Raw genomic sequence first — 41,845 nt, 5'->3', positions numbered from 1 at the left:
AAGCTGTCAGCGAGTTGTCGTAATGGCTATGTATTTCTAGACCGGATTAGTTGGGATAATTTTAACGAGTCTGTAGACTTAAAGAAACAAGTAGAAGAATTTAAACGGTTCACGGGATTCTATCCTGAATCAATTCATGTAGATCGAATTTATCGAACCAGAGAAAATCGAGCGTGGTGCAAAGAAAGAGGGATTAGAATGAGTGGTCCCCCTCTAGGAAGGCCCCCGACAAATATCAGCAAGTCAACGAAAAAACAGGCTCAGTCAGACGAGAGAATTCGTAACTCAATTGAGGGAAAATTTGGAGAAGCTAAAAGAAGATTTAGTCTTGGTAGAGTGATGGCTAAACTTTCTAATACTTCTGGTACAGCCATCGCCATAACTTTTCTAGTAATGAATCTTTCCTCCCTGCTACGGCAGGCTTTTTGGCTTTTTTCTGTCTATTTTAGAACAAACAGCTTTTTTCAGGTTTTCTACCTTTACTGATTAGCAAAAATCATGTTTACTGAATAAAAGTTGAATAAAACTTATCTCGTCAAGGCGATCTCGAATTCACTCATTTTTCGCAATGCTGTTTTCTGACTTTTTCAGCAAGCCCTAGCTATGGGTTTCAGGTGGGTTGTCACCCCCCCAGGTAATTGCTTTGACAATTACTGATTTGGAAATGTTTGATAATGACCAAGAAGTAATTTATCCTTTTTTCTTTAAGGAGAAAAAGCGTTTATTTGATTATGTCGAGCCAGAGATTGAACTAATATTTATCGAATTGCCAAAATTGAATAAACAATTGGATGAGTTAGAAACTGTGACTGACAAGTGGATTTATTTTATGAAAAATGCTCCCAGCTTGGAAATAGTGCCGTCAACAATGGAAACAGTATCGGAAATACAGCAAGCCTTTGCGATTGCTAATGAAACTAATTTGAATCCAGAGGAGTTGGCAGATTTAGAAGAACGCGAAATGTTTATTGTCGATCAGCAGGTTGTCTTGCTCAGGGGAATTGAAAAACGAATTGCACAAGCCAGAGAACAAGGCCTCGCAGAAGACAGAGAAAAAGGAATCGCGCTAGCAATGAGAGAAAAGGCTCTAGAAATTGCTAGGCAACTTATCAATCAATGTCCTTGACAATCAAACCATTAGTCAAACTACTGGTTTGAGCGTTGAAGATATCCACAACTTGCGGGAGGAATGAAAGGAAGGGAAAAAGTGCGATCGCACAAGTAGTGTACCTTTTCTCGTTACCAGGATCAGCCTGGTAGCGTAGGTTTTTGAGGCTTTGCATCTTGGATTGAGAATTACGCTAAATATTAACTCTCATCCACTTAATGCTCAAGGATGAGTCTGCCCTCCGTCTAAAGGAAGATTTCATTAAACCAGTAAATTCCGTATGATGCTGTAAAAGTCAGTCAGAGGGGAAAGCTATCTCCGACTCCAGTTCCGAATAACTGACCAATCTTACAATATAAAAAAATACATCTCATGACACCAGTCACTCCCAATCAAACTTCCTCTCAATACGAAGTTAGCGAATCAGAAGAAAAAATTGAGTCTCTGGTAGAAGAAGTTAAGCCAGAAAGCGAAATCGATTTAGAGTTCCTCTACACCAGAGACATTGAATTCCGACAAGAAACAATTTATTTCATTGTAGTCGATCGCTTTTACGACGGCGACCCCGCAAATAACGAAGGCCCCAACCCAGAACTTTACGATCCAGAAGGGAAAGATTGGGGCAAATATTGGGGCGGCGACTTGCAGGGAGTTATCGACAAACTAGACTACTTAAAAGATATGGGAGTTACCGCAGTTTGGCTGACTCCACTGTTCGAGCAAGTTGAAGCATTATTTGTCGAACAAGCTGCAATTCACGGCTACTGGACTAAGGATTTCAAGCGACTAAATCCCCGCTTCATTGCCACAAGCGACAATCCTTCTATCAATCAAACACAAGAAACTAAAGATACCGTATTTGACAAATTAGTATACGAGTTGCACCAGCGAAACATGAAACTCGTGCTCGATATTGTCTGCAATCACAGCAACCCAGATTTTAGTGGTAAAAAAGGGGAACTCTATGACGACGGCGTAAAAATAGCTGACTTTAACGACGATGACGATGACTGGTATCACCACTATGGCGAAGTCACAAACTGGGAAGATGAATGGCAAGTTCAAAACTGCGAACTGTCTGGTTTAGCAACTTTCAATGAAAACAATATTGCCTACCGGAATTACATTAAATCAGCAATTAAACAATGGCTGGACAGAGGTGTTGATGCTTTGCGGGTTGATACAGTCAAGCATATGCCTATTTGGTTTTGGCAGGAATTTAATGCTGACATTTTAACACACAGACCTGATGTTTTCATTTTTGGCGAATGGATTTACAGCGACCCTAGAAACGATCGTTCTGTGGAATTTGCCAACGAGTCGGGGATGACTATTTTAGATTTTGGTCTGTGCGTGGCAATTCGAGAAGTATTGGGGAAGGGTGCGGGCGCGGGATTTAAGTTAGTCCAAGATGTCCTGAATTTGGATCACCGCTACTACGGGGCGACGGAGTTGATTACTTTTATTGACAACCACGATATGCCCAGGTTTCAGTCGTTGAATCCAGATCCAGAAATGCTGCATTTGGCGATATGTTTAATTATGACGACTCGCGGTATTCCCTGCATTTATTACGGCACTGAACAGTATCTGCACGATGATACAGATGGGGGAAATGACCCCTACAACCGCCCCCTGATGGAAAAGTGGAATACTGATGCGCCGATTTACCGAGATGTGCGGTTGCTGTCTGGATTGCGGCGGCTGAATCCAGCTATTTCGATGGGGAGTCAGTGGCAAAAATATCTAACTCCTGATGTTTATTGTTACGTGCGCCGCTATCGCGATTCCGTGGTGTTTGTAGCGATGAATCGTGGCAGTTCTGTTACAACAATTGAAGAGGTTGATACTGAGCTGCCTGATGGAGAGCATACGGAGGTTTTATCGCGCCGCAAGTTTGAAGTTAAAGATGGGATGCTGTACAACCTTGAGTTGGGTTCGCAGGAAGTAATGATTTTTAGCCGCGTCGGCGAGCGAGTTAAGGCGAAAACTATTGTGCGGGCGCAGCTTAACAGCGTTAGAACTCAGCCTGGGGAAAGAATTGTGGTGATTGGAGATTGTCCTGAACTGGGGAATTGGGATATTAGTAAGGGTTTCCCGTTGGAGTATATCAATACTAATACTTGGTTCGGGGAAATTCCTTTTAATGAAAGTGCCGGGAAGTTAATTTCTTATAAGTATGCGCTGCTACGGGAAGGACTGTCGCCGCTGCGAGAAAATCTGGTTTGCCGCCGCTGGGTTTTAGTTTCGGAAGGGACTGTGAAATGGCGGGATAAGTGGGCGAGTGGACGGGAGTCTTAATAGTTTTGATTTCTCAGTTTTGAGTAAAACCGTTTTAGGCACAGACACCGGGTTTGATAAACGAAAGTAATTCCTTAAGGCTTTCGATTATCTTTTTAAAACCCGGTTTATTTAGTAGGTACGTAACTGCTGTGAAATTTAATTAGGAACTGCAACTCATAATTTATTATTTTTTAAATATGATTTAGGTAATAAATAGTTGGGCTTTTTATCTATATCAGTAAGGTGTGCATTGTGCATCCTCCGGGCGTGATGTATGGTGCGCCGAGGCGCACCATACATTTTTATTAAAGCGATCGCAATTTCTCGACCAAAACATCGATATAAAGTTCGCTGCTATGCTGGTTCACAACCATTTCGTAGCCCCGCTGCACTTGAGATTCAGCTTCTTGAGGATTTTTTAGCAAATGGACGGACGATCGCCTCGCGCAAACCTGCTGCCTCTCCCACATCTACGACTTTGGCAATATGCGGGGCCGCTAAATAATCGACGATACCTTGAGTCCGAGTAATGACGACCGGCCGCTTGCAGGCCATGGCTTCCAGCAAAACCTGCACTCCAGCAGCATATTTATTGTCTACCAAACAAACTGCAATTACGTCTGCATCGCGGTAAAGCTGCACTAAATCCGGCCATTCGTAGAACTTGCGGGACATATTTTCTGGCATAGTATCGGGGAAAGCCTGCGATAAAGCCTTAGCATCTTGAGAAAAACCGCTAATTTTTACCGCAAACGGTGCTGATGTTTAGGAAACCGGGTTGATCGACACCCGCACGCAAATCCTGTACGAATCAAAAACAGTGACACAGGCCGATCGATTCCATCGATTCCAAGGACTTAAGCTTTTATGCTGAAGTTAGCTAAAAAATTTATGTTTAACCTCATGTATATTTCTCCAGAGCAAGACAAAAAAATTCGCTACACCCTGCGCGAGAGCGGTCAAGAAGCTTACAAGCTAGCAGCCGAACCTTTTGAAGTTTCAGAGAAAGGGCCCAACGACTACGTGACGAGTATCGATCAATACCTAGACCGACAACTATCGGCAGCATTTAGCGCTTTGTTTCCTGAAGACGGCTGGATCACCGAGGAAAACAGCTCCTCCAGAGCAGCTTACGGGGCTAATTACCAGCGCCTCTGGTGCATCGATCCCCTGGACGGGACAGAAGAATTTATTCGGGGAAAACTACACTACGCTTCGATGGTGGGGCTGCTGCTTGAGGACGAACCTGTGGCCGGCTGGCTCTACGCCCCGGCTTTTGACCAAATGTATTTTGGCGGCAAAGATTGGGGATTGTTCCAAACTGTGGGAACCCAAGCGCCGCAGCCGATCTCGCTATGCAAACCCCCGGCTCTGACAGCGGAAAATTGTAAAATTATTCTCGGAGACAAAGACCAGAAAAACTACGCCAGGGCGATCGCCCAAAGCATCCCCGGAGCAGAATTTTACTCGCTGGGCAGCTTTGGCTTAAAAGTGATGGAAGTTATCTTCGGTCGAGCTGGTTTGTATCTGTATCTCAATGGCAGAGTTAAAGTGTGGGATACCGTCGGCCCTCTGGCTTTAGCAAAAGCAGCCGGATTGGTTTGTTGCGACTTGCAAGGTCAACCGCTGAGGTGGACTAAAGATGCGATCGAGCCGGAGACTCTGGCCCACACGCAGTCAATTGCGATCGGCTGGCCGGAATACATAGAACCTCTGTTGGGCAAAGTTCAACAGGCAGTGGCAGGCTTGTAAACCCGTTTAAGATTAAAGAATCTACCAATTTTACGTGAACCGAGCCTCTGCACCCTTATCATCAATTAAAGGAGCAACGGATTGTTTGTGTTCCCAAACATCGATCGTTCCCTAGCTGTTGGGTGTCGCCTAATCATATTTCCCACCTCCGCGAGTTTGCATGAAGACAGAAGCTTTCAGTGAGCTATTCCCTCTATTTAAGGGTGCTAACCCAGAAACCTTGGGAGGGCTGCTATCAAATGCGGTCAAGCATGAGTATCCCCCGGGCCGAGCTGTGGTGATGGAGGATTCTTGGGGCAACGCGATTTACTTTGTCGTGTCTGGCTGGGTAAAAGTCCGCCGCTTGTCAAACGATCGAGCTGTATCAATGGCTATTTTAGGACGGGGTGCCTTCTTCGGCGAAATGGCCATTCTGGACGAATCTCCCCGATCGAATGACGTGCTTGCTCTATCGCCCGTGCGGCTGCTCAGCGTCACAGCTCAGCGATTTATCCAAACCCTGTTTAAAGATCCGCAATTGCACCACCGGATGCTGCAACTGATGGTACGGCGACTCCGCCAAACCAATCTCCGCTATCAACTCCGAAACCGCCAGCCAGCGGTTAAACTAGCAAATACTTTAGTCGAGCTGGCAGAAAACTACGGTCAGAAAACTGCTGAGGGCAAAGATATCTTCAATATTCCTTATGAAGACTTAGCTGATGTCACAGATATCACCCTAGATGAAACCAGCAAAATTATGGAAAAACTCGATAGTAAAGGTTGGATCAAAATCGATCCAGACCGCGAAACTATCCATTTGATCAACCTCAAGCACTTGATTAATTTGGCAAGTCAATGACTGATGTTACTTATGAGGATACCTCGTCCGCTGCCGGCCACCGTCAGGTGCAATTAACAGCACCGACAATTCAATATTCGGTGGCGATGCCCAATCCTGAATCCCATCTCTTTGAAGTAACTTTGCGCGTGCAAGGTTGGTCGGAGCCGGTTCTGGATTTAAAAATGCCTGTCTGGACTCCCGGTTCTTACTTGGTTCGAGAGTACGCCCGCCACCTGCAAGATTTTAGCTCCCAGGCGGGCGATTCCCTACCAAATAGCTACGCCGCGCGTGCTTTACCTTGGCGCAAGCTCAGTAAAAATCACTGGCAAATTGAGACAAATTTGGTGTCAGATGTCACGGTTTTCTACCGCATTTTTGCCAACGAACTGACAGTGCGAACCAATCATTTAGACTCGACTCACGGTTATTTCAATCCGGCGGCTTTGTGCTTTTTCTTGCCCGGTTTTGAGCGCAACTGCTACACGGTGAAGGTTGTGCCACCGCAGCCCCAATGGCGCACCGTTACTACTTTGCCACCTGTTTCTGGCCAAAATCTTACTTTTGCTGCTGTGGATTTTGACACTCTAGTAGACAGTCCTTTTGAGATTGGCTATCACGAAGTGTACGAGTTTGAAGTGATGGGAAAACCCCACCAGCTAGTTGTTTGGGGAAAAGGCAATTTAGAACCGGAACGGGCGATTCGAGACATCCAAAAAGTGATCGAAGTCGAGGCAAAAATGTTCGGCGGTTTACCTTACGAACGCTATGTGTTTTTCCTGCATTTGTCCAGTTCAGGTTTTGGCGGTTTGGAACACAAGGAGAGTTGCACTCTCAACTATCCGCGTTTCGGTTTTCGGGCTAAGGAAAAGTATGAACGCTTTATTCAGTTGGTGGCTCACGAGTTTTTTCACCTGTGGAATGTCAAGCGCATTCGACCGAAAGCTCTGGAAGTATTTGACTACGAAAAAGAGAATTATACTCCTTCTTTATGGTTCTCTGAAGGCACTACCAGTTATTACGATTTGGTGATTCCTTTTCGAGCGGGTCTCTACAGCATCAAAGGTTTTTTCCAAGGTATGGCTAAGGAAATTACTCGCTTGCAGACGACTCCGGGGCGGAACGTGCAGCCTCTGAGTGAGTCGAGCTGGGATGCTTGGATTAAACTTTATCGCCGGGATTCTAACAGCGACAATTCACAGATTTCCTATTATTTGAAAGGGGAAGTAGTTTCATTTTTGCTCGATTTGTTGATTCGAGCCAGACACGGCAATGAGCGATCTCTGGACGATGTGATGCGTTTAATGTGGCAGCAGTTTGGCAAGGCTAATTCGGCTGAAAATGGCGATTTTGACCTGAAGTCGGAAACAGACGGCAAGTCGGCGCATTTGACATCAAACGGAAAGTTAAATTCTGCTTCGCTGCCCGCAGAAATAGGCTTTACTCCCGAAGAGTTGCAAAGTGCGATCGAGTCCGTCGCCGGCATCGATTTGAGCGACTTTTTTGCGCGCTATATAGACGGCACAGAAGAGTTGCCTTACAACAAGTATCTGGAACCTTTCGGGCTGCAAATTTCGGTAGATGAAACTGACCGAAACCCTCGCATCGGTTGGACGTTGGGAACGGAAAACGGACGGGAAATGGTTAAATTTGTCGAAGTAGGATCTCCGGCACAATTGGCGGGAATTGACGCTGGGGACGAGTTGCTGGCGATCGAAGGTTTTCGGGTAAATTCAGAACAAGCAGGCGAGAGGCTTAAAGATTATCAGCCGGGGGACACAATAGAGGTGACAGTTTTTCACCAAGACGAACTGCGGACTCGTCGTGTGACTCTCGCGCCGCCCCTGCCTGGCCGTTACTCGATCGTGCCTGTGGACAAGCCCACTACTATTCAGAAACAAAACTTTACTGGATGGCTGGGAGTTCCTCTATCAAAATTGTGACATAAATGAAGGGGAACCGGAAAGAAAAAACTAGAAGGAATCAAGCTGAACTCCCAATTCCCAATTCCCAATTCCCAATTCCCAATTCCCAATTACCAATTTTGATTATGCAAACCCCACCTCCTCCATCAATTACGCCCCGCCAGATGAATCTGCTGAGAATTGTTGCTTCTATGGCATGGGCAGACGGCGAACTCGCTACCGAAGAAGTTAATTTAATGCTTGATCGCTTTTGTCGTTTGTTTGCCCCAGATACCGACGGACAACAAATGCAACAAGAACTGCGGGATTACATCATGCAAAATATTCCCCTTGATGAGTTGATCGGTCAACTAGAAACTCAAGATGAAAGGGAATTAGTCCTGCAACTCGGCTATGAAGTGATTTCTTCTAGTTCTCGCACTCCCGATGAACCAAAAATTAACGCTGAAGAAGCCGCAGCTTATCACAAATTAGTCACGTTGCTGAATCTTTCAGAGGATGTGGTCAAGCGTATTGAAGCTGAATCATCGGCTGCAGATACTTCAGAGGGAATTGTCGAGAAGATGGCTCACAAATTAGAAAAGTTCATCAAAGGCTAGTTAGTGACTTGCGCGCGCTTGGCTTAAAAACCCGGTTGATTCCTAGATTTCTCGTTACTCAACCTGGAATTTTTCGTAGAAACCGGGAATAAGCCTCCTATGCCTAAGTCTTTTTAGGTAAGTATCGCACTCATATTTTTATGAGTGAAACTATTTATAGCAAGTCTATTTGAGTCGTGAATGTAGAACCACCTGAAACACTTGTGATCATTGAATCGATTGTTTACAAATCAAATGGTTTTGCTATATAAATAAAGCTCAAGGGAAATAAACCGGCTTGTGAGTCCCAATTTCCTACGATATAGTAACAAAAAAACACGGGGAAGTTGAGCATATTTTTCATCGCCGGGAACGGTAACAGAATTTGCGATCGCCCTTCCCGCGCGCTGCCTTACCCTTAACGATAATTAGGGACTTAGGCAAAGCCTAAATCCCTAATTGAGCTACCGATTTTTTGTCATCACATAAAGTGAATCCAACCAGTCATTAGTGCGGTAACTTGCTGAGGGCGTGCCAAGTTCTGTAGCCGACAATACCATCTTGGGGTAAAGCCACGCTAATTTGCAATTGTCGCACTGCTACATCTGTCATCGGCCCGAATAATCCGTCAATGAAGCCGAAATAGTATCCATTGATTTTCAAGACATTCTGAACAATTTTAACAGCATTGCCAGAACTGCCCTTCATGAGGGTCGGCATATTCACAGGTGCACCAGAGTATAGTGCTTGCCAAGTCAGGGAACCGACAATCCCATCTTCAATTAAAAAGACGCGGTGTTGATAACCTTTGACGGCGTTTTGAACTTGGACGCCGAAAATACCGTCAATCGGCCCGAAATAATATGCCCAATGATATAGAAGCTGTTGTAATTCCTTGACAGCTTGACCTGTTGAACCCATTTGTAAAGTGGGTTTGTTTACTCCAGTGGTTTCAGCAAATGCCAGACTTGATTGAGCAGTAGTATCGGCGACAAGAGCCATAGTTTCATTGTTCAAGCTTCTTTCTTCGGTGTACATAACGTGGTTCCTCTCAACATTTAAGTTTTGGTTTTGATATTTCAGGTATAACTGGTGGGATTTGTGAATGCACAGTCACTTTTTGGAGTGTCACTCATGTGAGTGTCACTCGTTTGAGTTACCCGTGGGTAGGTCGTCAGGAATGCAAGTTGCAATATTTTTATGAGGACTTCTGTCGTCACTACAAACCAAGGGGTAAGGTGCACGGTGTACACCCTACCAAATACAAAGATGCGGGGTACGCACCCTACCCATTACTGTTGATTGTTTACTCCGCAAACTCTCGCAAAGCTGGAATTAAATACTGTGTCAAAGTAAAGGCATCTACTCCTAATTCCGTCCGTTCTTTTGCAGCCAGGATTCCGGCTTGAGCGTGCCACCAAGCTGCTGTTGCTGCAACTGATTGGGGGGGGGATTTGCGGGCGATCGCAGTTGCTAATAGTCCCCCTAACAAGCCTGTGAGAACGTCGCCACTGCCGCCTCTGGCGAGGGCTGGGGTGCTTTCGGGATTGAGGTAGGTGATGCTACGTGAAGCGTAGCTATCCGGTAGGGAATCGTCCTCATCCTTCCAACTTATGCAAACTCTCGCTCCCTTGAGCAATATCGTTGCGCCGCAAAGCTGAGCTGCTGCTTGAGTTGCAGCAATTCGATCATCGCCGCTTTCGTCGGCTAAGTCGGGAAATAAACGCTTGAATTCGCCAGGGTGAGGCGTGATAATTGTCAGTGCTGAACGTTCCGACAAAATCGGGACTGTGCCGAGTTGAGCGAGGATATTTAAACCGTCAGCATCTAAAACCAGAGGTCGATCGCTCTCCATTACAGATTCTACAGCGATTGCCGCTTCCAATGTCAGACCTGGCCCTGCAGCGATCGCATCATAAGTTCCCAAATCAATTGCTACTGGCAACTCGCTAATTGCACCGCTTTGGGTTTCGGGACATCCTATAACTAATGCCTCTGGCAACTGGCTGCTCAACATCGGTTTAATCGACTCAGGAACAGCAATTGACAGCATTCCGATGCCGCTTGCTCTTGCTCCTAATGCTGCCAAAATTGCGGCTCCGCTGTAGCGGCGGGAACCTGCAATAATTAGTAAGTGACCGTTGGTGTATTTGTGCGAAATTGGCGATCGGGGTAACGGCAAATGCTGAGTTGCCGAGGCTTGTGTAATGCGTTGTATCGCTGGCGTTTCACCCAATATTGCTGCAATATCTGCTGCGGAAATATCAAAATCAATTAATTCGGAACTCCCTATATATTCTAACGCTCTATCTTGCAGAAATGCCATTTTCCACAAACCCAAACATAATGTATGTTTTGCCCGGATTGCCGTCCCCAAAACTTCTCCGGTATCTGTATGAATTCCCGATGGAATGTCTATACTTAAAATGGGTATGTTTAAATTATTTATTTCGTCAATAGCTGCTGCGGTAGCGTTATTAATTTCTCGTTCTAATCCAAAGCCAAATAAACCATCTACGAGCAAAGTGCAGTTTTTTAGATTTTCAATTTTGTCAAGAAATGAAATATTTAAAGAACGGGCATAATCAGCGTGATTTTTTGTTAGTTCTTTTAGTTTAGAAAACGGGCAGTAAATAACTACTTGGAAACCTTGAAAATGCAATTCACGGGCCACAACCAAAGCATCGCCGCCGTTGTGTCCGGGCCCAACCAATACGCCGATAACTGGCAATTGAGAATTAACAAGATTTTTCCCTTCTTCCCTTTTTCTTCTATCCGTTAAATCCCGTACACTGCTAGTTGCCGAACTTCCTTCGACTTTCAAAAGCTCCTGAATTCGTAGGGCAATCAGTCCCGCGACTTTTTCCATTAAAGCTGCGACTGGCATTCCAGCAGCAAAGATTCTGGTTTCTATTTGCCGCATTTGGTCGGCGGTGACAACAAATTTTTGAATAGTCATATTAGTGCTAAAATTTCAGCTAACAGCAGCAGTGGCAAGTTGTAGTATACTTGTGGTATAATAAATTAGCTCGATCGAACTAACTCACAGTAAAATAGCAATTTCTCTCAGAATCATGAACAAGATTGTTGTAGGCCTCTCCGGCGGGGTCGATAGTTCCGCAGCAGCCGCAATTTTACACCATCAGGGATATGAAGTGGTGGGTTTAACGCTGTGGTTGATGAAGGGCAAAGGTCAGTGCTGCTCTGAGGGAATGGTCGATGCAGCTAAAATTTGCGAAGATTTGGGCGTTCCCCACCACATTGTTGACAGCCGCGATGTTTTTCAGGCAAGTATTGTCGATTATTTGGTGGAGGGTTACAGTGCAGGAGTTACACCTCTGCCTTGTTCGCAGTGCAATAAAACTGTGAAGTTCGGGCCAATGCTTAAGTTTGCTCGCGAAGAACTCGGAATTGAAAAAATCGCTACAGGCCACTACGCTCGGATTACTTACGATGCTGCTACTGGTCGCTATCAGTTGCTGCGGGCGATCGACCCTGCCAAAGATCAGTCTTATTTCTTGTACGATCTAACACAGGATTTGTTGGCGGGTACGGAATTTCCTTTGGGGGGAATTACCAAGACAGAAACTCGCAGAATTGCGGCGGAATTTGGCTTGACAACTGCTGATAAGCCGGAAAGTCAGGATTTGTGCTTGGTGGAAAGTAACGGTTCGATGCGGGCTTTTCTGGATAAGTACATTGCGCCGCAAAAGGGTGACATTGTGGACAAGTCAGGACGGGTACTCGGGCAGCATGACGGCGTGCATCACTACACAATCGGTCAGCGGAAGGGACTAGGGATTGCTGCACCGGAACCGCTATACGTGATTGAACTTGATGCTGCTGGCAATCGGGTAATTGTGGGCGATCGACAGTTGGCGGTAGAATCTGAATGTACAGTCCAGAAAGTGAATTGGGTTTCTGTGGCTGCACCGACGGCTCCGATTCGGGCTCAGGTACAGATTCGATATCGATCGCAACCCGTCCCGACTACAATTATTCCAGTGGAATCCTCTCAAGAAGAGGAAAAAGCTGGCGGTATAAGAGTTAAGTTGATTTTTGACGAACCGCAGTTGAGCATTACCCCCGGACAAGCGGCTGTTTGGTATGACGGCGATGTGCTGTTGGGCGGCGGCATCATAGAAAGAAACCAACTCCCAAATTGATATCAGGGGTAGACGTACCCACCTCACAAGAAACTTCCCGCAAGAAAATTCACTCTTATGGGAACAGGCATCCTGCCTATTCCCATAAGCCCACAAGAAACTTCCCACAAGAAAATTCACTCTTTGTGGAACAGGCATCTTGCCTGTTCCAAAAGGAAACTTATATTTCATTTCCCAGGGGTACATTTACTTAACTAACTTTTTTTCCAAACGCAAGATATTTCCCCTAGCATTAGTGCGGTAAACCCAAGTTTGCCTACCATCAGAAACCACAACCCGCCAACCTTCGACAATCATTTGACCGCAAATTTCATCCGCTTTCGAGAGTCCTAAACAAGTATTCGGCCAACTTTGTCCGCTTGATTCCGTTATTTTCAACTTGTCAGCAGCAATGCCAGTGGAGCCCGACAACTCTCGGCGAACTGCTTCTGCTACGGTTGCGGGCAATTGCTTCGGGGGATTTTTGCGCGTACCCTCGGCGAAATTCCCCGGTTCGGAAGTGAGTGTATTAAGTGCCAATACCGAATAGCTGATTGTTTGGGGCACCGCGGCTGAGGAAAATTGCTGCGCGGTTTGCTGCTGTTGCCTTTCCAACTGGGCAAGGGAATCTTTGAGGGCGCCCGCGTTAGCCGCAGCGGTGTGTCTTAGCGCCGGATACATTTCCCATACCAGAATTCCTGTCAGCACCAAAGCCAAGATTACAGGATTGGGCTGCTTTTGGTCTCGGTGTTTATTTTTTTGAAGTTTATTTTTGGAGATTCTTTTCATCATACGCCCTCTGCCTCACTTTACACAATGCGCGATCGCTCCTGAACACTCAACTGCAGATACTTATTTAGACACTATTGCTGGTGCTATTGGTTCCTTTGTGCAGAACCCACTTGACTGCTGGTGCGTGCGGCGCAAGTATTTTCTACTCGCCGCCTGCAGTTGTGTTTCAGGAAACTTGCACTACCCAGTTATTACTTAATTTTTACTTTTTGTCTCAGGGTATTAAGAAAAATTTATGCTTAAGTAAATATTCTTAAAAGCCTCTAATCCTGCCCCCAACTCTCAGTACAAATTACTATTCTGCGTTCCAAAACTGCTAAACGTGTTTTAGACTGTGGGAGGCGAGCTGAGCCAAGGATATCACAGGGATGCCGCAAAATTTGCTGCAACAGGACGAAAATGCATTAGAAATTAAATCAGCTATCGCTGATTAATTGTATTAGCAGTGTGGTTTTCTAGAGCAATCGTCCCCGAAAATACTTTAGTAGCAAACGCTACTTTTTTTGTACAATATTTTTGAAATCTCTCGATTATGAACAGAAAATCCCTGGGAATCCATTTAATGAATCGGCTGAGTTATCCTAAAAAATTTCTCCTGATCGGTTTTCTATTTGCAATACCCTTAACCTTGGTCATGTACCTGCTGATTTCCGAAATTAACAGCAGGGTTGATTTTTCTCAAAAAGAAATCTACGGTAATCAATACCTGCGCCCGCTACGCCAGTTGAGGGAATACATACCGAAACTTCAACTGTTAAATTATCAGAGCTTAAATCCTAATTTAAGTAATTCAGAATGCAGAAACTATTTAGAAGCCAAGATAGACAAGAACTTTCAAGCCCTAGCAAATACAGATAGCCAGCTTGGAAACATATTAATGTCCCGTGATAAATTTAATAATATTTATCAAGATTGGCAAAATTTAAAACTTCGTCGCAGCCAGTGGAGTTTAGAAACTTACGATTTGGTATATCAACGCTTAGCTGCAGAGATTAATAGACTGAGCGCTCACGTCGGCAATACTTCTAATCTAATTTTAGACCCCGATCTAGATACCTATTATTTGATGGATGCTACTTTGCTGAAAATTCCAGAAATCCAAAAAATCTTGTCAGAGATTAGGCTTATTTCTCACAAAAACAGCTTGAGTTCCGATGCCACACCTGAAGAAAGAGCAAAACTAATTACTTGGGCAGGCAAACTGAGAGAAATCAATCAGGATTTAGCCATCAATATGGAGGTAGGATTTAGTAATAATCCTCACGGGAATCTGCGACAGAAATTAAGCGACGATTTGACCAAATTTAACTCCGTAGTAGAGCAGCTAACTGTGAAAATAGATAAACTGATTTATCCCACAGCCTTAGTGGAATATTATGCCTATCTCGATGGGAGCGATCTAGTTCTGAATTCGAGTTTTGAACTGTGGGACAAAACTCTCAATGAATTAAACTTTCTTCTGCAAAAACGCATTGATAGTTTTGTTGCCAAAAAACGCATAATTTCTATTCTTGTGTTAATAACCTTAGCCCTAGTTACTTATTTATTTGTAAGTTTTTACAGAAGCGTTATGCAAACTGTATTTGTCCTTGACGAAGCTGCAAAAAAGATGGCAAGCGGCAATCTAGACCACAAAATTATTTTGGATAACAGAGATGAACTGGGGCAAGTTGTGGGTGCGTTTAACAAGATTGCCGATGCCTTAGTTGGTGCAAATCAAGAAATTACTATTCTCAACGATCGCCTAAAAGCTGAAAATATGCGAATGAGCGCTGAACTAGATGTTACTCGCAAGATTCAGCAGATGCTGCTGCCAAAAGACTTAGAACTCAATGAAGTTGTGGGGTTAGATATTGCGGGATTTATGGAAGCTGCTGAGGAAGTAGGGGGCGACTATTACGACGTACTCCAACACAAAGGTAGAGTGAAAATTGGCATTGGGGATGTGACGGGACACGGATTGGAGAGCGGCGTTTTAATGATTATGGTTCAAACGGCAGTGCGAACTTTGCTCGCATACAATGAACCAGACCCAGTAAGATTTCTAAGTGCTATTAACAGTGTAATTTACGATAATGTGCAGCGCATGAAATCCGATAAAAATGCCACCCTTGCTTTGCTAGACTATGAGGAGGGGATGCTGAAGTTGAGTGGCCAGCATGAAGAAATGATTGTTGTGCGGTGTAACGGTTCTGTCGAGCGGTTTGATACAATCGATTTGGGTTTCCCGATCGGGCTGGATGTAGATATTGATGAATTTGTTGCTGAGAAAATTGTGCATTTGCGTTCAGGAGATGTGGTTGTACTATACACGGACGGGATTACGGAAGCTAAAAATATGGATAAAGTGCTTTATGGTTTAAAGAGGTTAATTGAGGTAGTAGAGATTAATTGGCAGCGTTCGGCTGCCGAAATCAGGCACGCTGTAATTAAGGACGTGCGATCGCACATCGGCGAACAAAAAGTTTTTGACGACATCACATTGCTGGTACTCAAACAAAAATAACTACTTGCATATCCCTCCTAAAGTTTAAAATATATTCAGTGATCCCCGTCATTTCAAACTTTAGCTCTTACAGCGATATGACTCAGATTTTCGGCGATTTCATCGAGCAGCCCGCTAGCCAAGAATACTTAATAATGGGATTTTCTCCCAGTTCGGTTCCTCTCAAGCAGCGGTGGCGAAACAACGGTTTGTCGGCGGATTTTCTGGCTGACTACCTGACGACTTTTTTTCCGGGCAACCAAGATGAACCCTCGACAATAGAAAGACAAGCTGAAATAAAAAGCGCTGTTAGCTACATTGCCAACGAGTTATTGGAAAATGCCATGAAGTTTAATGATGAAACCTCGGAGTACCCGATCGCTATTAAACTGCAATTAGAGAGCGACGGAGTGATTTTCTCAGTTGCTAACAGCATCTCTCCCCAAGCGGTGGACAAGTTTCAGGCTTATATTCACCAGTTGCTGACCTCCGAGCCAAGCGAACTTTACATTCAGCGGTTAGAAAAAAATGCTGCTGACGACAACTGTACCAATTCTGGATTGGGTTTGTTGACCATGCTCACCGATTATACCGCCAAACTTGGCTGGAAATTCCAGACCGTGCACAAAGACCCGGAAGTAATTGCGGTGACAACTATGGTGCAATTAACAGTATAAGCAACGCTAGCGATCGATAATATCGAAGGAACTTTTTTTTGTGGCTATGGAAATTTATACAGAAGATTACCAGATCTGTTACGATCCAGCAACGGCAACCGTGAGTTTTATTGGCTCTCTAAGGCTAAGCGGGCCTGCTGAGTACGCGCCGATAGCGCAGTTGCTGACTCAGGTTGCCGACGTGGAACCGACAAAAATTATCCTGAATTTGGAGCAGTTAGAATTTTTGAACAGTTCGGGCATCAATATGCTATCGAAGTTTATTATCCATGTACGCAAAACAGCCAAGGTGCAAATGGCGGTACAAGGCTCTCAAAGCATAGGTTGGCACGGTAAATCTTTGAGAAATTTCCAGCGCCTGATGCCTGGTTTACAGTTGGAATTTCTCTAGAAATACGATTACTTTTAGGGTGCGAGATGTTGAGCAATTTTTTGTTAGTCAAGGCGCAAATTCTCGAGTTATGCTGGAAGAACAACCATCTAGAGAACAGCTACTTTTAGAGATAGAAAGATTGCGCCAGCAAGTGGAAGACTTGAAGGAGGAAAAAGCGGATCTGGAAATCTTGCTGGAAACTACTGCTCAACATTCCGATACAGTTGAAACAGAGTTGCGATCTCGCGCATTCGAGGCGGTGCGCGAAGGCGAAATCAAGCTGGCTCAATTTCTCGAAGCGATTCCCATAGGTGTGCTCGTGCTGGATTCTCAAGGCAAACCTTACTACGTAAATCACGCCGGAGAGCAGTTACTCGGTCAAGGAGTTTTGCCATTGAATTCTGTTGAGGATTTGTCCGAAACTTATCAAATTTATATTGCGGGAACTGAGACTATTTACCCTTTCGAGAATTTGCCGATCGTCCGAGCTTTGAGGGGCGAAAACGCGACGGCGGAAAATCTGGAAATTCATCAACCCCACAAGAAAATTCCCCTTGAGATTTGGGGAACGCCAATTTTTGACGAGGGTGGCAAAGTTGCTTTTGCGATCGCAGTTTTTCAAGATGTCACGGAACGCAAAGAAGCTGAAGCGGATCGCCATTTATTTATTAAGAAACTATTTGATCTTAATCAAAACTTGGAAAAATCCCTGGATGCCGAATCAGACTTAACTGATGCCTATGGGCGATTTGTGCCTCACCAATTTCTAAATCTGTTGGGATATGAAAGTATTATAGATGTCAATTTAGGCGACCAAGTGCAGCAGGAAATGTCGGTGCTTTTTTCGGATATTCGCGATTTCACGACGCTTTCAGAAACTATGAATCCCCAAGAAAATTTTAATTTTATCAATGCTTACCTTTCGCGGATGGAGCCTGCGATTACTAGCAATAACGGGTTTATTGACAAATACATCGGCGATGCAATTATGGCTTTGTTTAGTGACTTTGCAGATGATGCAGTGAAAGCGGGTATTGCAATGCTAAATATCCTGAAAAATTATAACGAATACCGTCAAGGCGTCGGCTACATCCCGATTCAAATTGGAATTGGCATTAATTCGGGTTCTTTGATGCTGGGGACAGTCGGGGGTACAAGCCGAATGGACAGCACTGTGATTAGCGATGCTGTTAATTTAGCATCTCGCATTGAAGGATTGACCAAAGATTACGGCGTACCTCTGTTAATTTCTCAGCAGACTTTGGAACGGTTGCGAAATCCCACCGATTATGCTATTAGAATTGTGGATAAAGTACAGGTAAAAGGAAAATCTCAATATGTGGTAGTTTATGAGGTATTTGATGCAGATCCGCCGGAAAGTTTGTCGGCAAAGCTAGCAAATTTGTCTGTGTATAATGAAGCTATGTTACTGTGCGATCGCAAGGACTTCCGAGAAGCGGGAAAATTATTTGAAGAGTGTTTGCGAACAAATCCAAGCGATCATGTAGCTCGCATTTACCTGAAACGCTGTCGGGATTGGCGATCGCTCCTCAAAGGAATTTAAAGCAAGCTAGTCTATTTTAGATTTAAGGAATGAGAATTAAATAACTTACAATGCGTGATGGTTCTTGTGGGATGGGCGTCCCGCCCGTCCAGAAAGGGCGGGCTAAGAGTGCCCATCCCCTACTCCCCACTTTCAAGAGTGTAAATTATTTAATTCGCGATCCTAAGATTGACCAGGAATTTCAAAGGTGGTACCCGCCACGTGATTTATCCGTGGAATCAATCCAAAATCGAAAATCGAAAATCCTCAAGCCCCCGCATTTATCCGTGGGGTCGCCTCTAAAATCTAAAATCTAAAATCTAAAATCGATTGACTTCATATAGCAATCCTCGCATCACTTGTGAATTTCTTACTTTCTCCCTGCAGGTTCGGGGAGAGTTGGGGTGGGTGAAAAATTTACGACTCCTGTAAAGATTGATATATATCTTGAGAGTGATGACTGACCTCTGGAATCTGTCAAAGGTGTAAAATATAAACAGCTTTATAGCTGTTACTTCTGAGGCTTCTCAAAATAGAACGGCTGAGGGCGGAACAGCCAGCGATCAGTAATTTGGTGCGAGAACGGCGGCCAGCGCTGAACCTGTCTCAGAAAAAGTTGGCGGATGAATTAGGGATGACCTTTTCCACGATTCATCGTTGGAAAAAGGGACACGCTACGACTTCTCGCTTGCCACTCAAGCAAATTTACATATTGCTGGATGAGTTAGGTGATTCGCTAGATGCAACGGCGAATGCAGTAAGGCACAGCGAGCAAGATATCTTTCGGATAAGGAGTAAAAAGGGTGAGTGTAGAGGGAATCAACAGCATTTTCAGAGATATTCGACTACTTCCCTATGGTGTGGCCACCCTCTCCGTGGCTCTGGCACTGGCGCTAACCCGATCGCTTTTACCGTGGATCTACCCAACCACGACACCCCTGTTTTTCATCGCGGTGATGGTGAGTTCCTGGTATGGCAGTTTTGGGCCTGGGTTGCTGGCAACAATTTTATCCACGCTGGCAATTAACTATTTTTTTATTGAGCCGTTCTATTCCTTACAGATAGTTAATGTAGAGACAATTCTTCGGATTGGTATGTTTTTGCTCGCTGCAGGATTGAGCGCTTCACTCAATCAATCGTGGCGCACTGCTATAAAAAACGCGAAAGCAGCCCTGCAAAATTTACAGCAGGCAATGGAAGTAGAACAACAGGTGCGCGGCGAAGCAGCACAAGCTGCGGCGACTGAGGCAAAAGAACAACTAGAAACGGTACTTTCTACCATCAACGATGGGTTTTACATCCTCGATCGCGATTGGCGCTACACCTATGCCAACGATCGCTACTGTGAAATGGTTGGAATGCCCCGGTCAGCGATTCTGGGTCAGAACGTTTGGGAGTTATTTCCGGCAGCCGTTGACACCGATGCTTATGTGCAGTTTCATCGGGCAATGCGCGAACAAACGCCACTCCAGTTTGATTATCTGTACTCACCTTGCAAGGGTTGGCATGACCATCGAATTTACCCTTCGCCCAGTGGACTGACCGTTTTGCTTGCTGACATTACCGATCGCAAACAGGCGGAACTCCTCCTAATCGAGCAGACACGACTGCTGGAGTCGATCGCATTCGGGCAGCCACTAGACGACTGTCTGGCAGCCGTGTGTGACTCAGTATCCAGGCTGAATCCGGGTACCCGCGCCTGCTTCCTGCTAACCGATGCTCAGCGGCTGACGTTTAAGAGATCAATTACTCCAGACTTTCCAGCCTCTTTTGGTGAAGGACTCCAAGATGCTCCGATTAACGATTTGTGCATTGGAACCTGTGGCGAAGCAGTGTATAGCGGTCAGCCCGTGACCTGCGCCGACATTGCCAACGACGATCGCTGGTCGCAAGCATGGCGAAACTTATGCGTGGCTCATGGCATTCTAGCCTGTCATTCTCAGCCCGTGTTCAGGCACGACAATCTACCTATGGGGTCGCTGATGCTGTGCTTTAGCGAGGCGCGGATGCCGACTGATTGGGAACATAAACTCGCGGAGTTCGGCACCCAAGTTGCCAGCATCGTCTTTGAGCGCGATCGATCGTTCCAGGCGTTGCGCGAGAGCGAAGAACTGCTCCTATTGGCTTCCGAAGGCGGCAATTTGGGTTTGTGGTATTGGGATATGGAAACAGACACGCTGAGTTTGACGGACATAGCCAAAGCGATGTTTGGTTTACCCATCAATACCGCAATGTCCATGAAGGTGTTTTTAGAAGCGGTGCATCACGACGATCGCCCATTCGTTCACAGCGTCCTCACTGAGCTAAAAGCGAATCAACCGCATACTGAAATTGAGTATCGGACGCTGTGGGCAGATGGCACGGTTCGTTGGATTTTGGCAAAGGGCGATTGCGCCTACAACGCTGATGGCGTCAGAATTTCGACGCGCGGCGTATTAATCGACATCAGCGATCGCAAACAAGCCGAAGAAGCCTTGCGTCAAAGCGAAGAGCAGAGTCGCAACATTCTAGAGAGTATTGATGATGGATTCTTTTCCCTTGATGAGAATTGGCGTTTCACTTACGTGAATCGGTCAGCGGAAATTCTGCTAGACCGCACTCCGGGCGCTCTGATTGGGAAGAATTTTTGGGAAGAATTCTCAGGACTCAAGGGCAGCGAGTTTGAGCGGGTTCATCGGCGCGTGGCAAACGAGCGCGTGGCTTTGTCAGTCACGGCGTTTTATCCCGATCACGATCGGTGGTATGAGGTTCGCACCTACCCTGCCGCCAACGGGATTACCATTTATTTCCGAAATGTCACCGATCAAAAACTGGCCGAGGAGGTATTGCAACAACGAGAAGCAGAACTTCGTTTAGTCACCAATGCCGTGCCTGCCTTGATTTCCTTTGTAGACTCAGACCAGCGCTATCGCTTCAACAATCGAGCATATGAAGAATGGTTTGGACATCCGGCAGCGCAAATTTATGGCAAGCACCTTCAACAGGTTTTAGGGGAAACTGGCTATCAAGGGATTCGTCCTTATGTTGAGCAAGTCTTGGTAGGAGAGGAAGTGACCTTTGAAACCCAAATTCTCTACAAAGATGGTGGAATCCGTTATGTCAATGCGACCTATGTTCCCCGCTTCAATAGCCAGGGAAAAGTTGAAGGGTTTGTAGCACTGGTCAACGATATCACCGATCGCAAACAAGCCGAAGCCACACTACGGGAGAGTGAGGCAAGGTTCCGGCTGATGGCAGATGCCGCCCCTGTGCTGATTTGGATGTCGGGCATCGATAAACTCTGTTATTACTTCAACCTCCCGTGGCTCAACTTTACCGGACGGACGATCGAGCAAGAAAGGGGCAATGGTTGGGCACAAGGAGTCCACCCCGACGACCTCGATCGGTGTTTAAACACCTATGTGACTGCCTTTGATGCCCGTCAACCGTTCAAGATGGACTATCGCTTGAAACGCTGTGATGGCATATACCGTTGGGTTATGGATGAAGCTGTTCCTCGCTACGGATTGGAAGATGAGTTCTTGGGCTACATCGGCTCCTGTGTTGATATTGAAGACCACAAACAAGCTGAGGAAGCCCTGCGCGAGAGTGAATCCCGCCTCCGTCTGATCATTGAAAGCGCCAAAGATTATGCCATCTTCACCATCGACCTTAACGGCATCATTGCCAGTTGGAACTCAGGGGCAGAAAGGTTGTTGGGCTATACCGAGACAGAAGCAATTGGTTGCTCGAGTCAGATGATCTTCACACCCGAAGATAACGAACAAGGACAAGCCGAGTACCAGAGGCAAACGGCTCTACTGCAAGGACGGGCAGAAGACGAACGCTGGCACGTCCGCAAAGATGGGAATCGCTTTTGGGCCAGTGGATTGATGATGCCCCTGCTTAATGAAGCGGATTGTCCGCAGGGATTTGTCAAAATCATGCAGGACAAGACCGCACAACGGCAAGCAAGTGAGCGACTGCAATTGCTGTATGAAACTACCCGCGATCTCATGCAGACAGAACAGCCTCTGGCTTTGATGGACACGCTATTCCGCAAACTTGCAGTGCTACTCGATCTGCACTCTTACTACAACTTCATGGTGGAAGAAAAAGACAACCGCACGATGCTGCATTTGAGAAACCATGATGGCATCTCTGAAGAAAGGGCGCAGGCGCTCGCCTGGATCGAATTAGGGGAATATCTCTGTGGACTGGTTGCCCAAACGCAGCAGCAACTTGTCTTGAATCAAGTCGAACTCTCCACTCATCCGAATGGTAAAGCCGTCTATGAAATGGGCATGACGGCTTACGTGGGTCAACCGTTAATCGCTCAAGGGCGGTTATTAGGAACGCTCTCATTTGCCAGTCTGACTCGGACGCACTTCACGCCTGCAGAAATAGAGCTGCTGGGATCGACCTGTGACCAGATCGCGATCGCTCTGGAACGGGCAAACCTGAACGATTCACTGCAGCAGCAAGCGGAACAGCTAAGACAGGCAAATCGGATCAAGGATGAGTTTTTAGCGGTACTATCCCATGAATTGCGATCGCCCCTCAATCCCATCCTGGGCTGGTCAAAGCTGCTGCAAACTGGCAAGTTAGATGCGGCCAAAACTGCACAGGCGTTAGCGACTATCGAACGCAATGCCAAGCTGCAAAGTGAACTAATTGAAGATTTGCTTGATGTCTCGAAAATTCTCCAAGGCAAGCTCAGTCTTAATATTCGTCCAGTCGATTTAGCTTTAACTGTGGAATCGGCGATCGAAACTGTCAATTTGGCTGCCGTTGCCAAATCCATTGATATTCGGACTGTGTTAGAGCATCAGAACAGACAAATTTTGGGGGATTCGGGCCGTTTGCAGCAAGTAATCTGGAATCTTGTTTCCAATGCGGTCAAATTCACCTCAGCCGGCGGGCGCGTTGAGGTGAATTTGACTCGTGTTGGGAATCACGCTCAAATTACGGTGGCGGATACAGGGATTGGCATCGCACCGGAGTTTTTACCCTACGTGTTTGACTACTTCCGGCAAAAAGATGGCGCCACAACCCGCAAGTTTGGTGGTTTGGGATTGGGGCTGGCGATCGTGCGGCATCTAGTCGAACTGCACGGTGGCACCGTTGGGGCAGAGAGCCAGGGTGAAGGGCTAGGAGCTACTTTTACGGTAAGACTGCCGCTATCAGGGAAGGTAGAGGGAGAAGAAAACTCTCCTGCGCGACTTTCGGAACGATCGACTCCGGATGAACCGTTATCCGGGATGCGGATACTTGTGGTAGATGATGAGCCGGATATGCGAGAGTTGATATCCTTTTTGCTAGAAGATGCAGGTGCAGAGGTACTGACTGTTGCTGTCCCTCAAGAAGCCCTCACAGCGTTGACTAATTTCGAGCCAGATGTCCTGTTGAGCGACATTGGAATGCCGGGGATGGATGGCTATATGCTGTTGCGGCAAGTGCGAGCCCTGCCGCCAGAACGGGGTGGGCAGATTCCCGCGATCGCCCTGACTGCCTATGCGGGTGAGTTTAATCAACAGCAAGCTTTGCAAGCTGGATTTCACCGACATCTGGCAAAGCCGATCGAACCGGATAAATTAATTAAGACGATCGCCGCACTTCTTAGCCAGAACACTCATGACCCAGCAAGCGATAAAGATTGATCCGAAGGATATCAAACCGATCAAACATCACTAAGCTTTTAACTTGCTCTGGTTAGGCAGCGATATTTGTATTACAGGAGAATCTATCAATAAATCCGGTTTCTAGTTTAAAAGCGCGTAAGTCCTGATAATATAATCAATAATTTGGAGTGTCAAAAAAAACGATGGGAATTAACAAGCACCAGCCTAGAATACATATAAAACCTTCAGTGATTAAAGCGATAGCTCTGTTCTTTCTGTGCTGCTTGTTAACTGCAAGTTGTGGACAGGGATCACGCCGATCGGTGACTGCGAGTGGCGAAAATGCTAATAACCGCGTTACTATTGGCACAACCTTGAAATTGCGGACGATCGACCCTGCGGACGGTTACGAAACCTTATCAGGACAATTGCTGCGAAATTTGGGCGACACTCTCTACACTTACAAGTCGGGAACTACTGAGTTAATCCCGCATTTAGCGACAGCAATGCCAAAAGTTAGCCAAGACGGATTGACATATACAGTCCCCTTGCGTCAAGGAGTTATTTTTCACGACGACACACCGTTTAACGCCGCAGCGATGGAATTTTCCTTGCAGCGGTTTATCAAAAATGGTGGCAGTCCGGCTATGTTGTTGAGCGATGCAGTAGAATCGGTAAAAGCCACGGGCGAATACGAATTAACTTTTCAACTCAAAAAGCCTTTTTCTGCTTTTCCTTCCCTGTTGACATTTTCCGGTATGTGTGCTGTTTCTCCGAAAGCATACGAGATTGGACAGGGTAAATTTAAACCCGATACATTTGTGGGAACTGGACGTTATAAGCTGGCCAAGTACGGCAGCGATTCTCTCAAGTTTGACGTGTTTGAAAAGTATTGGGGGGAAAAGCCGGTTAATCAAGGCATTGACATTTTGCTGCTTTCTAGTTCGTCAAATTTGTTCAATACTTTTCAGACTGGTGCCGTTGATGTGGCTTATTTGTCTCTGGATGCAGACCAAGTTCAAAGCTTGGACGAGGGAGCAAAAAAAGGGAAATGGCAGGAAATCGCGGGGGAAAGCAGTACGGTTAATTACATAACGCTGAATACCAAGTCTAAACCGCTGGACAAGTTAGAAGTCAGACAGGCTATCGCAGCAGTGATGGATCGCCCGGTGATTAACGAGCGCGTACTGCGGGGACAAGCACAACCGCTTTACAGTCTGATTCCCACAAACTTTGACGTTCAAAAACCAGTTTTTAAAGAACTCTACGGTGATGCCAACACAACAAAGGCTAAGGAACTTTTAACGAAAGCGGGATACTCGGCCACCAATCCTTTCGTTCTGCCAATTTGGTATGCTTCGGCTTCCACAAAACGAGCTTTAGTGGTGAGCATGATGGAGGCGCAAGCTAAACTCAAAATGGACGGGATAATGAAGGTAGAAATTAACAGCGTGGAATCTCCGACTTTGTTTCAAAACATAGAGAAGGGAATTTATCCTGCGGTTTTAGTTGATTGGTCCGCCGACTTTTTTGACGCTGACAATTACATCCACCCGTTTCTAGATTGTGCGACAGGTTCCGAGGCGGGGGGCTGCTCCAAGGGTCAAAGTCAAAGTCAGGGTTCGTTTTATTATAGCGATCAGGTAAATCAACTGATCGACAAGGAGCGCAAAGAAACAAACCCTGAAACCCGCAAAGCCCTATTTGGCGAAATTCAAGACATACTGGGTCAAGATGTACCTTTCATCCCTCTTTGGCAAGATAAGGACTATACTTTTGCTCAGAACAGCATTACCGGCGTCCGTCTCGAACCGACGCAATCTTTTCCTTTTTGGTTCCTGAAAAAGCAATAATTCTTTACAAGAATTTCGAGGAGTTGAAACGTCAATAATTATTGCATAGTTTGTGCACAATAGGGTGATGATTGTCACAGTTTATCAAAGAGACTGATCACCCTAACCTCTTTAATGATGTGGGATATTATTAAAAGAGAGATATTGCTGAGGGTGGGTATATGAAACTGAGAATTTTAACAACAGGGCTGCTAATTGTGATGGGTTGTGCATCGGGAGTAAAGGCCGAAAACGTATCACAAGTCAAACAATTATTAGAAACTAAAAAATGTAGCCAATGTGACTTGACAGGAGCGCAGCTTGCTGGTATTGATCTGAGCGGGGCAGATTTGAGCGGTGCGAATCTCAGAGGTGCAAATTTGAATGGTGCAAATTTGGACGAAGCCAAACTGAACGAAGCAAATCTAAAACAAGCTAAATTGCAAGGTGCGAGTTTAATTGGGGCTAAAATGCACGGGGCTAATTTGGAGGGTGCTGATTTGACTCGCGCTAATCTGAGTCTGGCGGGTTTAGTGATTGCCACTTTGAAAAATACCAACCTCACCAGCGCTAATTTAATCGGCGCTAATTTAGAAAGCGCCAATTTGGCGGGTGCAAACCTGAAAAATGCTCGCCAGTCTGTAGCGAATTTAGCTAATGTCAGCCTCAGAGGTGGCAGTTTGGCTGGAATAGACGTACAGGGAGTCAACTTGCGAGATGCAAATTTGACCAATGCAAATTTGAACGGTGCAAATTTGAACGGTTCGGACTTGACAGGTGCTAATTTAAAGAATGCCAATATGGCAAATGTAGATTTGAAAAACGCTTCTTTGCCGTAGGACGATCGCCAATTGCTATATCAAATTCTGGTGCTTAGCAAAGTTAATATAATAATGTAGGGGCTATTCTGAAATTGCCCCTAAATTTTCAATTATAGTATTTATCTTGTTTCCGGTAGCTGCGTAGCGTAGGTCATTGTTCGGTGTGCGAAGCTTTTCCGAGGCGTCTGCGATTGCTTCAAATTTGGATCTAGGATCAATCTGACTCGTGAGCATCCTGGGCGAAGCGGATAATGTCATCATCGCCGAGGTATTCACCATTTTGGATTTCAATCATCACCAAGGGAATAACGCCGGGATTTTCTACGCGATGAGCAGTATTCATGGGAACGTAGGTTGACTGTTTCTGCATGAGAATCGTCTCTTTGTCGTCGCAGATAACTTTAGCGGTACCGGAGACGACAACCCAGTGTTCGCTGCGGTGATAGTGCATTTGGGTGCTGATGTGATGCCCCGGCTTGACTTCAATGCGATTGATCTTATAACGATCGCCCGCGTCTATGACTGTAACTTGGCCCCAGTAGCGGGTTTGTGTGCGATCGTCAATTTTTTCGCTTGTCTCCACTGTTTCCACCATCCTGTTTATCTCGCCAACGGTGTCTGCAAAAATATGTGTAGTTCAAAGTATAGCAGGGATTGGCTAAGTGCGATCGATTTAAACATTACTCAATTAGCCGCCACTCGCGAGCATCAACAAATTGCGACAAATGCCCCACATTTGTTGTAGCAATTACCACATCATTGCCTTCACTTGCCTCCAATATTGCTTGAGCCGCCAAAATCACATCCCCGTCAAGTGCATTAGGTTCTGCGGTTGGTCTTCCTCTCCTTCTCGAATCAGCCCACAACTGAGCGGCCAAAAGCATTACTTCTGTAGTCAAAGGACGGTAGGTAAGTTGTAATTTCAATTCATCAAGCCGTTGAATACCTGCTAATTTACCTGCGCGGATCAACTCCCGTCGCACTTCGTAGTCAGCAATTTCAGGCAGAATTATTATTTCGCCCCTCCGCATTAAAGAGTTTAGCCAAACTTTGCACTCTTGAATTTCAGCAGAGGATGCTTTAGGGTTTGTTACCATTCCTAATGGGCCAGAGTCGAGAATTATTACTCTACTCATGGGAATAATGGCCGATTAGAAAGGCGGTCTTCATCTAAAGCTTTACGGAGATATTCAGCGGTTTCTGTTTGTTCTTGTTCATCTCCCTCCTCAATCCATGAATTGATTAATTCAATTGCACCTTGATTTCTTTGTATCCGTTCCTCCAGCGACAGTTTAGTAATGTCTATTTTCTCAGATGTCTGGGGAGGCTCGGACAATACGGGCTTTACTGTCACCGTTTCCATAAATAAGCGCATTATCTGAAGTAAATTCGGCCAATATTCTCTGGGAGTTTGCTGAATTACGCGGAGAAATTCCGCGATGGGCTGGCTTAAGGGGCGATCGCTCTCTTTGTCTTCAACCGTAGGAGTTTCGGGCGCGGAGTTTACAGTACCTGGGCTTTCGCTGCTTAAAACTTGTTCCGACATAATTACTTTTTTCCTTTCTCTCATTTACTTATATTATAAACACAGGGCGGGCGAGCGCCCGCCCGCTTTTTACTTGCTCAATACACCATCGGGAATCCCCAAAATATCCTCAATTCGAGGCATATCTTCCAAAGCAATAACTCGTCCTTCATCCTCAAAACCAGCAATTTGATCAAAATTCAAATACCGATACAAATCACCAGCAAAAGGATCGATTCTCTTCGACACAATGTCATTGTATTCTTTGACTGTAGGAAGGCGACCTAACAGCGAACAAACGGCCGCCAATTCCGCCGAACCGAGATAAACTTGAGCATCTTTGCCCATGCGATTGTTAAAGTTACGAGTAGAAGTTGAAAAAACCGTTGTCGCATCTTTAACCCGTGCTTGATTGCCCATACAAAGACTGCATCCGGGCATTTCTGTGCGAGCTCCAGCGGCTCCAAAAATGCTGTAATAACCTTCTTCTTTGAGTTGCTGTTCATCCATCCGAGTTGGCGGACAAATCCACAGGCGAGTTTTCACTTCCCCTGCACCTTCCAACACCTTCGCAGTGGCGCGGTAGTGACCGATATTTGTCATGCAAGAACCGACAAATACTTCGTCAACGCGATCGCCCGCAACCTCACTCAACAACTTAACATTATCCGGGTCATTGGGAGCAGCCACAATTGGCTCTTTAATCTCGTTCAGATCGATTTCGATGATTTCAACGTATTCCGCATCAGCATCAGCCTCCAGCAGCACCGGATTTGCCAGCCATGCCTCCATCTTCGCCACCCGGCGCATCATCGTCCGCGCATCTTGATAGCCCCGCGCCACCATGTTTTTCAGCAGCGCGACATTGGAGCGAATGTACTCGGAAACAGTCTCCACGCTCAATTTAATCGTGCATCCAGCGCAAGAACGCTCTGCAGTCGCATCGGTCAATTCAAAAGCCTGCTCGACCTTCAAATCTGGCAAGCCCTCAATCTCCATAATCCGCCCAGAAAAGATGTTTTTCTTGTTCTGTTTCGCGACGGTTAGCAAACCTTTTTGAATTGCCACATAGGGAATTGCATTCACAACATCCCGCAGCGTTACTCCGGGCTGCAATTCACCTTTAAACCGCACTAAAACTGATTCCGGCATATCCAAAGGCATAACGCCCAAGGCTGCAGCAAATGCCACCAATCCCGAACCAGCAGGAAAGGAAATTCCCAAAGGAAAACGAGTGTGAGAATCGCCGCCAGTTCCCACTGTATCTGGCAATAACATTCGATTCAGCCAGGAGTGAATTATGCCGTCTCCAGGGCGCAAAGCTATGCCGGCGCGCTCTGCCATGAAATCGGGCAATTCATGGTGAGTTTTGACATCAACTGGTTTTGGATAAGCGGCGGTGTGGCAGAAACTTTGAATAACCAAATCGGCGCTAAATCCCAAACAAGCAAGTTCTTTCAATTCGTCGCGAGTCATTGGCCCGGTGGTATCTTGCGAGCCGACTGTTGTCATGACTGGTTCGCAAGATGTACCGGGGCGAACGCCGGACAAACCACAAGCTTTGCCTACCATTTTTTGGGCTAAAGTGAAGCCTTTGCCCGTATCTACTGGGATTGTGGGACGGGTGAAAATAGTGCTAGGTTCTAGTCCTAAAGCGGCGCGGGTTTTGTCGGTTAAAGTTCTTCCAATTAATAGCGGAATTCGGCCACCTGCGCGAACTTCGTCTAAGATTGTGTCGGGTTTCAGGGTGAAGGTGGAGATGATTTCTCCGGTTTCGTTGGTGATTTCGCCTTTGTAAGGATGGATGGTAATTACCATTCCTGTTTCCATTTGGGAAACATCGCATTCGATCGGCAATGCGCCGGAATCTTCAGCGGTATTGAAGAAGATCGGCGCGATCGCACCTCCTAAAATATAACCGCCACTGCGCTTGTTCGGCACAAACGGAATATCATTGCCAATGTGCCAGAGCACGGAATTAATCGCCGATTTCCGTGACGAACCGGTACCGACAACATCACCAACATAGGCTACGGGATGACCTTTTTGCTTCAAGTCTGCAATGGTTTGCAAAGCCCCAGGCATCTTACTTTCGAGCATCACCAAAGCGTGTAGAGGAATGTCCGGTCGCGTGGTAGCATGAGGTGCAGGCGACAAGTCGTCAGTATTGGTTTCTCCAGGAACTTTAAAGACTGTAACGGTAATCGCTTCTGGCAATACAGGACGGCCTGTAAACCACTCGGCATCCGCCCAAGAATCGACTACCTGCTTGGCGTAGGGATTGGTATCAGACAAAGCTATAACGTCGTGGAAAGCGTCGAATACTAACAACGTTTTGCTCAGTGCCCGGGCGGCGGTGGCGGGAATAGCGACTTCGGCAGTGGGGTTGAGCAAATCGATTAAAGATTGGACGTTGTAACCGCCCATCATTGTCCCCAGCAGGTAAACTGCCCATTTGGGAGCAATTAGGGGGCTGTGGATTTCGCCTTTAGCAATGCCAGTTAAAAAACCAGCTTTGACGTAGGCGGCGCTGTCTACGCCTGGGGGGACGCGATCGCGCAATAATTCTATTAAGGTTTCTTCTTCTCCAGCCGGCGGATTTTTCAGCAGTTCACACAGTTCCGACGTTTGCTGGGCGTCTAGCGGCAGCGGTGGAATTCCCTCATGGGCCCGTTCGGCAGCGGTACGGCGGTAAGATTCAAGCATTTCTCCTCTCTCCTCGGATAGTATTCGGTGGTGGTTTGTAGGTGACTTTACTTTTTAGATTAGGAGCTTCCGCTGCACATTGGGTAAAGTACCTCGCTCTTATAAAAACTTAACGCAACTTTAAAAACAGTAGATTTTCATACCAAAGACAGATGTGGTCTTTAACGGGAGAGCAGCGTATCAAACTTCAGCCGAGCAGTTTAGGGGCCTTCAGTTGCATAGTTCTGGTTAAGATTAATGTGTTGTGGGCTACTGTAGATCCTCCTCCGCATCTGAAATCGTCATTTACCAATAATCTGGACTGTTTTTAGTTCGTAGTCTGAAACCCTTGATTTTCCGTTGGTAGCTCCATTGGCGAATCGACTTGAAACTTTTATTCTACGAATGCCAATTAAAAACCGTCCGCAGTATTGATTGACCACAAGTTTAAAAAAGTTGTCCTGCTAATGGATCGATTAAAAAATGGAAAGTTTTATCCCTGAAAACTCTGAAAACTGTCACGGCTGGGCCTCCAAGCCAGACTTGTACAAAGAGCTGCAAGGAACCAAAGAATTACTGCTGACGATCGCCAACTCGATGCCCATACCCCTGATTGTCAGCAGTCTGGCGGATGGCACAATTCTTTATAGTAACGATTTATGTCGTCAGGCTTTCGGCTTCACAGGATTTAAGTCGATCGACCGCCACAAAGCTGAAATGCTCTACCACAAACCTGCAGAGCGCCAGGAATTGCTGTTGCGGCTCGCCCGCAACGGACACGTCCGCGAGACAGAAGTCCGGCTTAAAAAAGCTGACGGCACGCTGTTTTGGGCGAGTGTATCGATGCGGTATCTGACATTGGTGTCGGGGAAAGCTGTTCTGTCAGCGTTCACCGACATTACGGATCGGAAGCGAGTGGCCGCCAAGGAGCAGGAATTGCTCACGTCAATCCACTCGCGAGCCCGCCAGCAAGCGGCCGTCGCTTACTTGGGGCAGCAGGCCCTGGCCGAAACAGATTTGTCCGCACTGATGGACAAAGCTGCGGTTTTAATTGCTCAAACCCTGGACGTTGATTATTGCCAGGTGTTAGAACTGTTGCCCTCTGGTCATGCTTTTATGCTGCGAGCGGGGGTTGGCTGGCAGCCGGGCCTCGTCGGCAGCGCTACTGTTGCGGCTTCTGCCCGATCGCAAGCAGGTTACACATTGCTAGTGGGCGAACCGACAATCGTCGAAGATTTGCGGGTGGAAACGCGCTTTAGCGAGTTGCCGCTACTGCATAACCACCGGGCTGTCAGCGGCGTTACTGTGATCATTCCCGGCAATCGGGGACTGGGGAGGAACTGGGGACAAGTAGAACCAGCGGACAGTTCATCCTCGCAGGCTTGGGGCATTTTGGGGGTTCATACCAGCCAAGGGCGGGTTTTCAGTCAAGATGACGTTTATTTTGTAGAAGCGATCGCCAATGTGTTAGCTGCGGCGATCGAGCGCATTATATCGCAAGAGCGCTTACAAATGATGGAACGGGCGATCGAAAGTTGCAGCAACGGCATTGCAATCACCGACGCAACCGTTGCAGATAATCCGATTATTTATGTCAATCCCAGTTTTGAGCGGATTACGGGTTATCGCAGAGACGAGTTAATGGGAAGAAATTGCCGATTTTTGCAGGGCACAGACACTGACACCCCCGCTGCCAAAGAATTGCGAATTGCGATTGAAGAAGGCAGAGAAGCTCAAGTTATATTACGCAACTTTCGGAAAGACGGCACCCCTTTTTGGCACGAACTGTCGATCGCTCCGGTTTACAACTCGCGGCGACACTTAACCCACTTTATTGGAGTGCAAACAGACATTACCGACCGCCAGCGCTCGGAAGAAGAATTATTTTTAAATTCTCAAGCTTTAGCAGCTTTTAGCGCTAATCTCAAACACTTGCACCGGATTACAACTTATCATTATCAAAACTTTGAAGAACGGGTTGACGATTATCTAACAGCAGGCTGTTTGATGTTCGGACTTTCTATAGGGATCATGGCTGAAGTTGAGAGCGAAACTTTTATTGTCCAGGCAGCGAAAACAGATTTAGGATACTTCGTACGAGGCTTAGAATTGAACCTCAGCGATACTTACTGCGCCGCAGTCATTAAGCTCAACAAAACAGTTGCGTATTCTCATATAGGAGCAGACGTAGAGATGCGCGAACATCCAGCTTATCAAAGCTGCAAATCAGAATCTTACATCGGAACGCCGATATTTGTTAACAATAAAACCTACGGAACTTTAAGTTTTAGTTCGCCAGAAATAAAAAAAAGAAAGTTCAAGTATGAGGAAATAGAAATTATAGAATTGATGGCTCAAAGTATTGGCAAAATTCTGGCAGTTCACCAAATGGAAGTCGAACGCCAGCAAGCTGAAAAAGAGCGATGCGAGTTGATAGTATCTCTCAAAGAAAGTGAAGAACGCTATCGCCGTTTAGTAGAACTATCTCCCGAAGCGATCGCGGTTCACAGTCAAGGGAAAATCGCCTACATCAATGCTGCCGGCGCGAAACTCCTCGGTGCGAGTTCTCCCGAAGCGCTGATTGGCTTTCCCATATTGCATTTCGTCCATCCAAACTATGTGCAAATAGCCACAGAACGCATTCGGCTAGTCGAGATAGAAAATCAGCCACTCGACCTTGCCGAACAAAAACTGATGCGGCTCGACGGACAAATAATAGACGTTGAAATGGCCGGCATCCCCGCTATTTATCAAGGCTCGACGGCCGGCCAGATTATTATCCGAGATGTCACCGAGCGCAAGCGAGTAGAACGGCAACTGCTGCACGGCGCTTTTCACGATGCGCTGACGGGTTTGCCCAACCGGGTTTTGTTCATCGACAGGCTAGGACAAGCCATCCGCCGATCGAATCAGTCCCCCGATTACAAATTTGGTTTACTTTTCCTAGATTTAGACCGCTTCAAAGTAGTGAATGATTCTTTAGGACACGTTTTAGGAGACAAACTGCTAATTGCCCTCGCCCAGCGACTGCAAACCTGCGTCCGGGTTTCGGATACCGTCGCCCGACTGGGGGGAGACGAATTCACCATCCTACTAGATCACATTCAAAGCCTCAGCGACGCCACCCTCGCAGCTAAAAAGATACAAAAAGAACTGACGAAGCCGTTTCATCTCGAAGGGCACGAAGTATTTACCACCGCTAGCATTGGCATTGTTTTCAGTCGAGGCGAAGCCACCGCCAGTGGCGAATTAAATTCGTACACTCACCCGGAAGAATTCCTACGCGATGCTGACATCGCTATGTACCGCGCTAAAGCTTTGGGTAAGGCCCGCCACGAAGTGTTTAATTTGGCAATGCACGACCAAACTATGTCGCTGTTGCAGTTAGAAACTGATCTGCGTTTGGCTATTTTGGGCAAGGAGGAATTAGGAGAGAGCAAGGATCAACGTTCGCACTTTATTGTGCACTACCAACCGATTGTTTCGATCGCCAGCGGTGCGCTCGAAGGTTTTGAGGCCTTGGTGCGTTGGCACCACCCAGTTCGGGGTCTAGTTCCGCCGTCTACTTTTATCCCTGTAGCTGAAGAAACAGGTTTGATCGTGCCTCTGGGAGCCTGGGTGTTGCGGGAAGCTTGTCAGCAATTGCGGATTTGGCAAGAAATGTTAACCGAGCAACAGGGAAGAAGTCCAATGGAAGTTGGAACAATGCCCTTCGACTCGCTTCGGCTGCACTCAGGGCAAGTCCTTGAGGGTAACAAGAAGGAAGATGGCGCTTCGATTTCGCTCAGGGTAACAACAGGGAAGATGGCAACGGGTAATGTAGGGGAGTTAAGTGATGTAACAGATACAGGGCATGAGGAACACGGAACTTTTACTGAGTGTACCCCCACTATTGGTCACAGGGAAGAAAGAATCAGTAAAAAATTACCAATTCCGAGTTACCAATTCCCGATTAGCGATTTCCACTCATCTATTACCAATTCCCAATTCCCAATTACCAACTCTTCGGCTACGTTCAGTACAACTGCCCAGGTACTAATTCCGAATTTTAAATTACCAATTATTGCTCCTTCGCAATTAACAATGAGCGTCAATCTCTCTCCTAAACAGTTAGGTATGCCGAATTTAATCGAGGAAATCGATGAAATTTTAGCAGAAACTGGCTGCGATCCGAGCTGTTTAAAATTGGAGATTACTGAAAGTGCGATCGTGGAAAATGTCAAGAAAGCCAATATTGTGCTATCCCAATTAAAAAGTAGAAATATTCGATTGTCGATCGACGATTTCGGTACTGGCTATTCGTCTTTAAGTTACTTGCACCGTTTTCCCCTGGATACACTGAAGATCGATCGATCTTTTGTGAGCCGCTTGGGGGCTGTCGAAAATGGTGACGATGGGGGTCAGCCTTTGCAGATTGTGCGGGCGATCGTAACTTTGGCTCACAATTTGGGATTAAATGCGATCGCCGAAGGTGTAGAGACAGCCGAACAGTTAGCACAGCTTCGAGAACTAGACTGCGAATTAGCTCAGGGATATTGGTTTTCTAAACCTTTGGAAAGTTCTGCCGTGACAGAAATCTTGATAAGTCTGGGTAATATAGCAATTATGGACTGATTGAGGTACAGATTGGTAAAGGGTGCCTCACCCCGTGAAGACATTTTTGCTACAAACTCCTAATCTCAAAACAGATGCACCAGGGAATAAATGGTGCATCAAAATTAGATTTTACGTGATGATATCATATCAAATCCGTTAGCATCGCAATAGTAAATTCGAGTTCACTGTTGACGGTTGACTGTTGACTCCGTGAACAGTCAACCGTCAACAGTCAACATCATAAGGAGTGTAACCGGAAATGATATCAAATCTGTTAGGATCGGAATTCTTCATCTGCGTGAATCCGCGTTAATTCCTTGTCATCGGCGGTTAATACATTCTCTTTTTTAAACCGCAGATGAGGACAGATTAACACAGATTAACGCAGATGAGTGAGTTAAATTCCGCTTGTAGGGTCCGTGATTGTTGAGTATTGAGTAGATTTTACGCCCGACTATGCTACCGGATTTTATTTGGTTTAAAATTACACAACTGAGGCACAGTAAGGCTTTCGCAATTGCCAATTGCCAATTACAGCTTACCAAGTCCCTATTAACAATTAGCTTTGAGGGGAATCTCGATCGCCAATTCTGTACCCTGTCCCGGCGAAGAAGTGCATTTGAGCGACCCGTTGTGTCTGTCTGTAACAATTTGATAGCTAATTGACAAGCCCATCCCAGTGCCTTTACCGACAGGTTTAGTGGTAAAAAACGGGTCAAAAAGCCGAGTGCCGACAGTCTCCGGTATTCCCGGCCCGTTGTCAGCAATCCGAATGATTACTTTGCCCGCTGGCGATATTTCAGTGCGGATGCGGATGTTGCTGGGCTTTTGCCGCATTTCCTCAGCAGAACGGCGCTGATCCCGTTCTTCCAAAGCATCCAAAGCATTGCTCAAGATGTTCATAAATACTTGATTTAACTGTCCGGCATAACATTCTACTAAGGGCAATTGAGCGTATTCTTTAATCACCTCAATTTCGGGATGATTGTGTTTAGCTTTGAGGCGGTGCTGCAAAATCATCAGGGTGCTATCTATGCCCTCGTGGATGTTGACGGCTTTCATTTCTGCTTCGTCCATGCGGGAAAATGTGCGGAGAGAAGCAACAATTTGTTGAATTCTATCTGCACCGACTTTCATTGAAGAAAGTAACTTGGGCAAGTCTTCCATTAGAAATTCAAGTTCAATTTTCTCTACTTCCTCTTGAATTTCCGGGACTGGATCGGGATAGTGGTTTTGGTAAAGTTCGATCAGGTGTAGCAAGTCTTGGGTATAGTCGTTGGCGTGGCTGAGATTGCCGTAAATAAAGTTAACTGGGTTGTTGATTTCGTGGGCGACTCCTGCCACAAGTTGACCGAGACTTGACATTTTTTCATTTTGAATTAACTGCGATTGAGTGCTGGTTAATTTCTGCAAAGTTTTCTCTAATTCGCGAGCTTTATTGCGAGTTTGGGCGTAAAGATCGGCTTGGTTGAGGGCGATCGCCAATTGAACTGTAACTGCTTGTAATAATTCTACTTCGCCCTCACTCCAGGGTCGCACAGCAGCGGAGTGGGCGCAGGTAACAACGCTCACTACTCCCGAAAGTGCCTGTATCGGAATTGCCAACACAGATCGGTAGCCCAGAGAGTTAAGAGATTTTCTCCAAACATGATCTGCCACTGTTTCGACATCATCCACCAGCAGCATTTCCATATGCAAGAGTTTTTCTCCCATAGAACCTAAGTCGGAAGCTTGATAGCAACCTATTAAATCGGGAAGTTCGGGGAGGCGAGATTCTTTAATAATTTCCCAGAAAGCATCCTCCCCGTCGCCACGATACCAGGCAAAATTGCAGCGATCGATCTGCAGGAAAGCGCGAATTTCTTGGACGGCGACAGCAATGATGCTGTCGAAATCGAGGGAATTGCGAATTTGAGCGGTGAGACTGTTGAGCAATTTTTCTCGATCTGCCTGCTGTCTGAGTCGGGCTTCCGATCGCCTCAAGGCAATTTCTCCCCGCTTGCGATCGGTAATGTCTTCGGTGACAGCTAATAGATATTGCGGTTTGCCATCAGCATCGAGTATTGCTGTTTTCTTGGTATGAAATATCCGCGTTTCTCCTTGTCGCGTTTCAATCTCTTCTTCGGCGATTTCTACAATTTGCCCGCTGTTGAGCACTTCCCGGTCTTTTGCGGTGAAAAAATCAGCTTGTTCTGTTGGGAAAAAGTCGTAATCATTTTTGCCGATCACTTCTGCTGCACTGAAACCGAGTAAATGTTCAGCTACTGGGTTCCACAGAACAAACCGCAGTTCTTGAGCATCCTTGGCAACCACTCCTACGGGTATGGTTTTGAGTACGGACTCCATAAACTGTTGGGCGTGTTGGAGTTCTGCTTCTGCCTGTTTGCGATCGCTAATATCTCGGACGTTAGCAATGATGCTGAGATTGCCGTTGAGATGAATTCTTGACAGGGCAATTTCTGCATCAAAAGTTGAACCGTCGTGGGGGCGCCTCACTTTCCATTCCACGCGACCTGTTTCGCCTGCTAATACTCTTTCCCAAAGTGCTCCCATTTGTTCAATGGGATTGTCGGCGCTTGAATAGTCGTTTTTAAGTGATAATTTTGTTGCTTCTTCCTGGCTCACTCCGTACATTTCTAACATTCGATTATTGACATCGAGAATATTTCCTTCTAAATCATGAATGAAGATAGCATCGTAGACATTGTTAAATATGGTTCGCAGGTTTTGTTCGGAAACTTGTAGGGCGGCTTCTGCTTCTTTTCGATCACCAATTTCTTGTTCTAATTGGGTGACTGCTTGGGAAAGTTCGGCCGTGCGATCGCTCACTCTGTCTTCTAACTCGACTGCTGCTTGCCGCAGTGCTGCTTCGGCCACTTTGCGATCGGTAATATCGATTACCGTACCGAACAGTTTTACCACATTGCCGTTCACATCGGTTTCGGCTCTGCCCACGGCGTTCACGTGTCGCAAGATGCCGTCGGGACGGTAAAGGCGAAAGTCAAAGTCAAAAGGGATGCCTGTTGAGAGTCCCTGCTGCACTTGAGTTTGCCACAATTCCAAATCTTCTGGATGAATCAGAGCTACCTGTTCGGCTAGGTTGGGCGCGATGGGGGCCGGTTCGAGCCCGAAGATACGGAAAAGTTCTTCCGACCAAGTGAGGGTTTCGGTGGCTGCGTCGAGTTCCCAATTGCCGACATGGGCGAGTCTCTGGGCTTCTTTGAGCTGTCGCTGGCTATTGCGGATGGCGGTTTCGGCAACTTTGCGATCGGTGATGTCGAGCAGGACACCGCAAAATACTATCTCGCCATTTTCGTTGCGGGTGGGCATGGAGTCGCCCTGCCACCAGCGAATCTCACCGTCGGGCTTGACTAACCGCCCTTCATAGTGCCAGGGAGAGAGGTTTACTACGGCTTCGTTGACGGAAGCGAGGTGGCTTTCCAAGTCTTCGGGGTGGACGCGGGAAATGAAGCAGGTAATGTCTCCCATCATTTCTGCTGCTGTGACGCCGGTAATATCGAAGATGCGATCGCTCATGTAGTCAACTCTCCACACTCCCTGGCTGCTGCAAAATTGGAACAGAGCTCCGGGGATGGTGGCCGCGATCGTCCGAAACTTGGTTTCGCTGGCAGTGAGTGCGGCAAAAGTCTGTCGCAGTTCTGCCGTGCGTGCTTCTACTCTACGCTCTAGTTCTGCGTTGGCGTGTTGTAAGGCTGCTTCTGCTCGCTTGCGATCGGTAATGTCGGCGGCTGTACCAGTGGTGCCTAGGAAGTTTCCGGTTTCGTCGTAGAGGGCAAGGGCGTTAAACATTAAATGTTTCATGCTGCCGTCTTTGGCGATTTGGGTGGTTTCGTACTGGAAAAGTGATTCTCCGGCAAACAACCGGGCGAAAACTTCTAAATCTTTCTGGCTTTGTTCTGGTGTCACAAAGTCGGAGAACGGCCGACCGATCATTTCTTCTGGTTCGTAACCGTAGATGTACTTAACTGCTGGGTTGACGAAGGTGTAGCGCCCGATGGCATCGACCGACCAAATCATGTCTTGGGAGGTTTCTACCAGGCTGCGGTATTTGCTTTCGCTGGCTTTGACGGCTTCTTCTGCTTTTTTGCGTTCCGTCATATCGCGGGAGACGCCGACAGTCATGACGATTTCGCCGTTTTCGCTGCGGATCGGTGTTTTGACGGTGCTGAACAGCCGCACTTCTCCGTCGTAGCGCGTCACCGGTTCTTCGGAAATTTGCAAAGTCTGTCCGGTTTCAAATACGAAGGCGTCATCTTTGATGTACTGGAGAGTATTGTCGGGATCTGCGAAAGGTGCGTCTACGATGTCTTGAAGTTCTTCTTCAGTCATGCCGTAATAGTCGCGGAATGCTTGATTGGCCCAAACAATTTTGGATTTGGGGCCTTTGACTAATACCATATCGCCGATCGAATCGAGAATTTGGTGATATTTTTGCTCGCTGTCGCGGAGTTTCTGCTGCGTGGATTCAATTTCTGCTATTTGCCTCTGGGTTTGCAAGTGCAGTTCGGCTTGGTAGATGGCAACTGCTAAATGGTCGCCTACTTGTCTGGCAAATTCGATTTCGTCTTCTTGCCACTGGCGGGGTTGACCGCAGGAGTGAATGCACAGTAATCCCCACAGGTGTTGCCCTTGCAGTAGGGGTACGACTAAGTTGGCTCGGATTTGAAATCGCTTGAGGATTTTGAGGTGACAAGGACTTAACCGGGCTTTGTAAATGTCCGTGACTGCTTGAACGTATCCTTTGGCATAGTTGGTGGCAAATTGTTCGCCGAAGCAGTAGTCGCGGACTCTGGTTCCCAAAGATGGGCTGTATTGGGGCAGTACGTCTTCGGACACTACTTCGCCCTCATTCCATTCCGATTCGGGAAGAAAGCGGTAGACGGCGACTCGATCGGCATTTAGGAGTTGCCGAACTTCGGTGGCTGTGATTTTGAATATTGTTTCTAAGTCTAGGGATTCACGAATTTTGCTAATAACTCCCATCAGCGCTTGCAGCTTTTTGAACCAGGTTTGAGACTGCGTTTGTCTTTCTAGGTGAGCTAGTTTCTCGCGCAGGTTGCAGACTTCGTGATACAGGTATTCATGAAACATAATGCTTTTTATTTAGTTATTTTGCGTTTTGGTATCGAGGTTGATGGCATCTCAATAGCGCTCTGCAAGTTGAGCCTGGTAACTCAAAAAGGCAAAGAACCTATTCTCCTCCTTCTGCTAGCACTTAGCAGTTACTCACACTGCATTTCCGTATTTTTTCGAGATTTAGAGGTCAATAGACCATCTTAGCTCCCGTATATTTACTGAAAAGGTGGCATAATTTGCTACTTGATTAATTTTCAATTATTGATAATAATGCTAACAAAACTTACACATAAACCCGGTTTATTAACGTAATTAACTCAGGGAAACTCCGAAAGTGGAAACAATAAACCCGGTTCCATTGCGCGATCGGGAGGAGCGTATCGGGAGCATCTCAATGAAAGCAGGCAAGGTAGAAATTGGAGTTTTGAGGCTCTCTTGCTGCGGGGAAAGAGGAAGAAGGAAGAAGCCGGAAGAAGTGTTTTTACAAATATGAGATGCTCCCAGTGTCTCTGAATAATTTTGACATTTTTTCGGCTCGCCTTCGGTTGCGATTGTCACCTTTTTATTATTACCGCCAAAAGGATAAATTTCGTATAAACTCGCATTTCTACCTCTAAAGTGCAACCGTGTGGTTCTGGCATATAGCAGTTCTCAATCTTGGTGAGGTATACCCTATGCCGACGGATGCCTATGCCGACGGATGCCTATGCCCTATGCCCGCTTATCAAGCGTGCACCTCATGTTACTGAGAAAGGCTCTACTATGGTGATTGAGAGATAACCCAAAATCAACTGCTGGTTGGTTTAGTAAAGAAAACATGGAAGATTATTGCTTAAATTTTTAGATAAATTTCGATGCCATTGTCGCGAAAAAAAATAATTGCTTTTGCAATTTTTTGCTCTATTACCACATTTTTTATGGTACAATCTTGGGTTTATTTATCAGTTTTTTGCTACCAATTTTCTGCTTGTGAAATACAGCATAACAAGCATGATTAAAATATTTATCAAAGCGAGGTTTAAATCCTCGAAGCCAACTTACGAAAGAGCGATCGCACTGTCATACTCAGTATAAATTATTATATTGAAGCGACGAGCGATCGGCTGCTGCGATCGACGAATTGCTACAAGCTTAGGAATGAAAAATAAATAACTTAATGAATTACTCAGGTTGGGGTACGGCTCGATAATTCCATTTGGGCAAATATT

26 protein-coding genes and 1 pseudogene are annotated in these 41,845 nt (G+C 46.2%); 18 read left to right on the top strand and 9 right to left on the bottom strand.

Annotation, left to right across the window (positions count from 1 at the left end):
* From QT979_RS21865 to QT979_RS21855, 3 genes are all read left to right on the top strand, one after another.
* Positions 1 to 486 (top strand): transposase (locus tag QT979_RS21865; RefSeq protein WP_333311670.1); only part of this gene is annotated, 486 nt, incomplete at its 5' end.
* A 157-nt stretch (positions 487 to 643) separates the two neighbouring features.
* On the top strand, positions 644 to 1,126 hold the full coding sequence (locus QT979_RS21860) for an Rpn family recombination-promoting nuclease/putative transposase (RefSeq protein WP_333311669.1): 483 nt from the start codon (positions 644 to 646) through the stop codon (positions 1,124 to 1,126).
* Between the two features lie 354 nt (positions 1,127 to 1,480).
* Entirely contained in the window at positions 1,481 to 3,409 is a 1,929-nt protein-coding gene (locus tag QT979_RS21855; RefSeq protein ID WP_333311668.1) for an alpha-amylase family glycosyl hydrolase, read from the top strand.
* A gap of 381 nt (positions 3,410 to 3,790) precedes the next feature.
* Here QT979_RS21855 and QT979_RS21850 read toward each other — a convergent pair whose 3' ends face one another.
* A complete protein-coding gene (locus tag QT979_RS21850) occupies positions 3,791 to 4,078 on the bottom strand; it encodes a glycosyltransferase (protein ID WP_333210183.1) in 288 nt (95 codons plus the stop codon).
* A 204-nt stretch (positions 4,079 to 4,282) separates the two neighbouring features.
* On the opposite strand from QT979_RS21850, the gene QT979_RS21845 reads away from it, so the two are divergent.
* The 4 genes from QT979_RS21845 to QT979_RS21830 all read left to right on the top strand — a co-directional run bounded on the left by QT979_RS21845 (position 4,283) and on the right by QT979_RS21830 (position 8,487).
* Positions 4,283 to 5,143 (top strand): inositol monophosphatase family protein, encoded by an 861-nt coding sequence (locus QT979_RS21845; protein ID WP_333210185.1) that lies wholly within the window; start codon positions 4,283 to 4,285, stop codon positions 5,141 to 5,143.
* A gap of 160 nt (positions 5,144 to 5,303) precedes the next feature.
* Positions 5,304 to 5,984 carry a Crp/Fnr family transcriptional regulator gene (locus QT979_RS21840; protein WP_333233197.1) on the top strand — a complete coding sequence of 227 codons (681 nt, stop codon included), beginning with the start codon at positions 5,304 to 5,306 and terminating at the stop codon, positions 5,982 to 5,984.
* Positions 5,981 to 7,906: a M61 family metallopeptidase gene (locus QT979_RS21835; protein WP_333210186.1), complete on the top strand. Its 1,926-nt coding sequence runs from the start codon at positions 5,981 to 5,983 to the stop codon at positions 7,904 to 7,906. Before QT979_RS21840 ends, QT979_RS21835 begins: the two co-directional genes overlap by 4 nt.
* A gap of 107 nt (positions 7,907 to 8,013) precedes the next feature.
* Positions 8,014 to 8,487, top strand: a complete 474-nt coding sequence (locus tag QT979_RS21830; protein ID WP_333210201.1) for a TerB family tellurite resistance protein — start codon at positions 8,014 to 8,016, stop codon at positions 8,485 to 8,487.
* Positions 8,488 to 8,973: 486 nt separating this feature from the next.
* On the opposite strand, the gene QT979_RS21825 is transcribed toward QT979_RS21830, so the two are convergent.
* Entirely contained in the window at positions 8,974 to 9,504 is a 531-nt protein-coding gene (locus QT979_RS21825) for a peptidoglycan-binding protein (RefSeq protein ID WP_333210187.1), read from the bottom strand.
* 268 nt (positions 9,505 to 9,772) lie between these two features.
* Complete coding sequence (locus QT979_RS21820; protein WP_333311667.1) at positions 9,773 to 11,425, bottom strand: NAD(P)H-hydrate dehydratase; 1,653 nt, start codon at positions 11,423 to 11,425, stop codon at positions 9,773 to 9,775.
* Between the two features lie 115 nt (positions 11,426 to 11,540).
* Between QT979_RS21820 and mnmA the strand changes: the two genes are divergently transcribed.
* Entirely contained in the window at positions 11,541 to 12,632 is a 1,092-nt protein-coding gene (gene mnmA / locus QT979_RS21815) for a tRNA 2-thiouridine(34) synthase MnmA (RefSeq protein WP_333311666.1), read from the top strand.
* A 186-nt stretch (positions 12,633 to 12,818) separates the two neighbouring features.
* Here the strand turns inward: mnmA and QT979_RS21810 are convergent, their stop codons facing one another.
* A complete protein-coding gene (locus QT979_RS21810; RefSeq protein WP_333210191.1) occupies positions 12,819 to 13,403 on the bottom strand; it encodes a hypothetical protein in 585 nt (194 codons plus the stop codon).
* Positions 13,404 to 13,935: 532 nt separating this feature from the next.
* Between QT979_RS21810 and QT979_RS21805 the strand changes: the two genes are divergently transcribed.
* From QT979_RS21805 to QT979_RS21770, 8 genes and pseudogenes are all read left to right on the top strand, one after another.
* Complete coding sequence (locus QT979_RS21805) at positions 13,936 to 15,909, top strand: SpoIIE family protein phosphatase (RefSeq protein ID WP_333210193.1); 1,974 nt, start codon at positions 13,936 to 13,938, stop codon at positions 15,907 to 15,909.
* Between the two features lie 77 nt (positions 15,910 to 15,986).
* A complete protein-coding gene (locus QT979_RS21800) occupies positions 15,987 to 16,565 on the top strand; it encodes a DUF6272 family protein (protein WP_333210195.1) in 579 nt (192 codons plus the stop codon).
* Between the two features lie 46 nt (positions 16,566 to 16,611).
* Positions 16,612 to 16,956 carry a slr1659 superfamily regulator gene (locus QT979_RS21795; protein WP_333210203.1) on the top strand — a complete coding sequence of 115 codons (345 nt, stop codon included), beginning with the start codon at positions 16,612 to 16,614 and terminating at the stop codon, positions 16,954 to 16,956.
* A 70-nt stretch (positions 16,957 to 17,026) separates the two neighbouring features.
* A complete protein-coding gene (locus QT979_RS21790; protein ID WP_333210196.1) occupies positions 17,027 to 18,502 on the top strand; it encodes an adenylate/guanylate cyclase domain-containing protein in 1,476 nt (491 codons plus the stop codon).
* Between the two features lie 553 nt (positions 18,503 to 19,055).
* Positions 19,056 to 19,154: pseudogene (locus QT979_RS21785) on the top strand (helix-turn-helix domain-containing protein); the annotation flags it as partial.
* 130 nt (positions 19,155 to 19,284) lie between these two features.
* Positions 19,285 to 24,120 carry a PAS domain S-box protein gene (locus QT979_RS21780; RefSeq protein ID WP_333311665.1) on the top strand — a complete coding sequence of 1,612 codons (4,836 nt, stop codon included), beginning with the start codon at positions 19,285 to 19,287 and terminating at the stop codon, positions 24,118 to 24,120.
* A 164-nt stretch (positions 24,121 to 24,284) separates the two neighbouring features.
* Positions 24,285 to 25,934 (top strand): ABC transporter substrate-binding protein, encoded by a 1,650-nt coding sequence (locus QT979_RS21775; RefSeq protein ID WP_333311671.1) that lies wholly within the window; start codon positions 24,285 to 24,287, stop codon positions 25,932 to 25,934.
* A 161-nt stretch (positions 25,935 to 26,095) separates the two neighbouring features.
* Positions 26,096 to 26,752 carry a pentapeptide repeat-containing protein gene (locus tag QT979_RS21770; protein ID WP_333210199.1) on the top strand — a complete coding sequence of 219 codons (657 nt, stop codon included), beginning with the start codon at positions 26,096 to 26,098 and terminating at the stop codon, positions 26,750 to 26,752.
* Between the two features lie 196 nt (positions 26,753 to 26,948).
* Here QT979_RS21770 and QT979_RS21765 read toward each other — a convergent pair whose 3' ends face one another.
* The 4 genes from QT979_RS21765 to acnB form a co-directional block, all read right to left on the bottom strand.
* On the bottom strand, positions 26,949 to 27,329 hold the full coding sequence (locus QT979_RS21765) for a cupin domain-containing protein (RefSeq protein ID WP_445304801.1): 381 nt from the start codon (positions 27,327 to 27,329) through the stop codon (positions 26,949 to 26,951).
* A gap of 85 nt (positions 27,330 to 27,414) precedes the next feature.
* On the bottom strand, positions 27,415 to 27,870 hold the full coding sequence (locus QT979_RS21760; RefSeq protein ID WP_333311664.1) for a nucleic acid-binding protein: 456 nt from the start codon (positions 27,868 to 27,870) through the stop codon (positions 27,415 to 27,417).
* Complete coding sequence (locus tag QT979_RS21755; RefSeq protein WP_333311663.1) at positions 27,867 to 28,280, bottom strand: hypothetical protein; 414 nt, start codon at positions 28,278 to 28,280, stop codon at positions 27,867 to 27,869. Before QT979_RS21755 ends, QT979_RS21760 begins: the two co-directional genes overlap by 4 nt.
* 69 nt (positions 28,281 to 28,349) lie before the next feature.
* Positions 28,350 to 30,965, bottom strand: a complete 2,616-nt coding sequence (gene acnB, locus QT979_RS21750) for a bifunctional aconitate hydratase 2/2-methylisocitrate dehydratase (RefSeq protein ID WP_333311662.1) — start codon at positions 30,963 to 30,965, stop codon at positions 28,350 to 28,352.
* Between the two features lie 462 nt (positions 30,966 to 31,427).
* Between acnB and QT979_RS21745 the strand changes: the two genes are divergently transcribed.
* On the top strand, positions 31,428 to 35,558 hold the full coding sequence (locus tag QT979_RS21745) for an EAL domain-containing protein (protein ID WP_333311661.1): 4,131 nt from the start codon (positions 31,428 to 31,430) through the stop codon (positions 35,556 to 35,558).
* A gap of 534 nt (positions 35,559 to 36,092) precedes the next feature.
* Here QT979_RS21745 and QT979_RS21740 read toward each other — a convergent pair.
* Positions 36,093 to 40,652: a PAS domain S-box protein gene (locus tag QT979_RS21740; protein ID WP_333311660.1), complete on the bottom strand. Its 4,560-nt coding sequence runs from the start codon at positions 40,650 to 40,652 to the stop codon at positions 36,093 to 36,095.
* A gap of 319 nt (positions 40,653 to 40,971) precedes the next feature.
* On the opposite strand from QT979_RS21740, the gene QT979_RS21735 reads away from it, so the two are divergent.
* Positions 40,972 to 41,130: a hypothetical protein gene (locus QT979_RS21735; protein ID WP_333311659.1), complete on the top strand. Its 159-nt coding sequence runs from the start codon at positions 40,972 to 40,974 to the stop codon at positions 41,128 to 41,130.
* The last annotated feature ends 715 nt before the right edge of the window (positions 41,131 to 41,845 follow it).

Source organism: Microcoleus sp. w2-18bC1, from assembly GCF_036700365.1.
Classification (GTDB): domain Bacteria; phylum Cyanobacteriota; class Cyanobacteriia; order Cyanobacteriales; family Microcoleaceae; genus Microcoleus.
The sequence above is the reverse complement of the archived record's forward strand: the minus strand, read 5'-3'. Positions and strand labels throughout refer to the sequence as shown.

What these genes read in the sequence shown, in the direction of transcription:
- QT979_RS21845 (WP_333210185.1), top strand. Translation starts at nt 4,283, where the DNA reads ATGTTTAACCTCATGTATATTTCTCCAGAGCAAGACAAAAAAATTCGC.
- acnB (WP_333311662.1), bottom strand. Translation starts at nt 30,965, where the DNA reads ATGCTTGAATCTTACCGCCGTACCGCTGCCGAACGGGCCCATGAGGGA.
- QT979_RS21805 (WP_333210193.1), top strand. Translation starts at nt 13,936, where the DNA reads ATGAACAGAAAATCCCTGGGAATCCATTTAATGAATCGGCTGAGTTAT.
- QT979_RS21760 (WP_333311664.1), bottom strand. Translation starts at nt 27,870, where the DNA reads ATGAGTAGAGTAATAATTCTCGACTCTGGCCCATTAGGAATGGTAACA.
- QT979_RS21840 (WP_333233197.1), top strand. Translation starts at nt 5,304, where the DNA reads ATGAAGACAGAAGCTTTCAGTGAGCTATTCCCTCTATTTAAGGGTGCT.
- QT979_RS21775 (WP_333311671.1), top strand. Translation starts at nt 24,285, where the DNA reads ATGGGAATTAACAAGCACCAGCCTAGAATACATATAAAACCTTCAGTG.
- QT979_RS21765 (WP_445304801.1), bottom strand. Translation starts at nt 27,329, where the DNA reads ATGGTGGAAACAGTGGAGACAAGCGAAAAAATTGACGATCGCACACAA.
- QT979_RS21745 (WP_333311661.1), top strand. Translation starts at nt 31,428, where the DNA reads ATGGAAAGTTTTATCCCTGAAAACTCTGAAAACTGTCACGGCTGGGCC.
- QT979_RS21740 (WP_333311660.1), bottom strand. Translation starts at nt 40,652, where the DNA reads ATGTTTCATGAATACCTGTATCACGAAGTCTGCAACCTGCGCGAGAAA.
- mnmA (WP_333311666.1), top strand. Translation starts at nt 11,541, where the DNA reads ATGAACAAGATTGTTGTAGGCCTCTCCGGCGGGGTCGATAGTTCCGCA.
- QT979_RS21790 (WP_333210196.1), top strand. Translation starts at nt 17,027, where the DNA reads ATGCTGGAAGAACAACCATCTAGAGAACAGCTACTTTTAGAGATAGAA.
- QT979_RS21830 (WP_333210201.1), top strand. Translation starts at nt 8,014, where the DNA reads ATGCAAACCCCACCTCCTCCATCAATTACGCCCCGCCAGATGAATCTG.
- QT979_RS21855 (WP_333311668.1), top strand. Translation starts at nt 1,481, where the DNA reads ATGACACCAGTCACTCCCAATCAAACTTCCTCTCAATACGAAGTTAGC.
- QT979_RS21795 (WP_333210203.1), top strand. Translation starts at nt 16,612, where the DNA reads ATGGAAATTTATACAGAAGATTACCAGATCTGTTACGATCCAGCAACG.
- QT979_RS21835 (WP_333210186.1), top strand. Translation starts at nt 5,981, where the DNA reads ATGACTGATGTTACTTATGAGGATACCTCGTCCGCTGCCGGCCACCGT.
- QT979_RS21770 (WP_333210199.1), top strand. Translation starts at nt 26,096, where the DNA reads ATGAAACTGAGAATTTTAACAACAGGGCTGCTAATTGTGATGGGTTGT.
- QT979_RS21850 (WP_333210183.1), bottom strand. Translation starts at nt 4,078, where the DNA reads ATGCCAGAAAATATGTCCCGCAAGTTCTACGAATGGCCGGATTTAGTG.
- QT979_RS21820 (WP_333311667.1), bottom strand. Translation starts at nt 11,425, where the DNA reads ATGACTATTCAAAAATTTGTTGTCACCGCCGACCAAATGCGGCAAATA.
- QT979_RS21810 (WP_333210191.1), bottom strand. Translation starts at nt 13,403, where the DNA reads ATGATGAAAAGAATCTCCAAAAATAAACTTCAAAAAAATAAACACCGA.
- QT979_RS21825 (WP_333210187.1), bottom strand. Translation starts at nt 9,504, where the DNA reads ATGTACACCGAAGAAAGAAGCTTGAACAATGAAACTATGGCTCTTGTC.
- QT979_RS21800 (WP_333210195.1), top strand. Translation starts at nt 15,987, where the DNA reads ATGACTCAGATTTTCGGCGATTTCATCGAGCAGCCCGCTAGCCAAGAA.
- QT979_RS21755 (WP_333311663.1), bottom strand. Translation starts at nt 28,280, where the DNA reads ATGTCGGAACAAGTTTTAAGCAGCGAAAGCCCAGGTACTGTAAACTCC.